The organism is Pseudomonas sp. I8001 (assembly GCF_013385345.1).
In the GTDB taxonomy this organism is placed as follows: domain Bacteria; phylum Pseudomonadota; class Gammaproteobacteria; order Pseudomonadales; family Pseudomonadaceae; genus Aquipseudomonas.
Map to the genome: position 1 here is coordinate 368418 of NZ_JACAQC010000007.1, position 56585 is coordinate 425002.

Consider the following 56585-nt stretch of genomic DNA (forward strand, 5'->3'; position numbering starts at 1 on the left):
GTTGCTGTGCGAGTTCAATCGGTGCGTCAGTCTTGTTCGACCACAAGCTCTGCGCATAGCCGGTGGTCACAACGCCCAGGCCGAACAAAATAACCAAAATCCATAGTAAATCCGGTTTGCGTTTCATCGATTGCCCCCCTTCAGGCATCTTGCACACGATGACAGCAACGTTCCATTAGTAGTCCGTGCCAGCTGCGTCAAGCTCAAAACCCCGGCATTCTGCGTTAACGTGAACCAACACGCAAACCTTGACGCCAACCGACTGTCGGTTTGTCATAAAATTGCAGGACAACTTTCCCAATCGACTTTTGAGGAGCGAAAACATGGCCTATTGGCTGATGAAATCCGAGCCCGATGAACTGTCCATCAAGGGCCTGGAAAAGCTCGGCGAGGCCCGGTGGGACGGGGTGCGCAACTACCAGGCGCGGAACTTCCTGCGGGCGATGGCGGTGGGTGACCAGTTCTTCTTCTACCACTCCAGCTGCCCGGAACCGGGGATTGCCGGCATCGGTAAAATCGTCGAGGCAGCCTACCCGGACCCGACCGCGCTGGAGCCCGACAGTCATTATTTCGACGCCAAGGCCAGCCCTGAAAAAAACCCGTGGAGCGCGATCAATGTTGCCCACGTCGAGACCTTTGCGAAGGTCCTGGGGCTGGGCTATCTGAAACAGCAAACCGCCCTCGCCGAGTTGCCCCTGGTGCAAAAAGGCAGCCGCCTTTCGGTGATGCCGGTCACCGCCGAGCAATGGGCCGCCGTACTCGGCCTGCGCTGAAACAGCAGAACCCTGCGGTCACGCCCATGGCGCATGCATCTGCGCGCCAACCGGGTTAGGCTGGCGCTTCATTTGACCCGCATCAAGGGCCTCCGGGCAGGATCGGTCAAACTAGGACGCTAACGCCGCAGGATGCACCCATGTCGACGAACCACCGTACCTCCCATCTTTTCGCCATTCCATTGATTGTCTTGCTGCTGGCCGCCGGCGGCTTCGGCTATTGGCAATCCACCCAGGACCGCCTGCCCGAAGGCTTGAGCATGGGCAATGGCCGGCTGGAATCGACTGAAGTGCAGATCGCCGCCAAGATCCCCGGTCGCCTCGCCGAAGTGCGGGTGGACGAAGGCGACAAGGTGCTCAAGGGCCAACTGCTGGCGCGCATGGACACCCGTACCCTGGAAGCCCAGCGCGCCCAGGCCGAAGCTGAAGTGCTGCGGGCCAGGGAGAATTTCGCTGCTGCCGAAGCCAATGTGCAACTGCGCCGGAGCGAACAACTGCTGGCTAGCCAGGAACTCAAGCGCACCCAGGAGCTGTACAAGCGCGGCTTCGCCAGCGGCCAGCTGATCGACCAGCAGCAGGCCCGGCAAAACACCGGCAACGCTGCCGTGGTCGCCGCCCAGGCCCAGGTCAATTCGGTAAAGGCCGCCATCGGCGCCGCCCAGGCCCAGGTCGCCCAGCTCACCAGTGAAATCGAAGACAGCAGCCTGCGGGCGCCTATCGACGGCATCATCCAGCTGCGCCTGGCCGAACCCGGCGAAGTGCTCGGCGCGGGTGGCCGCGTGTTGCTGCTGATCGACCCCAACGACCAATACATGAACCTGTATCTGCCCGCTTCGGTAACCGGCGCCCTGACCGTCGGCAGTGAGGCGCGGATCGTCCTCGACGCCCTGCCGAAGCAACCGCTGCCGGCGAAAATCAGCTTCGTCGCCGCCAAGTCGCAGTTCACCCCCAAGGAAGTGGAAACCCGCGACGAACGCCAGAAGCTGGTGTTCCGGGTCAAGCTGCGCCTGACCCAACCAAGCGCCGTGCCCCAAGCCAAACCGGGCATGCCCGGCGCCGGCTATGTGCGCACCGCTGACCTGGACTGGCCGGCCAACCTGCAATGAACGGCCTGGCGCTGCACGCCACGGGGATCAACCATCGCTACGGCAAGCAACAGGCGCTGATCGACATCGCCTTCAGCCTGCCCGCCGGCACACGCTGCGGGTTGATCGGCCCGGACGGCGCCGGCAAGTCGAGCCTGCTGGGCTTGATCGCCGGGGTCAAAAAGCTTCAACAAGGCGAACTGCAAGTACTCGGCGGCTCCATCGAAGACCGCCGCCACCGCAACAGCCTGTACCCGCGCATCGCCTTTATGCCCCAGGGCCTGGGCGGCAACCTGTACCCCGAGCTGTCCATCAGCGAAAACATCCGGTTCTTTGCCACGCTGTTCGGCCTGTCGAAGGCCGATTGCGACCAGCGCATGCACAACCTGCTGCTGGCCACCGACCTCGCACGCTTCGCCGAGCGACCTGCCGGCAAGCTCTCCGGCGGCATGAAGCAGAAACTCGGCCTTTGCTGTGCACTGATCCACGACCCGGACCTGTTGATCCTCGACGAACCCACCACCGGCGTCGACCCGCTGTCCCGTCGACGCTTCTGGGAACTGGTGGAAACCGTACGCAGCGAACGCCCGCAGCTCACACTGCTGGTGGCCACCGCCTACATGGAAGAAGCCGAGCAGTTTGAACACTGCCTGATGCTCGACCGCGGCAAGCTGATCGCCGACGGCCTGAGCAGCGAACTCGCCGCTGCGACGCCCAGCGGCAAACTGGACGAAGCCTTCACCCATTTCCAGGGCGACAGTGCCCATAACAACGAACCGCTGGTGATTCCGCCCCGGCAAAGCGATAACACCGAGATCGCCATCGAAGCCCACGACCTGACCCTGCGATTCGGCGACTTCACGGCAGTCAACAAGGTCAGCTTCGCGATTGGCCGGGGCGAGATCTTTGGTTTCCTCGGCTCCAACGGCTGCGGCAAGACCACCACCATGAAAGTCCTCACCGGGTTGATGCCCGCCACCGAGGGCGCCGCCACGCTGCTGGGCAACCCGGTCAACGCCAAGGACCTGGCCACCCGCAAGCGCGTGGGTTTCATGTCGCAAAGCTTCTCGCTGTACGGCGAACTCAGCGTGCGCCAGAACCTGGTGCTGCATGCGCAGTTGTTCGACCTGCCCAAGGCCGAGAGCGGCCAGCGCATCGACGAGTTGATCAAGCGTTTTGACCTGGGCGACGTTGCCGAGCAGCCGTCCGGCGAGTTGCCGCTGGGCCTGCGCCAGCGCTTGTCCCTGGCGGTGGCGGTGCTGCACCGCCCGGAAGTGCTGATCCTCGATGAGCCGACCTCGGGCGTCGACCCGGCCGCGCGGGATGACTTCTGGCGGCTGCTGATCGAACTGTCCCGGGAACAGGGCGTGACGATCTTCCTGTCCACCCACTTCATGAACGAAGCCCAGCGCTGCGACCGCATCTCGCTGATGCACGCGGGCAAGGTGCTGGCCTGCGACACGCCGGACGCGCTGCAACAGCAGTTCCACGGAGAAACCCTGGAAGCGGCGTTCGTCACCTGCCTGGAACAGGCCCAAGGCGCGCCCGAAGCGGCCACCGCGCCCTCCGAAACCGTCAGCGAACCCATGGCCCCACCCGTCAGCAAACGCGGGTTCAGCGTCGCCCGCCTGTTGGCCGTGGCCAGCCGCGAAGGCAAGGAACTGCTGCGGGACAAAGTGCGCATGGCCTTCGCCCTGTTGGGGGCGATTTTCATGATGGTGATCTTCGGCTACGGCATTTCCCTGGACGTGGAGAAACTCGCCTTCGCCGTCTACGACCAGGACCAGACGCCGCAAAGCCGGGCCTACTTGGAAGCCTTTCGCAGTTCGCGCTATTTCGCCGAACAGTCGCCGATCACTGACTCCAACGAACTGCACAAACGCCTGCAGCGCTCGGAGATCAAACTGGCGCTGGAGATTCCGCCAGGATTCGGCCGCGATCTCTACGCCGGCCGCCAACCCGCCGTGGCCGCCTGGCTCGATGGCGGCATGCCGTTCCGTGCGGAAACCAGCCGCAATTATGTCGAGGCCGTGCACCAGGCCAACCTCCAACAACTGGCCGAACTGAACAGCACACCATTGAATCAGCAAGCCGCCGCCAAACTGGAAACCCGCTTTCGCTACAACCAGGACGTGGTCAGCGTGAACGCTATCGGCCCCGGCGTGATGGCGCTGATCCTCGCGTTTATCCCAGCGATGCTCACGGCCCTGGGGATCGTGCGCGAGAAGGAACTGGGCTCCATCACCAACTTCTACGCCACACCCCTGACCCGCCTGGAATTCCTGTTGGGCAAGCAGGCGCCGTACCTGGCCGTGAGCCTGATCAACCTGGGCCTGCTGGTGGCGATGAACCGCTGGCTGTTCGGCGTGCCGTTCAAGGGCAGCGGCGTGACCCTGGCTTTCGGCGGCCTGCTGTATGTGCTGGCCACCACCAGCATGGGCCTGCTGATTTCCGCGTTCACCCGCACCCAGATCGCAGCGATCCTCGGCACCATGATCATCACCAGCCTGCCGACCATCCAGTTCTCCGGGCTGATCGTGCCGCGCTCGTCCCTGGAAGGCGCCGCCGCGTTGATGGGCATGTTGTTCCCGGCGGGCTACTTCCTCGACATTGCGGTGGGCACCTTTACCAAGGCCCTGGACCTGCGTCAGCTATGGCCACAGTGCCTGGCGCTGTTCGGGTTTTTCCTGGGGTTCACCGGGCTTAGCCTGATCATGCTCAAGAAGCAGGAGGCCTGAGATGCACAAGTTCGCCCATATCCTGCGCCTCGGCATCAAGGAACTGACCAGCCTGCGCCACGACAGCGTGTTGCTGCTGTTCCTGTTCTACGCCTTTACCGTCGCCATCTATATGCCCGCCGCCGGCTCGGTGATCGGTGTGCACAACGCCAGCGTGGCCTTTGTGGATGAAGACCACAGCGCGCTTTCCCGGCAACTGGCCGAAGCACTGCAACCGCCGGAATTCCAGGCGGCGGTGCCGTTGCCGTACGACCAACTGGACAAGGTGATGGACAGCGGCCAGTACACCTTCGTGATCAACGTACCGGCGAATTTCCAGGCCGACCTGTTGGCCGGGCGCCAGCCGGGGGTGCAGGTCAACGTCGATGCCACGGCCATGAGCCAGGCATTCATGGGTGCCGGGTATATCGGACGGATTTTCCAGCGGGAATTGCTGACCTATGGCAACCAGGCCGATGCCGCCCAAAAGGCGCCGGCGCTGCTGACCACCCGGGCGCTGTTCAATACCAACCTGGAAGGCGGCTGGTTTCTGGCGGTGATCCAGATCGTCAACAACATCACCATCCTCGCCATCGTGCTGACCGGCACCGCGCTGCTGCGTGAGCGCGAACACGGCACCCTCGACCATTTGCTGGTGCTGCCGCTGACTGCGCTGGAAATCATGCTGGCGAAAATCTGGAGCAACATGCTGGTGGTGGTGCTGTGCACCTGGCTGTCGCTGGAAGTGGTGGTGAAAGGCTTGCTCGGCGTGCCGCTGGCCGGGTCGCTGACTTTGTTTTTGCTGGTGACGGCGCTGTACCTGTTTGCCAGTACTGCCCTCGGCATCTTCCTCGCCACCCTCGCCCGCTCGACGCCGCAGTTTGGCCTGCTGGCGATCCCGGTGATTATCCCGATGCTGCTGTTGTCCGGCGGCAGCACGCCGCTGGACAGCATGCCGCAGTGGTTGCAATGGGTGATGCAGGGCTCGCCGTCGACGCACTTTGTGAGCCTGAGTGCGGCGATTCTGTTCCGGGATGCGGGTGTGAATGTGGTGTGGCCGGACTTGCTGGCGCTGGCGGGGATCGGGTTGCTGTTCTTTGCGGTGGCGTTGGCGCGGTTCAGGAAGAGCCTGGCTTCCTGAGGTGCCTGTCAGGGCCTCTTCGCGAGCAAGCCCGCTCCCACACTTGACCGAGTTCTAACATGAGAATGCGGTTAAATGTGGGAGCGGGCTTGCTCGCGAAGGGCGCGAAGCGACCGGCTTACTGGATGATCAGGTTGTTGAACAACAGATCCTCAACCTGCGGCTTGCCGGTTTCGTCGTTCATCACTTGCTGGGTCTGCTTCAGGGCTTCCTGGCGCAGTTTTTCCTTCCCATCAACGCTGCTCATGGTGTCGTTGGTCTGCTGGGTAAACAACGCCACCAACTGGTTGCGAATCAGCGCATCGTTGGCTTTCACGGCAGCGGCTGCCTCGGGACCGGTGACCCGCAGGGCGATATCCGCCTTGAACACCCGCAGCTTCGCGGTGCCATCCAGGCCGTAGTTACCGACAAACGGCGGGCTCAGGCTGATATAGCTGACCTTCGGCGCTTCGCCTTCTTTGGCTTCTTCGGCCTGGGCGGCCATCGGCAGTGTCAGGGCCAGCATCAACAGGATCCACGCTTTCACAGTTCATTCCTCAATTCGGTTGCCCAGTAGCATAACGCTAGCAGCCCTGAGCACAAGCTTATGGCGACTTATCAGGCCGGGGCATGCTCGTTGACCCGTCGCCCTGCCCACCTACACTTATCGGCCAACACGCCAAAAGGAATAGTCCGATGAAAGCTGTGCTGTGCAAAGCCTTCGGCCCCGCCGAAAACCTGGTGCTGGAAGACGTCGAAAGCCCGGCGATCAAGAAGAACGAAATCCTGTTGGACGTGCATGCGGCCGGGGTCAATTTCCCGGACACCCTGATCATCGAGGGCAAGTACCAGTTCAAGCCGCCCTTCCCATTTTCGCCGGGCGGTGAAGCGGCAGGCGTGATCAGCCAAGTCGGTGAGAACGTCAGCCACCTGAAGGTCGGTGACCGGGTGATGGCCCTGACCGGCTGGGGCAGCTTCGCCGAGCAGGTCGCGGTGCCGGGCTACAACGTGCTGCCGATCCCGCCGAGCATGGACTTCAACACCGCCGCCGCCTTCAGCATGACCTACGGCACGTCGATGCACGCCCTGAAGCAACGGGCCAACCTGCAACCCGGGGAAACCCTGCTGGTGCTCGGTGCCTCCGGCGGCGTCGGCCTGGCTGCGGTGGAAATCGGCAAGGCCATGGGCGCCCGGGTGATCGCCGCGGCCAGCAGCGCCGACAAGCTGGCAGTGGCCAAGGCTGCCGGTGCCGATGAGTTGATCAACTACAGCGAAGCCAGCCTCAAGGACGAGATCAAACGCCTTACCGGCGGCAACGGCGTGGATGTGATCTACGATCCGGTGGGCGGCGACCTGTTTGACCAGGCCATTCGCGGCATCGCCTGGAATGGCCGGCTGCTGGTGGTGGGCTTTGCCAGCGGGCGCATTCCCGAGCTGCCGGTGAACCTGGCGCTGCTCAAGGGCGCGGCGGTGGTCGGGGTGTTCTGGGGGTCGTTCGCCCAGCGCCAGCCGCAGGACAATGCCGCCAACTTCCAGCAACTGTTCGGCTGGTTCGCCGAGGGCAAGTTGAAGCCGCTGGTGTCCCAGGTGTACCCGCTGGAGCAGGCGGCGCAGGCGATCAACGACCTCGGCCAGCGCAAGGCTGTGGGCAAGGTCGTGGTGCAGCTACGCTGACTATTGTTTCATTTTGTCCGCGGAGTGCCTGGGCCCATGATCGGCCGAGGCACTCACTCACTGGCAGGAATGAATAATGGTCACACCGCTGCGCGCGCTGTTTCTGGGGTTGTTGATGATGGTGTCGGCTCACGCCTTTGCCCATAAAGAGGGCAAGGATGTACGCGGGCTGAACAACGTGACGGTGCTGATCGTGCGCCATGCGGAAAAACCCGATGAAGGTCCGTTGCTGAGCCCCAAGGGCGAACAACGGGCGGCGGCCTACGCCAGCTATTTCGACCCGCTGCTGTTGAACGGCATCTCCGTGGTGCCCCAGCGGCTGATCGCCACCAGCGACAGCAAGGAAAGCTCCCGCCCGCGCCTGACCCTGACACCCCTGGCCCAGCGCCTGCAGCTCCCGCTTGAAACACCCTACTCAGACGATCAAGTCGGCAAGCTGGTGAAATCCCTGCGCAAGTCCAACCAGGCGCAGACCGTGTTGATCGCCTGGCATCACGGGCATATCGACAAGTTGATCGAGGCCTTCGGCGGTGACGGCGCGGCGCTGACCGGCATGAAGAAATGGCCGGAAAATGTGTATGACTGGCTGATCGTGTTGCGCTTCGACGACCAGGGTCAACTGGTGGAATCCCGCAGCCAGAAGATCCAGGAACACCTGCTTCCAGGTGATATCGCAGCCGCCAACGGCAACTGAACCGAATCACTGCCTGTGGTGAGGGAGCTTGCTCCCTCACCACAGCTTCTTGGCATTCCCGCCTGAAAACGCCCCTCACTTGCCTCTAAGCGACATGTTCGTAAAAGAACATGCAATTGCACTCAATTCCTATGCCCGCAGATAAGAGGCGGTGCTATTTTCGGTAACGAAACTGTAACATTCGCATCCGCAGTCAAAACAAGAAATCTGGAGCTCTTGAATGTTTGCTTTCTTCCGTCCTGCCGCACATCAGGCGCCCCTGCCTGAAGAAAAAATAGATAGCACGTACCGACGCCTGCGCTGGCAGATCTTCGCCGGTATTTTCTTCGGTTACGCCGGGTACTACCTGCTGCGCAAGAACTTCTCCCTGGCCATGCCGTACCTGATCGACGAGGGTTACACCCGTGGCCAGCTGGGCCTGGCAATGTCGGCGATCGCAATTGCCTACGGCCTGTCCAAGTTCCTCATGGGGCTGGTGTCCGACCGCTCCAACCCGCGCTACTTCCTGCCCTTCGGCCTGTTGGTGTCCGCCGGGGTGATGTTCATTTTCGGTTTCGCACCTTGGGCTACCTCCAGCGTGACCATGATGTTCATTCTGCTGTTCATCAACGGCTGGGCCCAGGGCATGGGCTGGCCGCCAAGTGGGCGGACCATGGTGCACTGGTGGTCGCAGAAGGAACGTGGCGGTGTGGTTTCCGTATGGAACGTGGCGCATAACGTCGGCGGCGGCTTGATCGGCCCGCTGTTCCTGCTGGGCATGGCCTGGTTCAACGACTGGCACGCGGCGTTCTACGTCCCGGCTACCGTGGCCCTGCTGGTGGCGGCGTTTGCCTTCATCACCATGCGCGACACCCCGCAATCGGTGGGCCTGCCGCCCATCGAGCAATACAAGAACGATTACCCGGAAGGCTACGACGCCAGCCACGAGGACGAATTCAGCGCCAAGGAAATCTTCGTCAAGTACGTGCTGCGCAACAAAATGCTCTGGTACATCGCCTTCGCCAACGTCTTCGTCTACCTGCTGCGCTACGGCGTGCTGGACTGGGCACCGACGTACCTCAAGGAAGCCAAGCACTTCGACGTGGATAAAACCTCGTGGGCGTACTTCTTCTACGAGTGGGCGGGCATTCCGGGCACGCTGCTGTGCGGCTGGATGTCGGACAAGATCTTCCGTGGCAACCGTGGCCTGACCGGCATTGTGTTCATGGGCCTGGTCACCGTGGCGACCCTGGTTTACTGGCTCAACCCGCCGGGCAACCCGATGATCGACATGATCGCGCTGTTCTCCATCGGCTTCCTGATCTACGGCCCGGTGATGCTGATCGGCCTGCAGGCGCTGGAACTGGCACCGAAAAAAGCCGCCGGTACCGCAGCGGGCTTTACGGGCTTGTTCGGTTACCTGGGTGGTTCAGTGGCAGCGAGTGCGGCCATGGGCTACACCGTTGACCATTTCGGCTGGGACGGTGGTTTCGTATTGCTGATCGGCGCGTGCCTGCTGGCCATCGCGTTCCTGATCCCCACCTTGTGGCACACCAATAGCGTCAGTGCCGCACGTTAATCGTCGGAACAGCCTTTGGAACACCGCTTGAGCCGCGCCTCCAGATTCTTGTCTGGCATGGCGTGGCTACGCAGGGCGTTGACGGTCTGCTCGACATAATCGCGCGTAGTGCCGTAACGCCCGCAAGCGCTTTGCAACACGTGATTCAGCACGATGTCGGGCAAATTGCCGGCATAACTGGGCAGGTGCCGTTCCAGGACAAATCCCAATGCCTGCACCTGGCTGCCATCTTCCAGACGACAGCTGAGCCAGTGCGGCCGGTACGAGGGATACGGCATCTCGCGCTGCCACAGGGCATACAGCGAGGCCTCCAGTTGATCTTCCGGCAAGCGGTAGGCAAACCCGCTGCACGAGCCGCCGCGATCCAGGCCAAACACCAACCCCGGTATTTCCGGCGTGCCCCGGTGCTCATGGGACCACAGGTACAAGCCCCGGTGATAACCGTGGACCCGCGCCCGCATCCGCTGTGTCGACGAACATTCAGGCCGCCAGATCAGCGAACCGTAAGCGAATAGCCAGACCGGCCCACCCTTGTGCAGCGCCATGGTGGCTTGCATCGAGCTCATCAACTGTTCGTGAGTGAGTTGCGGCCCCAGATCGAGCCGCGGAGGGTAAGCCAATTGCAAAAGATCAGATTCAATGGCGGTCATGGCAGATCGCTTAGGTCTCCTTTGTTGTTACGAGAAGCTGTTACCAGTTGTAAGCAACTTTACCGTAATAGAACGCGCCGCTGTAACCGTACGGCGAAAAAGTGCTATAGGCCAAATTGCCACCACTGCTGGCGTAGGCATTGAGTTTTTCCGGGTATTTGTCGGTGACGTTGTCGCCGCCAACGGTGAAGGTCCAGTTTTTCAGCTTGTAGTCGGCTGACAGGTCCAACAGCCAGGCGGCCTTGAAGCGCTGGTCGTTGGTCGGGTCGGCCTGGTAGCTGGTGAATGAACCATAGCGCACCAAATTACTGTGCAGCGCCCAGTTGCCGAAACTCAGGTCGTTGCCCAGGCTCAGCTTGTGCTGTGGCGTGGTATCGCCCAGCAGGCCGATGCGCTCGCGACGGTCGACCCGAACCAGGCTCGCGCCCAGGCTATCCAGCACGGACGGGTTGGCTTTTACGTCGGTGACCTTGGTGTGGTTGTAGTTGTAGCCCACGGTGCTGTTCCAGCGCACACCGTTGTCCAGTTGGTAGCGATAGTTGGCCACCAGGTCGACGCCATTGGTGGTGGTGTCGGTGGCGTTGGTGAAGTAGCGCACCGTGGTGTAGTTGATGTTGCCGACGCCATTGGCCTGCAGATACGCGAGCGCAGCCGGGTTCTTGCTCAGGTCCAGATTGGAGGACAGGCTGATGCGGTCGCTGATGTCGATACGGTAGACATCGGCGGTCACGGTCAGGTTGTCGGTCGGCTCCAGCACCAGGCCGAGACTGTAGTTGCGGGACTTCTCGGCTTTCAGGTCTTCAGCGCCGAGCAGGCGCGCCACCTGGCTGTTGGCCGGGAAGGTGCCGGCTTCCTGGATGGTGTTGCCGATCAGTTGCGACGAGGTGTAGGCGAAGTTTTGCTGGGCCAGGGACGGCGCACGGAAACCGTTGGAAACACTGCCGCGCAAGGCCACTTGCGGAGTGAAGTCGTAGCGCGCCGAGAGCGAGCCGCTGACGTTGGAACCAAAATCACTGTAGTCCTCGTGGCGCACGGCGGCGGAGGCACTGAGTTTTTCGGTGAAGTTGGTTTCCAGGTCCAGGTACTGCGCCCAGTTGTGGCGTGTGCTGGTGCCGGCGTCGGAATCACGGAAGCCGCCCAGGCCCGAACTGCCGGTCTGGTAGTAGGACGCCGGGTCGCCCGCCTTGATCTGGTAACCCTGGTCCAGGTATTCGCCGCCAAACGCCACCGACACCGGATACGGCAACCAGCCCAGGCTGAATTCCCGCGACAGGTCCAGGCTGAGTTGCTTCTGGTCATTGACCAACGTGCCGTTGTCGAACTTGCGCGGCGTGGCCAGGCCCAGCGAGGTGTTGATGGTTTCGGTACCGATCTGGTACTGGTTCTTGCCGTAGTTGACCGACACATCGTAGTGCCAGTCATAGGCCAACAAGCCGCGCAGGCCGACCGCCAGGGACGTGTCTTCCACGTCACCGCGAATCAACGGCAGGTAACCATTGGGGTTGAGCGCAGGAATGTTGTTGCTCGCGTTACTGGCCCGGTAGAACGCCGCCGTCTCGCCGCGGGTCTTGCTGTAGCCGCCAAACGCATAGAACTCGGCCGCATCGCTGAAGGAATATTCCGAGTTGAGAAACAGCTTGCCCTGGTCAGTGGCCGGCTCGCCCTGGCGGAACACCCGCTGGCCGTAGGTCGTCGAACCAACGCTGCCCGGACGCAGGTCCTTGCCGGCGCGGTTGGTGTAATCGTTGTCGGCGCCTTCGGCAGAGATGTTGATAAACCCGTTATCGCCCAGCGCCACACCGGTGTTGCCGCTGAGGTTGCGCTGGATACCGTCGCCCTTCTTGTACTCACCAAACTTGCTGGTGATCGAGCCGCCGTTGTCGTCATGCTTGAGGATCACGTTGATCACCCCGGCAATCGCATCGGAGCCGTAGCGGGCCGATGCGCCGTCACGCAGCACCTCGATATGGTCGACCGCCGACAACGGGATCGCATTCAAATCCGCCGGCGCCGAGCCACGCCCAACCGCACCGCCGAGATTGACGAAGGCACTGGTGTGGCGGCGCTTGCCGTTGACCAGCACCAACACCTGGTCCGGTGACAGGCCACGCAGCTGCGCCGGGCGCACCAGTTCGGCACCGTCTACCAGGCTCGGGCGTGGAAAGTTGATGGAAGGAATCAATCGGGCCAACACCGCGCCCAACTCATCAGAGCCGGTGCTGCGCAAGGTGTCGCCGGAAATCACATCGATAGGTGACAACGAGGCACTGGCGGTGCGCTCTTGGGCGCGGGTGCCGGTGACAATGACTGTATCGAGTTTGGGTACATCGGCAGTGGCCGTTTCGGCGGATGCCACTGGACTGAATCCCACAGCGGTCAGCAAATTAGCCGACAAAATCGCCGTGTACAGCAGGTGCTGCTTGTTGCTCCCCATACCGCTCCCCTTGGAATCAAAAGCCAGAACGTCAATGCTCTGAGCTCGTACGATCGATCCGTGTGGCGGACGGTGGCGGTCATTTATTGGTTATTGGCAGAAAGTCGGTAGTCCGTTGGCATATAGCTTAATGATATTTATGTAACAAATTAAATACCTTTAAAGAATAAGCGAATGCATAAGCCCAGGCCGCTCCGCTCATCAGGATTGGCTGCCTCAATCCCTGTAGTTTCAGCGCAGGTTCAGCCTGGGGGCACGCTGAGCCTTCAAAATAGGCGCCTGTCACGACCCACCTGGCCGCCAACCGAATCGACTACCGAGGTCACTCCATGAAATACCGACTGCCCAGCCTGTTGTTCCTGGCACAGGCCACCACCGCCCTGGCGGCGGAAGTGCCGACCCAGGACGAAAAAGGCTTCTGGTATGCCCAGACGAGCGTCTACACCCGGCATTTTGCGCCGGACAAGGACCACAACAACAACCAGGACCTGATCGGCCTGGAGCGCAATGAAGCGTCAGGCCTGGTGTATGGCGGGGCGACGTTTCGCAACTCGTTCAGCCAGCGTTCGTACTACGCCTATGCCGGCAAACGCTACGACATGCCCGATTACCCGGTGTACTTGAAGCTGACAGGGGGTTTGATCCAGGGCTATCGCGGCAAGTACCGCGACAAGATTCCGCTGAATGGACTGGGGGTAGCGCCGGTGATCATCCCCTCGGTGGGCACCCACTACGGGCCGGTCGCCGCCGAGCTGGTGTTGCTCGGGTTCAATGCGGCGATGGTGACCACGGGCGTTCGTTTCTGATCGAGCCGCTGAAAGGCTTCTGTGGCGAGGGAGCTTGCTCCCGCTGGGTCGCGAAGCGGCCCCTGAAGTTCATGCGATCTTAAAGATAGAACACAGCGACTGTTTCGGGGCCGCTGCGCAGCCCAGCGGGAGCAAGCTCCCTCGCCACACGTTAAGGGCGGGGTGCGTAGGCAAATACGTCAGCACGCATCTGGTGTGCATCCATGCCGGCCTCGACCAGCGCATCCAGAGTGCCGTAGATCATCGCCGGTGAACCGCTGGCGTAGACATGCACGGCCTTGAGGTCGCTGATGTCTTCGCACACCGCTTCATGCAACAGCCCGCAGCGCCCTTCCCAGCCACACAGGTCGCTGACCACTTTGTGCAGGAACAGGTTGGGCAGTTGCAGCCACTGGTCCCAGTGCTCGATATCGTAGAAGTCTTCCGGTCGACGTACCCCCCAATACAGATGCACCGGGTGCTTGAAGCCACTGGCGCGACAGTGTTCGATCAGGCTATGCATCTGGGCCATGCCGGTGCCGGCGGCGATCAGCACCAGCGGCCCGTCGGGCAGTTCCGCCAGGTGGGTGTCGCCAAACGGCATTTCGATGCGGGCCATCTGGTTGCGCTGCAACTGCTCCAGCAGGCTGCGGGCGCTGTCTTCCCGGGCCAGCACGTGCAATTCCAGCTCGCGCCCGGCGTGGGGCGCCGAGGCCAGGGAGAACGCCGACTTCTCGCCGTTTTCCCGCTCGATCATCAGGTATTGCCCGGCGTGGTAGCGCACCGCCTTGCCGGCTGGTGCCCGCAGGCGTACGCGCCAGACGTCACCGCCCACTTCAACGCATTCACTCAGTTGGCAAGACAGTTTGCGCACCGGCAATTCTCCCGGCGCCAGCACGCCATCCCACAACACAATGCAATCTTCCAGCGGTTCGGCAATGCAGGTATAGAACTCGCCATGGTCACGCACCTCACCGGCTTGCTGCACCCGGCCTTCCACCAGCAGCGCCGCGCACACGTGGCACACGCCATTGCGGCAGGCCTGGGGGCAATCGTAGCCCAGGCGGCGCGCGCCCTCGAGGATCCGCTCGCCGGGCGTCAGTTCAAGTACCGCACCGGAAGGCTGCAGGGTTACACGCATCAATCTATTCCTAATTCTTTCCAGAGCGCATCGACACGGGCAGTGACCGCTTCGTCCTTGACGATCACGCGGCCCCATTCGCGGGTGGTTTCACCCGGCCATTTATGGGTGGCGTCCAGGCCCATTTTCGAGCCGAGGCCCGATACCGGGGAAGCAAAGTCGAGGTAGTCGATCGGCGTATTGTCGATCATCACCGTGTCGCGCTTGGGGTCCATGCGCGTGGTGATAGCCCAGATCACGTCGTTCCAGTCCCGGGCGTTGATGTCGTCGTCGGTGACAATAACGAACTTGGTGTACATGAACTGTCGCAAAAACGACCACACACCCAGCATTACCCGCTTGGCGTGGCCGGGGTACGACTTCTTCATCGTCACGATGGCCATGCGATACGAGCAGCCTTCGGGCGGCAGGTAGAAATCGGTGATTTCCGGAAACTGCTTTTGCAGGATCGGCACAAACACTTCGTTCAACGCCACGCCGAGGATCGCCGGCTCATCCGGCGGGCGGCCGGTGTAGGTGCTGTGGTAGATCGGCTTGACCCGGTGGGTGATGCGCTCGACGGTGAACACCGGGAAGCTGTCGACTTCGTTGTAGTAGCCGGTGTGGTCGCCGTAGGGGCCTTCATCGGCCATCTCGCCCGGGTGAATCACGCCTTCGAGGATGATTTCGGCGGTGGCCGGCACTTGCAGGTCGTTACCGCGGCATTTCACCAGCTCAGTGCGATTGCCGCGCAACAGGCCCGCGAAAGCGTACTCGGACAGGCTGTCGGGCACCGGCGTGACGGCGCCGAGGATGGTCGCCGGGTCGGCGCCCAGGGCCACGGAAACAGGGAATGGCTGGCCGGGGTGCTTTTCGCACCACTCACGGAAATCCAGGGCGCCGCCACGGTGGCTCAGCCAGCGCATGATGACCTTGTTGCGGCCGATCACTTGCTGACGGTAGATGCCGAGGTTCTGGCGGTCCTTGTTCGGGCCCTTGGTGACGGTCAGGCCCCAGGTGATCAGCGGGCCGACGTCGCCAGGCCAGCAGGTCTGCACGGGGAGCATGCCGAGGTCGACATCCTCGCCTTCGATCACCACTTCCTGGCAAACCGCGTCTTTCACGACCTTGGGGGCCATGGCAATGATCTTGCGGAAGATGGGCAGCTTCGACCAGGCGTCCTTCAGACCCTTGGGCGGCTCCGGTTCCTTGAGGAAGGCCAGCAGCTTGCCGATCTCGCGCAGTTCGCTGACCGACTCGGCGCCCATGCCAAACGCCACGCGGTCGGGAGTGCCGAACAGGTTGCCGAGCACCGGGATATCAAAGCCCACCGGGTTTTCGAACAGCAGCGCCGGGCCCTTGTTGCGCAAGGTGCGGTCGCAAATCTCAGTCATCTCCAGGACCGGGGAAATCGGCACCTGGATACGTTTCAACTCTCCGCGCTGCTCAAGTTGCTGCACGAAATCCCGAAGATCCTTGAATTTCATTAACCATGCCACCCGTAAAATAGGCGTACATCCTACCTGCTCTTACGGTCGCTGGCAGCTTATTGAGCAGCATTGCCGACGACACAGACTCAAAGAGCCGATGCCTGGGTTTCATCGCGCAAGGCTTTGAACAAGGGTTCAAGAAACGCCTCGACATACCGCGAACCAACCGCCGAGAGGTGATTGTCGTCGGTGTACAGCGACTGACCGTCCAGTTCCACCCGGCACCAGTCATTCGCACTGCATAACTTGGGCGCCGGATCCATTACCTTTACCCCGGGATCAGCCGCCGCCATGCGCTCGAATACGCTGCTGATATAGGCCTGGCGCTGGAGGTGCTCATCCAGGGGCATGCCTTCTTTGTCGGTGGGCCGGCCGAGCATCGCCAGGCGACTCAGGCGGTAAGGCGGACTGAATTCCTGCAGGGGGACTTCCTTGACCAGCCACACCCGATGGCCGCTGGCGCGCAATTGCTGCACAAGGGCGCCGAGACTTTCAGCGAAGCGCCGCTCGGCGAAGGCGCGGTCATAGGTTCCGGTCGCCGGGTCCAGCAACGAAGCCTCGGTATCACCATCGCGCTGCCCATAGACATACAGGCTCCAGCGCGCCACCAGCACCACGTCGCTAAAGGTTTCCTTGCCGAGCAGTTGCGTGACCTGCTGGTTAAAGGTCAAGCAGCCCGGAACGCTTTCCTTGCGATTAAACGGCAGGCAACCGGCATAACCTGCCTGGGTGACGCTGACACCGTACTTGCTGGCGCCGTCTCGCAACGCCGGAACCAGCGCCGTGGCATGGCTATCGCCCCAGACCAGCGCGCGCGTCGGCGCGGACTCAGGCCCGAAATGACAAAATCCATGGTGGCGATTTTTCCCACCATCCACCAGGCAGGCCATAAGGTCCGGGCTCCACTCGCGCGCCTGGGCAAACTGCAGCGCCTCGGGCGACAGGCGCCAAGGCAAGCCCTTCGTCAGGACCAGGCCTTTGCCGAGCAGTCCCACCCCAAGCAGCGCGATACCAGCCGCCACCAGGATTTGCTTGCGCCCTGCCAACAGCCGACGCTCACGGAACGGCGCCTCGACAAACCGCCAGGACGCATAACCCAGCACCAGGCTCAACACAAACAGTGCACCAAGCTCCCACGGACCCAGCCCGTCGACACTGGCGTACTTGCCAAACACGTACACCGGCCAGTGCCACAGGTACCAGGAGTAGGAGATCAGGCCAATCCCCACCAGCAAGCGGCTACCCAGCAGCTTGCTCATCAGGGTAGTTTGCTGGCCGTTGGCCCAAATCAGGCAGACCACGCCCGCCACCGGCAACAGCGCTGCGGCGCCGGGAAACGGCGTGCTCGGGTCATACGCGAAGACCGCCAGCAGGATCAGGCCGAGGCCGGCCAGGCTGACGGCCTGCGCCAACGCCGGGCTGGCGCGGTACTCGCGTACCGGCATTACCGCCAGCATTGCACCCGCCAACAGCTCCCAGGCACGCATCTGCAGCAGGAAAAAGGCTCGTTCCGGAGCGTGGGCCACCGCCCATGTACTCATGCCGAATGACACCAGCAACAACACGAACAGCGCCGTGCGCCAATATTTGAGCCGGCTCGACAGCAGTGTCAGCAGGAGTGGGAAGAGGATGTAGAACTGTTCTTCAACCGACAATGACCAGGTATGCAGCAATGGTTTGATATCGGAGGCCACATCAAAGTAACCGTCCTGACGCATGAAAAACAGGTTGGAGATAAACACCACCTGGTTATGTATCGAGCGCCCCAACTCGCTGTAATCCTTGGGCGCCAGCAGGAACCAGCCCACCACCAGCGCGCCGAGCATCATCACGAACAGTGCCGGCAGGATACGCCGCGCTCGACGGGCCCAGAAGCTGACAAAACTGAAACGGCCGGCCTCACGCTCGCGCCAGATGATCGAGGTGATCAAGTAGCCGGAGATCACGAAAAACACGTCGACGCCGACAAAGCCGCCGGTAAAGCCCGGTACACCAAAATGAAACAGCACAACAGCGAGCACAGCTATGGCACGCAGGCCGTCAATGTCCCTGCGATAAGCGAGAATGGTCATAAAATCTTGTAATTTGCCTGATCGGATGGACAGCGAGTGTAGTCACACACGCGAATTTGTTTCTAAACAGACACACACTAAAGCCAAAACTCCTTTTCCAGAAACAAAAAAAATGGCGCCCCATGGGGCGCCATCCTTTTTGACCGAAGCGTCGTGTTACTTGCGCTTCATCGACAGGAAGAACTCGTCGTTGGTCTTGGTGGTTTTCAGCTTGTCGATCAGGAACTCGATGGCCGCAACTTCGTCCATCGGGTGCAACAGCTTGCGCAGGATCCACATGCGCTGCAGTTCGTCATCGGCGGTCAGCAACTCTTCGCGGCGCGTGCCGGAACGGTTGATGTTGATGGCCGGGAACACCCGCTTCTCGGCGATACGACGGTCCAAAGGCAGTTCCATGTTGCCGGTACCTTTGAACTCTTCGTAGATCACTTCATCCATCTTCGAACCGGTTTCAACCAGTGCGGTGGCGATGATGGTCAGCGAGCCGCCTTCTTCGATGTTCCGCGCAGCGCCGAAGAAACGTTTCGGCTTCTCCAGGGCGTGGGCATCGACACCACCGGTGAGCACCTTGCCGGAGCTTGGGATCACGGTGTTGTAGGCACGGGCCAGACGGGTGATGGAGTCGAGCAGGATCACCACGTCTTTCTTGTGTTCGACCAGGCGCTTGGCCTTCTCGATCACCATTTCGGCAACCTGCACGTGGCGGGTTGGCGGCTCATCGAACGTCGAGGCAACCACTTCGCCGCGCACGGTGCGCTGCATTTCGGTTACTTCTTCCGGACGCTCATCGATAAGCAACACGATCAGGTGAACTTCAGGGTTATTACGGGCGATGTTCGCTGCGATGTTCTGCAGCATGATGGTCTTGCCGGCTTTCGGCGGGGCCACGATCAGGCCGCGCTGGCCTTTGCCGATCGGGGCACACAGGTCGATGACGCGACCGGTCAAGTCTTCGGTGGAACCGTTGCCGGCTTCCATCTTCATGCGCACGGTCGGGAACAGCGGCGTCAGGTTCTCGAAGAGAATCTTGTTTTTCGCGTTCTCGGGACGATCGTAGTTGATCGTGTCGACCTTGAGCAGAGCGAAATAACGCTCGCCTTCCTTTGGAGGGCGGATCTTGCCAACGATGGTGTCACCGGTGCGCAAGTTGAAGCGACGGATCTGGCTCGGCGAGACGTAGATATCGTCTGGGCCGGCGAGATAGGAAGCGTCTGCAGAGCGGAGGAAGCCGAAGCCGTCCTGGAGAATCTCCAGCACGCCATCACCGGAGATTTCCTCGCCGCTTTTCGCGTGCTTTTTCAGCAGGGAGAAAATCACGTCCTGCTTGCGCGAACGGGCCATATTTTCTATGCCCATCTGTTCGGCCAATTCGAGCAGTTCGGTAATCGGCTTTTGCTTGAGTTCAGTCAGATTCATATAGGAATGACGTAATCATTTATGGAGGGGGGGAAATTAAGCTTTTGGCTTAATGAGGCCGCGCCGCAGAGAAGGCGACAGGATCGCGTACTAATCGAAAAGGAGAGCGTCGGCGACGGCTTGCAGGGGGCAGTGGAGAAACCAGTGCGGGGCCGAATGTACCACCTGAGTTTCAGAGCGTCTAGCCCTGTTTCACGAAAAAGCCCCGCAAATTGCGGGGCTTTTTGAGGACGCTTAGATATTGGCGTCGAGGAAAGCTTGCAGCTGGGACTTCGACAGCGCGCCGACCTTGGTGGCCTCGACGTTGCCGTTCTTGAACAGCATCAGGGTCGGGATACCACGCACGCCGTGCTTGGCCGGAGTTTCCTGGTTGTCGTCGATGTTCAGCTTGGCAATGGTCAACTTGCCTTCGTAAGTGGTGGCAATGTCGTCCAGGACCGGAGCGATCATTTTGCAAGGACCGCACCACTCAGCCCAGTAGTCAACCAGCACCGGGCCCTGGGCCTTCAGTACTTCGGCCTCGAAGGTCGCGTCGGTGACGTGCTTGATAAGATCGTTGCTCATGGATGTCTCCGGGTTGTAAGCAAAAAAAACGTTGCCCATCATAGCCGCCCTTCCCGCGTTCAGGAAGCTGCAGCTGATTGACTCTTCCTATGATGGCGCATGAGTTTGGGTATAGCCCAACTCATGGGGTTACGGGAGTGATGAAGGCAATCCCTGTACGCAACGCCGCGTTACGCACATGTTCCTGCATGCTTTTCTGCGCCGCCCCGCTGGCGCGTCGGGCCAGGGCACGGAGGACCTTGCGGTGCTCCTGCCAGGTCTCCATGGCCCGCTCCGGCCGGATGAACGGTAGTTTCTGGCTCTCCAGGAACACCTCGGCACTGGCGCTGAGGATGCTCACCATCGCCTGATTGCCGCTGGCCAGCAGGATGCGCCGGTGGAATTCGAAGTCCAGCCGGGCGGCTGCCTCGAAATCACCGGCCTTCAGCTCCTTGCGCATCGCCTCGACGTTATCTTCCAGGATGTCCAACTCCCCGGTGGTCAGCGTCACCGCCGCCAGCCCCGCCGCAAAACCTTCCAGGGCGTAGCGCAGTTGAAAGATATCCAGCGGCGTCGCCTGCGCCGTAAACGGCCAGGCCAACCCCGGCAGCTCTTCGACTGCTTGCACGAACACGCCTTTGCCCGGCTGCACACTTACCACGCCCAAGGCACTGAGTGACGACAAGGCTTCACGCAAAGAGGCCCGGCTCACGCCCAATTGCAGCGCCAGGTCGCGCTGGGAGGGCAACGCATCACCCGGCCCGAAGCCCTCGTCAGCGATCAATTTGCGGATGGCCTGTAGCGCCACTTCCGGTACGGCTTGGGCGATGGAATTCATAAGAAACTCAGGTTTCCAGTCAACTGAGCGGCTAGTTGTAAAGCTATTCGCAGCGCCCGGCAAGCCACGCCCCAAAGGGGCTCGCGCGGTTTTGACGGCGCTCGAAAAGGGTGCAGAAAACCCAGTAACTGTTCAGACCAGTAAGACCGCCAAGACTCAACAGCCACCGGCTCTGGCGCGAAATACGGCGGTGCTGGCATGGGCTGTGCACTGGCAAAAACCGGAAAATCCTTTCGTCCTTTTCGGAGAGTCGCCATGACCAAGCGTTGCAGCGCCCTGCTCACTGCCCTGTTTGCCAGCCTGATGCTGAGCCAGGCGCCCGCCCAGGCCAACGGTCTGGACGATATCGTCGCCCGTGGCACCCTCAAGGTGGCCGTGCCCCAGGATTTCCCGCCGTTCGGCTCGGTCGGCCCGGACATGAAGCCCCGCGGCCTGGACATCGACACCGCAAAGCTTTTGGCCGACCAGCTCAAGGTCAAGCTTGAACTGACCCCGGTCAACAGCACCAACCGCATCCCGTTCCTCACCACCGGCAAGGTCGACCTGGTGATTTCCAGCCTGGGCAAGAACGCCGAGCGCGAGAAGGTCATCGACTTCTCCAAGGCCTACGCGCCCTTCTACCTCGCCGTATTCGGCCCTCCCGATGCGCCGATCAGCACCGTTGACGACCTCAAGGGCAAAACCATCAGCGTGACCCGTGGCGCCATCGAAGACATCGAGCTGACCGCCGTGGCGCCTAAAGAGGCGACGATCAAGCGCTTTGAAGACAACAACTCGACCATCGCCGCCTACCTCGCCGGCCAGGTGGACCTGATCGCCAGCGGCAACGTGGTGATGGTGGCCATCAGCGAACGCAACCCCAAGCGCGTGCCGGCACTGAAAGTGAAGCTCAAGGACTCGCCGGTGTACGTGGGCGTGAACAAGAACGAGCCGGCGCTGCTGGACAAGGTGAACCAGATCCTGGTCGCGGCCAAGGCCGACGGCAGCCTGGAAAAGAATGCATTGCAGTGGCTCAAAGAGCCGCTGCCGGCTGATCTCTGAGCGCGGTAACGAGGGTTAGCCTATGGCCTATCAATTCGACTTTGTGCCGGTCCTGGCCAATACCGATCTGTTGCTGCGCGGCGCGCTGTTCACACTTGAACTGACCGCCATCGGCGCCGTGCTGGGTGTGGCGCTGGGAATCGTCGGCGCTGTGGTGCGGGCGTGGAAGATCCAGCCGTTCAGTTGGATCTTCGGCGTGTACGTCGAGTTGATCCGCAACACGCCGTTCCTGGTGCAGTTGTTTTTCATCTTCTTCGGCCTGCCGTCCCTCGGCCTGAAAATCACCGAATGGCAGGCGGCAGTGCTGGCGATGGTGATCAACCTGGGGGCGTACTCCACCGAGATCATCCGCGCCGGGATCCAGGCGATCCCCCGCGGGCAACTGGAAGCGGCGGCCGCGCTGGCGATGACACGTTTCGAGGCGTTCCGCCATGTGGTGTTGCTGCCCGCGCTGGGCAAGGTCTGGCCGGCCCTGAGCAGCCAGATCATCATCGTGATGCTCGGCTCGGCGGTCTGCTCGCAGATCGCCACCGAGGAACTGAGCTTTGCCGCCAATTTTATCCAGTCGCGCAACTTCCGCGCCTTTGAAACCTATGCGCTGACAACCCTGGTCTACCTGTGCATGGCGTTGATGATCCGCCAATTGCTGAACTGGATCGGCCGGCGCTATGTCATGAGGAACGCCCGATGAGTGATTTTTCGTTCTGGGACATCGTGCGCAACCTGCTCACCGGTTTGCAGTGGACCTTGCTGCTGTCGCTGGTGGCGTTCATCGGCGGCGGCGTGATCGGCTTGCTGGTGATGACTATGCGCATCAGCACCAAGGCGTTCCCGCGCAATGTCGCCCGCACCTATATCGAGCTGTTCCAGGGCACGCCGCTGTTGATGCAACTGTTCCTGGTGTTCTTCGGCATCGCCTTGCTCGGCGTGGACATTTCGCCCTGGCTGGCGGCGGCGATTGCCTTGACCCTGTTCACCAGCGCCTACCTGGCCGAAATCTGGCGTGGCTGCGTCGACTCCATCGCCCACGGCCAATGGGAGGCGTCCGCGAGCCTGGCCCTGAACCCGCTGGAGCAATTGCGCTACGTGATCCTGCCCCAGGCCCTGCGCATTGCCGTGGCGCCAACCGTGGGTTTCTCGGTGCAAGTGGTCAAGGGCACCGCCGTGACCTCGATCATCGGCTTCACCGAGCTGACCAAGACCGGCGGCATGCTCGCCAACGCTACCTTCGAACCCTTCATGGTCTATGGCCTGGTGGCGCTGGGTTACTTCCTGCTCTGCTACCCCTTGTCCCTCAGTGCGCGCTACCTGGAAAGGAGACTGCATGCCTCTGCTTAGAATTTCCGCCCTGCATAAGTATTACGGCGATCACCACGTACTCAAGGGCATCGACCTGAGTGTCGAAGAAGGCCAGGTGGTGGCGATCATCGGTCGCAGCGGCTCGGGCAAATCCACCCTGCTGCGCACCCTCAATGGCCTGGAGTCGATCAACGACGGCGTGATTGAAGTCGACGGCGAATACCTCGACGCCGCCCGCGCCGACCTGCGCACCCTGCGGCAGAAAGTCGGCATGGTGTTCCAGCAGTTCAACCTGTTCCCACACCTGACGGTGGGCGAAAACGTCATGCTTGCGCCGCAAGTGGTGCAGAAAGTGCCGAAAGCCAAGGCCGCACAATTGGCGCGACAGATGCTTGAGCGCGTTGGGCTGGGGGAGAAGTTCGACGCGTTCCCCGATCGTTTGTCCGGCGGCCAGCAGCAGCGGGTAGCAATCGCCCGGGCTCTGGCGATGTCGCCCAAAGTGCTGCTGTGCGATGAAATCACCTCGGCCCTGGACCCGGAGCTGGTCAACGAAGTGCTCAGCGTAGTGCGCCAACTGGCCAAGGATGGCATGACACTGATCATGGTCACCCATGAGATGCGTTTTGCCCGGGAAGTGGGTGACAAGCTGGTGTTCATGCACCAGGGCAAGGTGCATGAAGTGGGCGACCCGAAAATCCTGTTTGCCAATCCGCAGACCGCCGAGCTGGCCAACTTCATCGGTTCGGTGGAGCGCACGGACTGAGGCATCAGGCCCCGGGCGCCCACTCAAAACCGCCCTGCCCCTCAAATGTCGTTTCATCCCTGACGGCCAGCAAAGCCGCAGGCAGGAAGGTCTCGACGTTGACCAGGGCGGTGAAGCGGCGCCCATGCACCGGCATACCCGCTACGTGTGCAACAAGCCTATGGCCCGGCAGCAATCGTCCGGTCGCCGGCTCTTCAGAAAGGTGCGGCATTACCAGCTCAACGGATTTTCCATCGACTTGAGCGAACTGCAGGCTCAGGGTGAAATGCCCCTGGCGCCCAAACCGAAAGCCCTGCTGGTTGGCGGGTACGCCCGTAAAGCGCAGCGCCATGGATACCGGCACCTCACAGGCCACGCTCAGGCGAAGCGTGCGCTTGCCCAGCGCGATCTGTGGGTGGCCCCGCTCGGCTTGGCGAACCAGACCGTAATCAACCCGGGGCTGGCTCAAGGACACCTGGCAGTTATCTGCCCGCGCCTCATTGGCCAACACCACGACAAACAGCAGCAGGTAAAGGATAAGCCCATGACGCAGGCGTACACCGTCAAAAGGCCCCACCGGCTCAGAGGGTACGGCAGACCGCCGAACCTGTTTCATAGAATTTGTCGTCATTGGATTCTGGCTCAAGGTTCAGTTGCAACAAGCAGGTGCTTGAATCTGGCAAGGAGATGTTCAGCGCTCGCGACTCATCCAGGCTGTTTAGGAAGACCATGCCCTCGCCCACGACGCTGGTCAGGAAAGCATTGTTGCTGTCGAGAACCGAGGCTCCCTGGGGCAAGGGTTGGCCCTGCGCGTCACGGACCTCAAGCAATACACGGCGCACTTTCACTACTTCGAAATCGATCGTGTTGAAAGAACCGCGTCCGGCCGCAAGGACCTTGGTGCCGTTTTTCAGATCGATGCGCTTGGGCAGGGATTGGGTTTGCACCTCGACATTGCTGCTGCGGTAGGCAGGCAGGCTGGCGATCACCGCCTGCCCGCGGTAGTCAGTCCAGACCGGCCCCTGCGGCGTCGAAACCTTGGCTGCCCCGACATTACCCACCGAGACAATTCCAAAAGTGTCCTGGACGGCATAGGGCGAGAACGTCATGCCTCTGTCGTGGGCCACCACGCCGCCCTGCAATTGGCCGGTATACCCGGTGCTCAATGAATCATGTCGCACACCCAACCCTATCTGGGTGTAACGCGGCATGGCATTCACGCGGGCGTGAACAGCCTGTGTACGGCTCGCCTGCTCACGCGCAACCCCCACTTCATAGTTCACATAGTCGTTGACCCGATCGCTGAAGGCGGTCCCAAGATCGAACCTGTCGCCCCGCCGACTGGCATACGAGGTGACGCGGCGATCCCCACCGAACGGCACGGTGACCTGCAACCGAAGCGAAAGCCCCTTATCCGACACATCGCTGCGCTCGTCTCGAACGGTGTTCTTGACCTTGCGCGGTCGAGAGCCGCCCACCCGGGAATCCGCAATCAAAGCCACCTGGGTGCCATTGAACTGCTGGTTCCATGAGGCAAAGACGTGTTCGGCGGAGCGATCATCAAATTGCGAGCTGCGGGAATAACTGACGGAAAAGCCTCCCAGGGACGGGTCGACCCAACTCAAACCTACCGTGTATTGGTCCTTGAAGCGGGCATCCCGCTGGTCACGCCGCGTCGACTGCCCCACTTCCAGTACTTCGCGATAATCCCGCGTCTGGGTAGTGGCACTCGACGTCATTTCAATGCCGGCGAACAGCGGACTTCCCACGGTGACTGAGCTGCGAGCCCCGGTAACTTCGTCCCGGCCATCGCGAGACAGGTTTTGGCGCACGCCAACCGAAAGGTGCTGGAAAAAAACACTGCTCCACACGCCACCCGCCGCCTGGTATTCGTCGGTACTCAACAGGCCGAATCCCAGTGACGAGTTGCGCCCCAATCCCCAGGTCCCACTGCCCATCGCCACGACCGGAGGCTCCCCGGCACCCGGATTTGCCCCGCGCACCTTGCCCAGGGAGAAGTAATAACCGGGCTCTATCGGTACCGCCCCCGCAAAGGACGCGGCAGGGACGGTGAACCCATGCCTGCCACCGCGAGTGCCAATGACACTGACCTCAAGATCGCTGGTGCCATTGAGTATGGGTAATCCGGTCAACGTGAACGGGCCTTCCGGTACCAGTGTGGTATGGATCAACACCCCGGCCTGGCGCACCTCGACCCGGGATGGGCTCTGGGCCAAACCTTCGACCACCACGCTGCTGCCACCCGGACTGCGCGATTGGCCATCCGGCGAGAGCTGGAAACCCGACAGCTGTAACCCACCGAACACCGGGTTGTTGCTGGAAATCTGCCCGACCTGGAAGGTCGACTTCAGGGGCGCGAAATCGCGCTGGGCGTAGGCATTCACATGCTCGCTGCTGCGCTTGCCGTTATCGGAGACGAAGAATTGGCGGCTTCGGACGATCCAGTTGCCGATATTGAATCCCGCCTCGGTGTAGGCCGAAACCGAGCGGGAAGAGCCGCTGTTGAAGCGCTCTTCGAACCCCTGCACATCGTAATTGAACAAGGCTGCCGTGCCGCCCTGGGAGAAACTGCCGACATCCCATTCGGCCTCGCGCATTGACTGAGTAGGCACCACCAGCGATACCTCATCGCTGCCGGGGCGCAACTTGACGATGGTCGCGGGGTAAGCACCGAGAAAGTCATGACACGCCTGATCGGGCGCAATGCCCGGCCGAATAATCGCGGCTGGCAACCGCAACCCGGCCTTGTCCAGCAGGACCGGGGTAAAACACAACTGCCCCTGGTAATCGAAGCGTGCCTCCACCAGGCCCAATGAGGTGCCGTTGACCTGCAGCCCCACCACGTGCACGCCCTCGCGGAATCGCGCAGCACTGCGAAAATAATGGGCAACCTTCGGGTCGATCCCGTTCGCCGACAAGACCGCCAGATCAAAACCCGATCCGAGCTCCAGCGCGTAGGCGGGAAGGCTCCACAGCGTTACCAGGCCGATACAAGTCCGGGAAACCGAGGTTCGAATGGGTCGTAGAGAGAGGCTCCAATCGTTTGCATGGGTAGCATTTCTCATAGACCGCTCAACCCGCCTCGACAACAACGGAGGCTTCGTAGGCGGTTGCCGAATACCCGTAGACCGTCGCGGGTTGAATCTCGACACCGCTGACCTGGGCCACCGCCTCTTCGATGCGGGTCGATAACACTTCGCCAGGCAGGATATAGGTGCGCGGCAATATCGCCGGGTGCCTCGACGGCAGCAGGTGTACCTCCAGCCCCATCCGGACCACGTAGGCACTGTCGTTATGAACCGTCAGCCGATTTCCCCGCAGCTTCCACTTCAGCAACTTCCATGGCTCCTGATGCCGCGGCAAGCCCTGGGGGTGCAGGATCAGCGGTAAGTCCTGTCGAATGGTCACTCCAATGGTCGAGCGCCCTTCGGCGCGCGCCTGCGGAATACCTTCAAAGGTGACGCGCTTCAATCGCTGAGTCTTGAGCGGCTGCTTCAAGGTACTGATAAACCGCACAAGTTGTGTTTCGCCCGGTTCGACACGGGCGATAGGAGGCGTAACGATCAAGAGTGTCTCCGGATCTTCCGGGACGTTTTGAATGACTGTGTGAAGTAAAGCAGGGCCAGCGTCCGTATTTTTTACGTTGATCGTCGCTTCACCGTTCTCTTCATAAAGAATAACAACGGATGTTTCCGGCTCCATCCCATCCGCTCTTACACTGCCAGAAACTAAAAAATAAAGATTCGCACACCAGAACAGAGCATTAACTGCATTTAAAAGACGACTCATCGAACTCTACCCGCAACCAGATAACGCACCGTTGACAATCACGAAATACCTATACGCATATAAAGAGCCAGCACGAAGCCACGCGCGACCGCCTGCTAAATGCTGGCCATGTTTATAGAGTTAGATTCGAGTTACTACCAAAGTAGCAGCTCCATTCAATTGAATATCCCTGCTGAGATCCAGTGCATCGCCGCGATTGATCACAGCCTTGACTACGAGAGTGCCGGTAACGGAAGAGACCGCGGCTGGAGTTGTGTTGTTATTACGGCTCCAGGAGTGCTGGTAAGGAGATTTTTCGACCTTGCCGTCACTGGTGCTCCAGGCACCGCCGGAGCTTGTCCTTCTAAGCGGGTACAGCGTAGCGCCGACAGTGGTCAAGGTGGCGAGCCTGATCGAATAGCCACCGGTATTCCTGGTTCCGACCGCGCCAAGACCAAAGTTGTGGTTGTCGGTGAAGCCGGTTCCCAGGATCCCCCTTACGACACTGTTTGTTTGTGAGTCAGTAACGGACAGTGCCATCTGGGCAGCCGCCGCACCACAGTTGACGTTTAACGGCAGCGACTTTTCCGGCAGAGGATAGAAAGAGGTCAGCGGAATGCTCGACGCATTGATCGTACCGTAATCAACGGTGCCGCCTGTGGCGCCGAGGTTTACCGTGCATGCAGCTGGTTTAATGGTTCCGGTGACTCTCAGGTTCCCGGCACCACTTGTATTTGCTTGAGTACCCATGCTTACCGCCAGGCCAACGACAACTATTGCCAAACCAAATGTTCTGTTCATGTTCATCCTGTCACTGAAGTTCTCAGGTGCATGTGGTTCGCCGGGCTATTCCATGCCCAACTGCTATCAACCTTGATAGGCAAACTACAAATAGTTAACACCACGGCTTAATTGCCGAGTGACAGTCTCTCTCGTAAACACCCGAAGAAAGAATGAGACGACGCCTGAACTAGTGTCAGAGCGGTAAAAAAACAATGTCCCCTTAGATCATCCTTGCAGTAGTCCTGACTTAATTATCGACTGGAACAAATAACCCAGCCATGTAGGCATATTCAGGAAGCCTATTAAAGCTGGAGATTTCCGTTACTCCACTTGCCCTACGGAACAATCGCCAGGCGCATCAAGAATCGCCCTACATATCCTGCAGATTTTCCTCCAAGACACCGATGAGCGAATTCCGGAAGCACTACGCGTTGGCGTCAGCGGTTGATCGTGGCACGATGGCGAGGTTATCGACCGAGACCCCTTAACCATGCCGCAATCCCAAGCCAAGAATCTGTCCCTGATCGCCGCCATCGACCTGGGCTCCAACAGCTTTCACATGGTCGTGGCCAAGGCCCAGAACGGCGAAATCCGCATCCTTGAGCGGCTCGGCGAGAAAGTGCAGCTGGCTGCCGGGATCGACGACGAGCGTCAGCTCAATGAAGAATCCATGCAGCGCGGGCTCGATTGCCTGAAGCGCTTTGCCCAACTGATCAACGGCATGCCCCCGGGCGCCGTGCGGATCGTCGGCACCAACGCCCTGCGCGAAGCCCGCAACCGGGGCGAGTTCATCCGCCGCGCCGAGGAGATCCTCGGGCACCCGGTAGAGGTCATCTCCGGCCGCGAGGAAGCGCGCCTGATCTACCTCGGCGTGTCCCACACCCTGGCCGACACTCCGGGCAAGCGCCTGGTGGCCGACATCGGCGGTGGCAGTACCGAATTCATTATTGGCCAGCGCTTCGAGCCGCTGCTGCGCGAAAGCCTGCAAATGGGCTGCGTCAGCTACACCCAGCGCTATTTCAAGGACGGCAAGATCACCCCGGCCCGCTACGCCCAGGCTTATACGGCGGCGCGGCTGGAGATCATGAGCATCGAGCACGCCCTGCACCGCCTGACCTGGGATGAGGCCATCGGTTCGTCCGGCACCATCCGCGCCATCGGCCTGGCCCTCAAGGCCGGCGGCCATGGCACTGGCGAGGTCAACGCCGAAGGCCTGGCCTGGCTCAAGCGCAAGCTGTTCAAGCTGGGGGATGCCGAGAAGATCGACTTCGAAGGCATCAAGCCTGATCGCCGCACCATTTTCCCGGCGGGCCTGGCGATTCTCGAAGCGATTTTCGACGCCCTTGAACTGCAACGCATGGACCACTGCGATGGCGCCCTGCGTGAAGGGGTGCTCTACGACCTGCTGGGCCGTCATCATCATGAAGACGTCCGTGAGCGCACCCTCAGCTCGTTGATGGAGCGTTACCACGTCGACCTGGAACAGGCGGCGCGGGTTGAACGCAAGGCGCTGCATGCTTTCGACCAGGTCGCAGCGGACTGGGACTTGGAAGACGGCGTGTGGCGTGAACTGCTGGGCTGGGCGGCCAAGGTCCATGAAGTGGGGCTGGACATCGCCCACTACCATTACCACAAGCACGGCGCCTACCTGATCGAGCACTCGGACCTGGCGGGTTTCTCCCGTGAAGACCAGCAGATGCTCGCGCTGCTGGTACGCGGCCACCGCCGCAACATCCCCCGGGACAAGTTTGCCGAGTTCGGTGCCGAGGGCATCAAGCTGATTCGCCTGTGCGCGCTGCTGCGGTTTGCGATCCTGTTCCACCACATCCGTGGTACCCAGGAAATGCCGCAAGTGGTCCTGCGGGCCAATGCCGACAGCCTGGACGTGGTATTCCCGAAGAACTGGCTGGATGAAAACCAGCTGACCCAGGCGGATTTCGCCCAGGAAGCCGAGTGGCTGACGCGGGTTGGGTTCACGCTGAACGTGCGCTGATATGAGTGAGTGACGCGGAGCGTCACAGGATGTATTCCCACGCAGAGCGTGGGAACAATCCAACGCCACAAAACAAATGTGGGAGCGGGCTTGCTCGCGAAGGCGGAGTGTCAGTCAACAGATTCATCGACTGATCCACCGCTTTCGCGAGCAAGCCCGCTCCCACATTTTTGACCGCGTCGGTTTTTAGTTCACCGTCAGAATCGGGCTGCCCAGCTTCTCCAGCAACGTCGCCTGGGCGCTGCGCGGGTTCTGGTTGCCGGTCGGGGTGTTGCGCACGTAGCGCCCGTCCGACTGCAGGCTCCAGCTGTGGGTGTTATCGGTGAGATAACTTTCCAGCTCCTTCTTGACCCGCATGATCAGTTTCTTGCCTTCCACCGGGAAGCAGGTCTCCACACGCTTGTCGAGGTTGCGCTCCATCCAGTCGGCACTGGAGAGGAACATCTGCTCCTCGCCGCCATTGAGGAAGTAGAACACCCGCGTGTGCTCCAGGAAGCGCCCGATGATCGAACGCACGTGGATGTTATGGGATACCCCGGCGATGCCCGGCCGCAGGCAGCACATGCCACGCACCACCAAATCGATACGCACACCCGACTGGCTGGCCTTGTACAGCGCGCGGATGATCTTCGGATCGGTCAGCGAGTTGAACTTGGCGATGATGTGCGCCGGCTTGCCTTCGAGGGCGAACTGGGTCTCGCGGGCAATCATGTCGAGCATGCCCTTCTTCAGGGTGAACGGCGCGTGCAGCAGTTTCTTCATGCGCAAGGTCTTGCCCATGCCGATCAACTGGCTGAACAGCTTGCCGACGTCTTCACACAAGGCGTCGTCGGAGGTCAGGAGGCTGTAGTCGGTGTAGAGCTTGGCGTTGCCGGCGTGGTAGTTGCCGGTGCCCAAGTGGGCGTAGCGCACGATCTCACCGGCTTCGCGGCGCAGGATCAGCATCATCTTGGCGTGGGTCTTGAAGCCGACCACGCCGTAGATCACCACCGCACCGGCCGCCTGCAGGCGGCTGGCCAGTTGCAGGTTGGACTCTTCGTCGAACCGCGCCCGCAGTTCGATCACCGCCGTCACTTCCTTGCCGTTACGCGCGGCGTCTACCAGCGCATCGACGATTTCGGAGTTGGCGCCGGAGCGGTACAGGGTTTGGCGCACAGCCAGCACGTGCGGGTCCTTGGCGGCCTGGCGCAGCAGGTCGACCACCGGGGTGAAGGACTCGAACGGGTGCAGCAGCAGAATGTCCTGCTTGCTCACCACACTGAAGATGTTCTCGCTGTTTTGCAGCAGTTTCGGGATCTGCGGGGTGAACGGCGTGTATTGCAGCTCCGGGTGGCTGTCCAGGCCGGTGATGCTGAACAGGCGCGTCAGGTTCACCGGGCCATTGACCTGGTACAGCTCGGTCTCGCTCAGGTTGAACTGCTTGAGCAGGTAGTCGGACAGGTGTTTCGGGCAGGTGTCCGCCACTTCCAGGCGCACCGCATCACCGTAACGACGGGAGAACAGCTCGCCGCGCAGGGCGCGGGCCAAGTCTTCGACGTCTTCGGAGTCCAGCGCCAGGTCGGCGTTACGGGTCAGGCGGAACTGGTAGCAGCCCTTGACCTTCATGCCCTGGAACAGGTCATCGGCGTGGGCGTGGATCATCGACGAAAGGAATACATAGTTATCGCCAGCGCCCCCCACCTCTTCCGGTACCTTGATGATCCGTGGCAACAGGCGCGGTGCCGGAATGATCGCAAGGCCCGAGTCGCGACCGAAGGCATCGATACCTTCCAGCTCGACGATGAAGTTCAGGCTCTTGTTCACCAGCAGCGGGAACGGGTGCGTCGGGTCGAGGCCGATGGGGGTGATGATCGGCGAGATTTCGTCGCGGAAGTAGCGGCGCACCCAGGTCTTGATCTTGGTGGTCCAATGACGGCGCCGGATGAAGCGCACGTGATGCTTTTCCAGTTCCGGCAGCAGGATGTCATTGAGGATCGCGTATTGGCGGTCCACGTGGCCGTGTACCAGCTCGCTGATGCGGGCCAGGGCCTGATGCGGTTGCAGGCCGTCGGCACCGGCTTGTTCACGGGCGAACGTGATCTGCTTCTTCAGGCCGGCGACACGGATCTCGAAGAACTCGTCCAGGTTGCTGGAGAAGATCAGCAGGAATTTCAGCCGCTCCAGCAACGGATAGGACTCATCCAGTGCCTGTTCCAGCACGCGGATGTTGAATTGCAGTTGTGACAGCTCGCGATGGATGTACAGGCTGCTGTCATCCAGGTTGGTAACCGCAACCACCGGTACCGGCGCGGCAGCGGGCGCTTCGGCCACCACGGCAGGCGGGGCCGGCTCCAGCTCCGGCGGGGTCTCGGTAGCTTGTTCGACCACCGGGTGAGCGTCTTTTACGGCAACTTCTGTGAGTCCTTCGGTATTCATCGAGTGTTCCTGTGAGGGCTAGTGTTGCTCTCTAAGCAATTGGGCAGCGCGGGCGGCGAAGTAAGTCAGGATGCCATCGGCACCCGCGCGTTTAAAGGCAGTCAGGGATTCAAGGATCACCCCTTCACTCAACCAACCATTCTGGATCGCGGCCATGTGCATGGCGTATTCACCGCTGACCTGATAGACAAAGGTCGGCACCTTGAATTCCTCTTTGACCCGATAAAGGATGTCGAGGTACGGCATCCCGGGCTTGACCATCACCATGTCGGCGCCTTCGGCCAGGTCCGCGGCCACTTCGTGCAGGGCTTCGTGGCTGTTGGCCGGGTCCATCTGGTACGAGGCCTTGTTGGCCTTGCCCAGGTTCAGCGCCGAACCCACCGCATCGCGGAACGGGCCGTAATAGGCGCTGGCGTACTTGGCCGAGTAGGCCATGATGCGCACGTTGACGTGGCCGGCCAGCTCCAGGGCTTCGCGAATCGCCTGGATGCGACCGTCCATCATGTCCGAGGGGGCCACCACCTGGGCGCCCGCTGCGGCGTGGGACAAGGCCTGTTTTACCAGCGCATCAACGGTGATGTCGTTCTGAACATAGCCTTCTTCGTCGAGAATGCCATCCTGCCCGTGGGTGGTGAACGGGTCCAGCGCCACATCGGTAATCACCCCCAGCTCCGGAAAGCGTTCGCGCAAGGCGCGGGTGGCGCGCTGGGCGATGCCGTCGGGGTTCCAGGCTTCGGCGGCGTCCAGGGACTTGAGCCCGGACGGCGTGACCGGGAACAGCGCCAGCGCTGGAATCCCCAGTTCAACCCAGCTCGCGGCCTCTTCGAGCAGCAAATCAATGGTCAAGCGCTCCACGCCCGGCATCGACGCCACCGCTTCCCGACGATTTTCACCGTCCAGCACAAACACCGGCAGGATCAGATCATTCACCGTCAGCACGTTTTCACGCACCAGGCGCCGGGAAAAATCATCACGACGGTTGCGACGCAGACGAGTGGCGGGAAACAGGCGGTTGGCGGGGGTAAAGCTCACGGCAGACTCCTGAGCCCGGCTTGACGGGCGAGCGTGACAGTTATAAGCGGCCATTATGACGAAGGAATTACAGTTGTGGTTAGCTCATGCGCCGTAAGGCAACCGACGTGCGACCTGTAGTCGCATTCGTCGTTTATGTAGGAATTGTTCACTTCGTGACACATCTCGATACTTTCATGAATGTTCACGAAGGCGTAGGCTGCGCGTTCATTTCGCCAGCACCCAGACCATGCTTCAACAATTTCTGCATGACTTCGGCTACTTTGCGCTGTTCCTAGGCACCTTCTTCGAAGGCGAAACCATCCTGGTTCTCGCAGGCTTCCTGGCGTTCCGTGGATACATGGATATCAACCTGGTGGTGGTCGTTGCCTTTTTCGGCAGCTACGCCGGCGACCAGTTGTGGTACTTCCTGGGACGCAAGCACGGCCGCAAGCTGTTGGCGCGCAAGCCGCGCTGGCAACTGCTGGGCGACAAGGCCCTGGAGCATATCCGCAAGCACCCGGACATCTGGGTGCTGAGCTTCCGCTTTGTCTACGGTTTGCGCACGGTGATGCCGGTGGCCATTGGTTTGTCGGGCTACCCGCCGGGCCGCTATCTGTTGCTGAACGGGATCGGCGCCGCCGTGTGGGCCGCTGCGCTGGGCGCTGCGGCTTACCATTTCGGCGCGGTACTGGAAGGCATGCTGGGCAGCGTCAAGAAATACGAGCTGTGGGTGCTGGGCGCACTGCTGGTGCTGGGCCTGGGCTTGTGGATCCGCCGGCGCATCAAGAACGCCCGCCTGACCCGCGAAGCCTGTGCCGCTGAGAAGGTTCGCCTGGCGGCAGACACAGCTGCAAAAACCGAAAAGCCTACGACGCCAGTCGAGTAAGCCGGTCTCTGCAACAGTAGAGGCCGATGCCGCTGAGCAAGCTGTAACTGACCAGGCCCAGCCAGCCCAACGCGCTGGCCGGCCACAGCCCCACCAGCGGCGCCAGCCACACCAAAGGCACATTCAGTGCCAGGCGCACCAGCTCAGCCTTCAACGCCCACGGGCGATTCTCCAGCGCCACCCCCAGGGTAAACAACCCCAATGCCATCGCGCTCCAGCCCAACACCAGGGCAGCGGTCGGCAAGCCCTCGCCGAAATTCATCAGGTAGCTGCCAAAACCCACGTACGCGGCAAACTGCAGCGCGATGTAAATCTGTTGGCGCCCATCCAGCGGCACCTCGAACTTGCGGAACTGGCTCAAGTCCGGCTTGGCCATCGGGTACTTTGCCGCCACATCCGCCGGGCGCCAACCGGTGCGCATGAACCAGATCCGCAGCTTGTCCCACCCACTTTCGGTGCGCCGTGCATCACTCCACAGCTGCGCATAAAACTGCAGGTTGGCCCATAGCGGGTTCCAACTGGCCAAGGGCGTGGTCACGCCAAAGATTACCGGCTCGTTATCGTCTTCTTCCTGGAAGGAGCCAAACAGGCGGTCCCAAATAATGAACACCCCGCCGTAGTTGCGATCCATGTAGAGAGCGTTCTGTGCATGGTGGGCCCGATGATTGGATGGCGTGACGAAGAACCACTCGTACCAGCCGAGCTTCGGCACATGCCGCGTATGCACCCAGAATTGATACAACAGGTTGAGGGACGCCACGCTGATAAACACCACCAGCGGCACGCCCAACACGGCCAGCGGCAGGTAAAAGATCCAGCTCAGCAGGAAGCCGGTGCTGGTCTGGCGCAAGGCGGTGCTGAGGTTGTAGTCCTCGCTCTGGTGGTGCACGGAATGCGCGGCCCAGAGGATGTTGCGCTCATGGCCCATGCGATGCAGCCAGTAGTAGCAGAAGTCATAGAACACAAAGGCGAACACCCAGGTCCAGACGCTCTGGGCCGACAGCTCGATGATCGCCAGGTGCTTGAGGGCGAAGGCATAAGTGAGGATGCCCACCCCTTTGGTCAGCAGCCCTGTGGTGGTGGACAGCACGCCGGTGCTGAGGCTGTTGATGGCGTCGGCCACCCGGTAGTTGCGTTGGCCGCGCCGGTAGTCGGCCAGCAGCTCGACCACGATCAAGGCAATGAAAAACGGTACCGCGTAAGGGACGAAGTCCATGGGCAAGTCCGGTCAATTATTGTTACATCTAGAGTAGGTGTAGCGGCTGGATATCCCATTGGCAATGAGTGACAAATGAGTAGACATTTAACGCCATGAATCAGGAGAAATGCCCATGAGCAAAAAGATTGCAGTGATCCTTTCCGGCTGTGGCGTGTACGACGGGGCTGAGGTTCATGAAAGCGTGATCACCCTGCTGCGCCTGGACCAGCGCGGCGCCGAGGTGCAGTGTTTTGCGCCGAACATTGCCCAGTTGCATGTGATCAACCACCTGACGGGGGAGGAGATGCCCGAGTCGCGCAATGTGCTGGTGGAGTCGGCGCGCATTGCCCGTGGCGAGGTGAAGGACATTCGTGAGGCCAACGCCGAGGATTTCGACGCACTGATCGTGCCCGGGGGGTTTGGCGCGGCGAAGAACCTGTCGAACTTTGCCGTGGAAGGCGCCGGGTGCAGCGTCAACCCGCAGGTGCTGGAACTGGCCGAGGCGTTTGCCGAAGCGGGCAAGCCCGTCGGGCTGATCTGCATCTCGCCGGCGCTGGCAGCGAAGATCTATGGCCCAGGCGTGACCTGCACCATCGGCAATGACGCCGACACCGCAGCCGCCATGGACAAGATGGGCGCCACCCACCAGGAATGCGCGGTCGACGACATCGTCGAAGACAAGGCCCGCAAGCTGGTGAGTACCCCGGCCTACATGCTGGGCAAACGCATCAGCGAAGTGGCGTCAGGCATCAACAAGCTGGTGGACCGGGTGCTGGAACTCACCCACGAGAACGATTAGGCCTTCATCAGCCGGGTCAGAATCCGATCCAGCGAATTGGCAAACGCCTGCTTGTCCTTGTCCCCATGGGGCGGCGGGCCACCGCCCATCTGGCCCTGCTCCCGCAGATCGGTGAACAGGTTACGCACCGCCAGCCGCTCGCTCATGTTCTGCGGGCTGAACTCCTTGCCTCGTGGGTCGAGCGCAGCCACGCCATTCTTCACCAAGCGGTCGGCCAACGGCACATCGCTGCAGATCACCAGGTCACCGGGCACGGCGTGCTCCACCAGGTAGTCATCGGCCGCGTCCGGGCCGCTGGGCACCACGATCAACTTCACGCACGAGAAGCTCGGCTTGATCTGGCTCTGCCCGGCCACCAGCACCACTTCGAACTGGCGCTTGAGGGCGAACTTCACCACCTGATCCTTGGCTGCCCGGGGGCAGGCGTCTGCATCGATCCACACGCGCATGGTTAAGCCACCACCCGGCGCTTTTCAGCCAGCCGGCTGCGACCGTACAGCACCACAATCGCCAGGATCGCCACAGCCTGGGCGCTCAGGGAATAGGCATCGGCGTGAATGCCCAGCCAGTCGAAGTCAAAGAACGCGACCGGCCGGGTGCCGAAGATCCCGGCTTCCTGCAACGCCTTGACGCCATGCCCGGCGAATACCACCGACAGCGCGCACAGCAACGCCGCGTTGATGCCGAAGAACAGCGCCAGCGGCAGTTTCGCCGAGCCCCGCAGAATCACCCAGGCCAGGCCCACCAACAGCACCAGCGCCGTGGCGCCACCGGCCAATACCGCGTTGTGCCCGGCAGGGCCGGCCTGCAACCACAGGGTTTCGTAGAACAGGATCACTTCGAACAGCTCGCGGTACACCGAGAAGAACGCCAGCATCGCAAAACCGAAGCGCCCGCCACCGCCTACCAGGCTGCTCTTGATGTAGTCCTGCCAGGCGGCCGCGTGACGGCGGTCGTGCATCCACACCCCGAGCCACAGCACCATCACGCTGGCAAACAGCGCCGTGCAGCCTTCCAGCAACTCGCGCTGGGCGCCGCTGACGTCGATCACATAAGCCGCCAACGCCCACGTCGCCAAGCCGGCCAACAGCGCCAGGCCCCAGCCGACGTTGACGCTGCGCACCGCCGATTGCTGGCCGGTGTTACGCAGGAACGCGAGAATCGCCGCCAACACCAGGATCGCTTCCAGGCCTTCGCGCAGCAGGATCAGCAAACCGGAGATGTAGCTCAGGGACCAGCTCAAGCCATCGCTGCCCAGCAGGCCGGCGGACTCGGTGAGCTTGCCCTTGGCCACATCCAGGCGCTGCTGCACTTGCTCGATCGGCAAGCCGTCCTGCAATGACTGCCGGTAGGCCATCAGGGCCTTTTCGGTGTCCTTGCGCACGTTGGCATCAACGTTATCGAGGGAGCTTTCAACCAGCTCGAAACCTTCCAGGTAGGCGGCTACCGACAGGTCGTAGGCCTGCTCGTGCTCGCCATTGCGGAACGCGGCGAGGCTTTTGTCGAGGGTGGCCGCGGTGTAATCAAGCAACTGCGCCGGGCCACGCTTGACCTGCGGCGGTTGGGCGCGCTGGGCGCGGAAGGTGGCAACTGCGCCGGGACCTTCGGCAGCCAGCACTTCGTTGGGGGTCTGGCGCGCGAGGTCGGCGAGATTGAAGGACTTTTCACTTTTCGCGGCAGCCGGGTCGGCGGTGAAGCCGGCGATATAGGTCGCCAGGTCCCAGCGCTGGCGGTCGTCCAGTTGATCGGCAAACGACGGCATGTCGGTGCCTTCCACGCCCAGACCCAGGGTGTTGTAGATCGCGTAAAGGCTCAAGCGATCGAGGCGTGCAGCGTCTCGCAGGTTGGCGGGCGGCGGCGTCATGCCCACGCTTGCGGGGCCATCGCCGGCGCCTGTGGCGCCGTGGCACACCGAGCAGTTCTGCGCGTACAGCGGCGCACCGCGCGTCGGGTCGGGGGTAATGGCCGGGGCCTGGCTGACTTCATAGGCCACTGCCAACTTGGCGCCCAATTGCCGGGCCTGGTGCGCAACCACCGCGCCGTCCTGATGGGCCGTTACGGCGGCCAGCAGTTCATCCACGCCTTTGATCAGTTCGGCGCGCTCGGGCTTTTCCGGTAGATCGGCCACCAGCCCCTGCAACACCCCGAGAAACTCTACCTGTTCACGGTATTCGGAATCATCGATAACCTTGCCCGCCTCCACTGTCGGGGGGTAGTCCGCACCGATGTAGTCCAGTAAATGCAGGGCTTGGGGCGCGCCCTCGGCAGTTGCAGCCAGCAGGTTGAAACTGCACGACATCAACGCCGGCAGCACCAGCCAGGCAAGAAAACGGAAGGGGGCAATCATGAATGGATCTCAAATGGAAATACGAAGTAACACATTGTCAAACCTTACGGGGTTTGACTCAAGTTGTAAGTGATGTGGGCCTGGGTTTACCAAGAGGCGGATGATGGCCTCGTTACCGGAAAATGGATCCAAAAGGCCATTGTTTTGCCAGTAATCGGGCTTATAATGCCGCGCCTTCGTTATTGCGAAATGGCATTTTCGCTCCTCTTTTTATGAGGAATTGGCAGGATGCAACGCCTTCCTGCCATTGGTGATTCGGCCCGACCAGCACATTCGGCCGATTACGTTCAGGGAAGAAGCTCTCCGATGGCATCTCGCGCCTTTACCTCGCTCGCGCTCGCGGCAGTGACCTTGCTGTCCGGTTGTTCGATGTTTCGCAGCTACGACACCGAGCTGCAAGCCACCAATCAGCAGTTGGCCACCGGCAACGTCGACGCCGCGCTGACGCTGCTTGAGAAGAACAACACCGGCGACGACAAGGACCTTCTCTACTACTTCGAAAAGGGTGAGTTGCTGCGCGCCAAGGGCGACCTGACCGGCAGCCAGGTCGCCTGGCGCAGCGCCGACCTGCAAGTCTACAAGTGGGAAGAGTCGGTCAAGTTCGACACCGACAAGTACCTCGCGCAGTTCGGCGCCTTCCTGGTCAATGACAAGGTCCGCCGCTACGAAGGCTACGACTACGAAAAGGTCATGCTCACCACCCAGATGGCCCTCAACCTGCTGGCGCTGAATGACTTCGACGGTGCCCGCACCGAGATCAAGAAGACCCACGAACGCGAAGCGGTGATTGCCGACCTGCGGGACAAGGAATACCTCAAGAGCGAAAACGAGGCCGAGCGCCAGGGCATCGCGACCCAGTTCAAGGACCTGCGCGGCTACCCGGTGGAGAGCCTCAACGCCCCTGAAGTGGTAGGCCTGAAGAACAGCTACCAGAGCGCGTTCAGCCACTACCTGGCCGGCTTCGTCTACGAAGCCCTGGGCGAAAAAGACCTGGCCGCACCGGGTTATCGCAAGGCCGCCGAGCTGCGCCCCAACACACCGCTGCTGGAACAGGCCCTGCTCGACCTGGACAAATCCAAGGTCGGTGCGGACGAGACTGACGTGCTGATCGTGGTGCAAAGCGGCCTGGCGCCGGCCCGCGACTCGATTCGCCTGCCGTTGCCGATCCCCATCGACGGCCACCTGGTGATCACGCCACTGTCGTTCCCGGTGATCAAGCCCGACACCTCGACCGCGCCCTTCGCGCAGATCGGTGTCGACGGCCGGCAACAGAACCTCACTGCCCTCAACAGCACCACCGCCATGTCCCGCCGCGCCCTGCGGGATGACATGCCGGGGATCATCCTGCGCACCACCGTGCGCGCCGTCACTCGCGGCGTCACCCAGAACAACCTGAACAAGACCAACCCGATGGCGGGCCTGGTACTCGGTATTGCCTCGGCCGTCACCGAAGGCGCCGACACCCGCACCTGGCGCACGTTGCCGGACATGACCCAGGTGACACGCCTGCGCCTCAAGCACGGCGAGCACCAGGTCAGCCTGCCCAACGCCCTGGGCGGCACGCTGGTAACGGTCAAGGCCGACCAGCGCTACCAGGTGATCACCCTGCGGGTGGTCGGCAACCAGGTATTCGCCGGCGGTCTCGCGGCCCACGTGGTGCAGAGCAATCCGCCCCAGGCCGTCGCCACTCTCAAACAACCTTAAGGAGCACGCTATGCGTCATTTCATCCTCGGCGCCCTGACGCTGATCCTGCTGGCCGGTTGCGCCACCCCGCTACCGCCGGAACCCGGAAGCGCCGCGAGCAAGATCGTGGTGATGGGCAAGTTCAAGGGCATCGCCGTCGGCGCCATCCGGGTCGCCCGGGAAAACGGCTTCCTGACCGCCAAGGTGCAGTTGAGCAACATCACCAGCAGCAACCAGATGATGTATTACCGCTTCGCCTGGCTGGGTGCCGACGGTTTCCCGGTGGGTGATGAAGAGACCTGGAAGGTGCTGAACCTCTACGCAAACCAGGCGACCTTCCTGCCGGCCATCGCCAACCTGCCCCAGGCTGCCGACTTCCGCCTTGAAGTGAAGACGCCTTGATCCACCCACTCATTCAGTTTCAGAGAGACATCCCCATGTTTGCACGCTTCTCGTTCCTCGCCGTGGTGGCCGTCCTGGCCAGCGGCTGCGCCAACACCTCGCCAGTCCTGGGCGGTAAAAACATCAGCTACGGCGACAGCAAGGCCGTGGAACTGGTGACCAACGAGTTCGGCTCCACCGACCTGCAGATGATCGCCGAAAGCATGACCCGCTCCCTGGCCCAGTCCGGCATCCTGCAAGGCCGCCCGGTGGTGCAGGTGTATGACGTGAAGAACAAGACCAGCGAGTACATCGATACCCGCGAGATCACCACGTCGATCAAGACCCAGCTGATGAAGACCGGCACCGCCCGCTTCGCCAGCGACAACACTGACATGCAAAGCCAGGTCGACCAGCTGAAGCTGCAGAACCAGAGCGGCCTGTATAAGAAGTCGACCGTCAGCAAGACCGGCAACATGGTCGCCGCCAAGTACCGCCTGGAAGGCTCCATCAGCTCCATCGTCAAGCGCAGCTCGGACTACAAGGACGTGTTCTACAAGTTCAGCCTGCAACTGGTCGACGTCGAAAGCGGCCTGGCCGAATGGATGGACGAAAAAGAAATCCGCAAGACCACGGAGCGCTAAGCAATGCGTGCATGGATCGGCATGATCGGCCTGCTGTGCGCCTTTGGCGCCTCGGCCGCACCGAAGATCGCGGTAACCGACCTGGCCTACGAGGCTCGCGTGGAGGAGTACATCCACCAGGTCGCGGCCAGCAATAATTTCCAGGCCAGCGCCTACAACGCCAGCGGCGCCTCGAGCTACAGCGAATACGAAAGTCGTACCAGCTACATCGAGCAGACCGAGCTGCGCAAGTTCAGCGGCGACATCAAGGGGGAAATCCTCAAGTCGCGGCAGTTCCAGCTGGTGCAGGGCACGCCTTACACCGCGGACGCCAAGGGCGATGTGTATGACGTGATCAAGCGGATCAAGGCCGGTAACTTCAAGGGTGCGGACTACGTGCTGTTCGGCACCTTGTCGGACATCGACTTCACCCAGGACATCAACGCGCTGGACCACACCAACAGCTACTCGGCGGTGCTGGGCCTGACGCTGGTGGCGGATTTCAGCCTGATCAACACCCGCACCTTTGAGATCACCTCGGCGTTTACCGCCATGGGCGAAGGCCAGGACACCAAGCTGGTGAACAACCGTGACGTGCGCGTGAGCCTGAACCGGCCTCGCGTGGTGCGGGAAGTGTCGAAGGCGTTGGGCGAGGATGTGGCGCGGCAGTTGGCCGAACAACTCGGCGGTGGTTATCAGGAAGCACCTGGACAGCCTGCATTGCGCAATAACCTGCCACGGGATGAAGCGCCGAAGATCCTGCGCTGAACGAAAATCCCGCTACCGACATAAAACCAATGTGGGAGCGGGCTTGCTCGCGAATGCGGTGGATCAGTCAATACATCTGGTGACTGACACTGCGCATTCGCGAGCAAGCCCGCTCCCACATTTTTGATCCGGTTTCGTCAGTTACGCCGTTGCGCGATGCAAGCTGGCCAGGAACCCCGCCGCCCCAACGAACAAGCCAGCAAACGTACGGTTCATGCGTTTCTGCTGCTTCGGTGTGCGCAACAGGCGCAACACTTTCGACGCCAGCCCGGTGTAGCCGGCCATCACGATCATGTCCACGCAGATCATTGTCGCACCCAGGATCAGGTATTGGTTCAGCAGCGGCGCCTGCGGGTTCACGAACTGCGGCAGCACCGCCAGCATGAACACCAGGGCCTTGGGGTTGCTGGCGTTGACCAGGAACCCGCGGAACATCATCGCCATCGGCTTGCCGATCGGGCGAATCGCCGCGTCATCGCTCAGGTCGGTTGGCAGCGCGCGCCATTGCTTGATGGCCAGGTACACCAGGTACGCTACGCCAAACCATTTGATCGCATAAAACGCGGTGGAGGATGCGGCAAGAATCGCCCCCAGGCCGCCAGCGACCACGGCGATTTGCATCGCCAGGCCCAGTTGCAGGCCCAGGGCGTTCCAGTAACCGCGCAGGAAACCGTATTGCAGGCCGCTGGACATCGACGCAATGGCACCGGCGCCAGGGGAAAGACTGATGATCCAACTGGCCAGGAAAAAGGCCAGCCATGTGTCGAGCGCCATTACACACCTCAGAGCTTAGTTTGCTGAATGTTTCTAAACTAACGCTGCCGGCTGAGAAATGGCTAGAAAAATTTTGGGGTGCGCCTTTGTGGCGAGGGGGCTTGCTGTGGCGAGGGAGCTTGCTCCCGCTGGAGTGCGTAGCGCTCCCGGCTTTTTTGGGGCTGCTACGCAGCCCAGCGGGAGCAAGCTCCCTCGCCACAGCAAGCTCCCTCGCCACGGCAGCTCCCTCGCCACAGGTTAAGGCAGCACGTCGCTGCCGCGCCAACGGCGCACCGAGCGCTGGAAGAACAGGCTGTTGGGCACTTGCACCATGACACTGCCGGTTCCGGCCTCTTCCACTTCGATCAGCGTGGTGTAGAGCAGGTTGATCGCCACCACCCGGCCTTTGACGCCGGGCTTGTCGACGGTGTCCACCAACTCGACCACATCGCCCAGGCGGAACGGCCCGACGGTGAAGATCAGGATGGCGCACAGCAGGTTGGACAACACCGACCACATGGCGAAGAACGCCACCGCGGCCACCGCCACAAAACCCGACAACGCCGTCCACAACACCGTGGCAGAGACGCCCAGGCGCTCCAGCACGAAGATCAGCGCGCTGCCCATGATCAGCCAGCGCAGGCCGCCGCGCAGCGGCATCAGCAACTGCGGCGGGAACGGATAACGTTCCCCCAGGCGGTTCAGGCATTTGGCGACGAAACGCTGGGCGAGATAGCCGGCCAGCAGGATCAGCAGAATCTGTACGGCCACCCAGATCGGCGCGATCCATTGGGCCGGCAGCGGCAGTTGCAGCGCTTCCATCAGGACAGCGCCTCCAGCTCCGCTTGCAAGGATTCCAGCAGTTCGAGGGCTTCCATCCAGGTCTCCTCCAACTGCGCTTCACGTACCTTGAGCTTGGCCTGTTCGGCCAGCAGGTCGCGCAATTCATCCTTGCGGGCCGGCTCGTAGACGGCGCTGTCACCCAGGCTGGTTTCGATCTTCGCCAGCTTCTCGTGGATCTTGCCCAATTCGGCTTCCAGCTTGTCCGCTTCACGCTTGTGCGGGGCCAGTTGCTGACGCAATGCAGCCGCGGCCTGGCGCTGGGCCTTCTTGTCGGTCTTGTCCGGGTTGACCGGCGTGTTGCTGACCGGCGCGTTGCGCAGGCGGTAGTCCGACAGCCAACGGGCATAGTCTTCCAGGTCGCCGTCGAATTCCTCGACCTTGCCGTCAGCCACCAGCAGGAAGTTATCCGTGGTGCTCTTGAGCAGGTGGCGATCGTGAGACACCACCAGTACCGCGCCGCTGAATTCCTGCAGGGCCATGGTCAACGCCAGGCGCATTTCCAGGTCGAGGTGGTTGGTCGGTTCGTCGAGCAGCAACAGGTTTGGCCGGTCCCAGGCGATCAGGGCCAGGGCCAGGCGGGCCTTTTCGCCACCGGAGAAATTCAGCACCGGCTCGTCGATGCGCGCACCACGGAAGTCGAAACCACCGAGGAAGTCCCGCAGGGTCTGTTCGCGTTCGGTCGGCGCCAGGCGCTGCAGGTGCAGCAGCGGGCTGGCCTTGGCGTCGAGGGAATCCAGCTGGTGCTGGGCGAAGTAGCCCACCACCAGGTTCTCACCGCGCACCAGGCGGCCGGCCAGGGGCTGCAATTCGCCCGAGAGGTTTTTGATCAATGTCGACTTGCCCGCGCCGTTGGGGCCGAGCAGGCCGATCCGCGCGCCAGGGGTGAGCTGCAACTTGACCTTCTCGAGGATGGTCTTGTCGCCATAGCCCAGGCGGGCATCGGAAAGGTCCAGCAACGGGCTGGAGATTTTCACCGACTCGCGGAACACAAAGTCGAACGGTGAATCGACGTGGGCCGCCGACAGTTCTTCCATGCGCTCCAGGGCCTTGATCCGGCTCTGGGCCTGACGGGCCTTGGTGGCCTGGGCCTTGAACCGGGCGATGTAGCTTTCCATGTGCGCGCGCTGCGCCTGCTGCTTCTCGTAGGCCTGCTGTTGCTGGGCCAGGCGTTCGGCACGGGCGCGTTCGAAGGCGCTGTAGCCGCCGCGGTACAGGGTGATTTTCTTCTGGTCGACGTGGGCAATGTTGTCCACCACGGCGTCGAGGAAATCCCGGTCGTGGGAAATCAGCAGCAAGGTGCCCGGGTAGCTTTTCAGGAAGTCTTCCAGCCACAGGATCGCATCGAGGTCCAAGTGGTTGGTCGGTTCATCGAGCAGCAACAGGTCCGAGGGGCACATCAGCGCCTGGGCCAGGTTCAGGCGCATGCGCCAGCCACCGGAGAAGTCGGCGACCGGGCGGTCCATCTGTTCGTTGGTAAAGCCAAGGCCGGCAAGCATCTTGCGCGCACGCGCGTCGGCGGTGTAGCCGTCGGCGCTGTCCAGTTCCGAGTGCAGGCGGGCCTGTGCGGCGCCGTCCTGGGCTTTCTCGGCCTCGGCGAGGTCGTGTTGCACCTGGCGCAGGCGCAGGTCGCCATCGAGCACGTAGTCGATCGCAATGCGGTCGAGGGTGTCGATCTCCTGGCGCATATGGGCGATGCGCCAGTCGGCCGGCAGCAGACAATCCCCGGAGTCAGGAGTCAGCTCACCCAGCAGCAAGGCGAACAACGTGGATTTGCCGGCGCCGTTGGCACCGATCAGGCCGGCTTTGTGACCGGCGTGCAGGGTCAGCTCGGCGTCTTCGAGAAGACGTTGCGGGCCACGCTGTAATGTTAGGCTTTGAAGTCGGATCATAATGGCGGCGGAGTCTACCAGCTTCGTTGGCCGCTGGCTTGGGTGTGAATATGTGCGCTGACCTGTGGAGCTTTGCCCTCTCGACTTACGCCCGCCCGGGCGTCGAGGACGCGTGCCTGCGCTTGCAGGCGCAAGGGGCTGATGTGTGCCTGGTGTTGTGCGGGTTGTGGCTGGAGCAGCGGGGTGTGGCGCCGGAAACGTCGCGCTTGCAGGCACTGCGGCAGATCGCCGGGCCGTGGCAGGCGGAGGTGGTCGAGCCGCTGCGGCAAGTACGCACGCAATGGCGGGCCATGGCGCAGCAGGATGCTGAGCTGGGAGCGTTACGGGAGCGGGTCAAGGCTTTGGAATTGGATGCAGAAAGGCTGCTGCTATCACGCCTGGAAGGTGTGGCGCAGCGTTGGCCGATGGCCGAGGTGAATCATCAAGCATGGGTTGAAGGACTGGCGGCCGAAGCCGCCAACCTTGACCACGACGCGCTGCATCAGCTGCGCGCCGCGGTTACCGGCACTTAGGAAGCGCTGGTTGGGGTGACGCTTGGCGCTGCCGGTGCAGGCGTGCTGCTGGCCGGAGCGGTTGGCGCTGTGGTGCTGGCAGCAGGTGCAGCCGGGGTCGCAGGCTTCGCAGCTGGAGTAGCTGGTTTGGCTGGTGCTGGCTTGGCGGCGGCAGGTTTAGCGGCTGGTTTGGCAGCAGCAGGTTTGGCGGCCGGCTTGGCAGCTGGTTTCGCAGCAGCAGGTTTAGCGGCCGGCTTCGCGGCTGGTTTTGCAGCAGCAGGTTTAGCGGCTGGCTTCGCAGCTGGTTTTGCAGCAGCAGTTTTAGCGGCTGGCTTGGCAGCTGGTTTTGCAGCAGCAGGTTTAGCGGCTGGCTTCGCAGCTGGTTTTGCAGCAGCAGTTTTAGCGGCTGGCTTCGCGGCTGGTTTTGCAGCAGCGGGTTTAGCGGCTGGCTTCGCAGCTGGTTTCGCAGCAGCGGTTTTAGCAGCTGGCTTGGCGGCTGGTTTTGCAGCAGCGGTTTTAGCGGCTGGTTTGGCAGCTGGTTTTGCAGCAGCGGTTTTAGCAGCTGGCTTGGCAGCTGGCTTGGCAGCTGGTTTTGCAGCAGCAGTTTTAGCCGCTGGTTTGGCAGCCGATTTAGCCGGTGCTTTTGCCGCAGGCTTGGCCGCAGCTTTCGCAGGTGCTTTGGCGGCGACTGCTTTGCTGGCTGGCTTCTTCGCTGCGCTGGCTGCAACGGCCTTAGCCGGAGCACGGGTGCTCAGCACTTTGCCTACAGCTTCCTTCACACGACCAACACCCTGGGCCAATTTCAGGCTCTCGGAAGCATCACGCTTGAGTTGGGAAATGTAGGTGCGGGTTTCGGATTGACGATCCTTGAGGGCGTCGAGCAAGTCCTCAAGTTCTTTGACGGCGTCCTTGGCCTTGGCTTGTGCCTTGGCTTTGCCAGCGGTCGCTGCGCCTTGCAGTTTGGTGCGGGATTTGTGCAGTTTTTCCTGAGCTTTGCCGCGTTGTTTTTCAAGCTTGGCGAGCAACTTCTCAGCATCAGCCAAGGCTTGTGAACAGGCGCTTTCCAAATGTTCGAGCAGGCTGCCCGAAAGTTGTTGGAGCAAATGCAACGGGGTATTTACAGGCTTCTGTTTGGCCGACATGGTTTACCTCCTGGCTGACGTGGGTGCGGCTCATACTAGCCCTCTGCTCTTACCGCCGCTAGGGCATGTTGACAGTATCGATTGGCTTGCGTTGCACCGCACGAAAATTCTTATTGATATAACGAAAATCCACGCCACTTTTTAAGCATTCACACTGGCATAATCCATCGCACTTTCGGCTGGAGAACGCCCATGTCGCGTTACCTTTTTTTAGTGTTGAGCGTGGTGCTTTGCGTGGCCAACGCAAGCGAGAAATCCCCCTCCAAAGATGACCACGACCTGGCCTACAGCCTGGGCGCGAGCCTGGGTGAGCGCCTGCGCCAGGAGATGCCTGGGTTGCAGGTAGAGGCGCTGATCGACGGACTCAAACAGGCCTATCAAGGTAAGCCACTGGCCCTGGACGACACACGCATCGAACAGATCCTTGCCCAGCACGAAGCACAAAACGCGCCGGACAATCGAGCACCACAAAGTGAAAAGGCACTCGCTGCCGAGCAACAATTTTTAGCCAGTGAAAAATCCAAAAGTGGTGTGCGTGAATTGGCAGACGGCATCCTGCTGACCGAACTGACCCCTGGCAGCGGGAAGAAACCGGCGGCCGATGATCGCGTGCAAGTGAATTATGTTGGGCGGTTACCCGACGGGACCGTCTTCGACAAGAGCACACAACCTCAGTGGTTTCGCCTGGACAGTGTGATCAGTGGCTGGCGCAGTGCGTTGCAACAGATGCCGGTGGGCGCGAAGTGGCGCCTGGTGATTCCATCCGACCAAGCCTATGGCGCTGATGGCGCAGGCGAACTGATCCCGCCTTATACGCCGCTGGTATTCGAGATCGAATTGCTCAAGGCGGGCGCCTGAGCCCAAACGAAAAACGGTGCGCAATGCGCACCGTTTTCTTGTGTCGGGGGGAGTCAGGCCTTAGCCGTCAACTCTTCCTTGTGAGCGTTGTGCAGCACTTCGATCAGGCAATCTTCCAGCTCGAAACGCTCGTGAAGCAAACCACCCAGCTCTTTGAATTTTCCTGCAACGCACTGGCCGGCATCACACAGGTCGTTGAACGCCAGCAGCTTCTCGGTGATGACATCGATGCGCGGGTAAATCGTCTCCGCCAAATCGAGGCCACGTTGATCGTCGAAAGCCTCGGCCTCTTTGGTCAACTGCTCGTAGACACCGAAGTGCCCCGCCGATACGTAGTCCACCAATACGCCGCAGAATTCCTGCAATGGCTTGCGGTTCTCGCTGAGCGCTTCGGGCTTGGCACCGAGAGCATCAAAGGCCCGAACCAGTTCGTGACGCGCTTTCAACCAACCATCGATCAGCTTGTGCACCCCACCCCAGCGTTCCTGAGCATTCTGACAACTTTCCAGCATGATGATCTCTCTTCCCTATAGGGGCGCCGCACGCTGCCCGCGCAACACTTCAAGGTTAAAGCGGCAACCGGGCAAAGGTGCATCGAACAGTCTGTTTCAATAACGCGTGCGGGCCAGATTATGCCCGCACGACTATGTCATCAAGGTACGCAGGAGAGAAAGTTCATACAAGTGTTTAATCCCTTCCTACAACCTGCGGTTACCTGTCAGTGCCGTGCAAGGCCAAAACGCTGGCTCAGCAGCAACCGCGAGAACTGCGCGATGCCAAGGATCAGCATCGCTACGAAGAACAGCAGGCTCCACTCGGGAATACTCAAGTCGAACAGCGTCCAGTTGATTTCCACGCAGTCGACGGTGCCCTTGAAGATCAAGGCCAACGTCTCTCTCAGCGACAGGTTCTCGATCATGGATTGAAGGCCGGGCCAACAGGCAGGCAACTGTTCCGGCGGCGTATTTTGCAGCAGCACCTGGCGTACGGCGGTAATGGCGCCCAGCACTGCACACCCCATGCTCGCCGCCCAATACAGGTAGATCCCGGACCGCTTCGGCCCATGAATCGCCGCCACGAGATTGATCAGCGTGAAGGCAGCCACAAGAATTCGTTGCACCTGGCACAGGAAACAAGGCCGCAAAAGCGCGGCGTATTCCAGGTAAAAGGACGCGCCCAGCGTCAGCGCACCAGCCAGGAACGCCAGGAGGAACAGGGAGCGTGAGGGGGCCAAAGACATTGTTTATCCGCAACGCAAGAGATAGGTAGTTACGGTAGAGGAAAGACCTTACCCCTTTCAATACGCGCCAGAGCAGACGATTCCGCGAGAGCGTAGGGATATCCCGTCAGAAGGCGAGCGATTAAACGCGCGTCTACGTAGGAGTTTACTACAAGCCGTATTGACTACAGCTATTGGGCGTTATTGAAGGGTTGGCCACCAGACAATTCTGAGGCAACCCTTACTCTGTTTCCTACTTCAAACCCGTGCCGGCACCGGCAGCGGTGACGCCAGCAAACGCTTGTCCAGCAAGCCCAGGCCTTCCTGGAACAACTGGTTGCTGCGCTCGGTGTCGCCCAACTGCGCCAGCAGGCGTGCCAGCTCGGCGCAGGCCTCAGGGTTGCGCTGCACCTGAAGGCTGCTTTCAAGGTAATCCCGCGCCTTGCCCCACAAGCTGTTTTGCAGGCACAGGCGCCCCAGGGTCAGCAGCAGGCTGGCATCGCCTGGATGGTCCTTGAGCCAGCCTTCGGCGAACTTCAACTGCTTCGCCGGATCGCTGCCACGCAGCAGCCCGTAGAGCCGGATCAGATGACTGTCGTACTCGCGCTTGAGGGCACCGCGCAGCACTTCTTCGGCCTTGGCGTCCGCGCCCAACTGGCGCAGTTGTTCGGCGTACGCCAGCACCAGTTGCGGCTCCTGGCGCTGGGCCGAAGTCAGTTGTTGCCAGGCCAGCTCCAGGGATTGCTGCCCGGCCTCGCCCTGCTCTTCGCGCTGGGCAGCCAGGGTCAGGTTCTCGCCCCAGGCGCGTCGCTCCAGGTCGGCCAACTCGGCAGGCGGCAACACCTTGTCCTTGCGCAACTCCGGCAACAGCCGGATTACCGAAGACCAATCGCCACGCTGTTGATACAGCCGCTGCAGTTGGCGCAATACCTGGACGTTATGCGGATGACGCTCATGCATGGCCTGCAGGGTGACCAGGGCGCCATCGGTGTCACCGCGGTCCATCTGCAACTGCGCATGACTCAAGGCTACCGCGAGTTCGGCCTGGGGCTGGCGCTCAAGCGCGCGTTCCAGCAGGCCATCCGCTTCCTCATAACGGCCCTGTTCGTTGGCCGCACGGGCCGCGCCGAGGTAGTAGAGCAATGGCTGGCGTTCGGCTTCGGCCGCACGGTGCAAGTGGCGCTCGGCACTGGCCCAGCGCCCTTCGGCGAGGTCCATCTGGCCCTGCTCGATGGCAACCTGGACCCGACGGCTGCGGTTGCGCCGCGACCACGGATTGACCACGCCACCCGAGGTCAGCACCAGGCCCAGCAGCACCCTGGCCAAATAGATCACCAGGCCGATGGCAAACAACGCCACCAGCGTCGACCACAGCCCGGACTCGTAATGCAGCACATGGGGATAGGTAATCAGCACGTAGCCGGTATGTTTCGAAATGCCCACGGCCAGTGCCAGGGCGATCGCAATCGCCAGCACCAGGATCACATAGAAGCGCTTCATCGGCTTTACTCCTGGGTCGCCGGCTTGCCAGCGGAAGCCTTGGCTTCCTCGGCAGACAGGTGGCGACGGTCAAGGTAAGCCTGCACGGCAGCCAGGCTCGCGGCCAGGTCCGGCGTGACCACCGAGACGGCCTTGGGCTCAAGCTCGGCAATACGGGCCAGCATGGCTTTGCTTTGCGGGTTGTCTTGATTGAAGTTGTCCTGCAACACGCTGCGAGCCTCGCCCAGGGATCGGCTGTACACCGCCGGCTCGCCGTTGAGCGCCGCCCATTGCGCCTGCTCAAGTGCAAGGCTCAGGGCCAGGCGCACCTGGTTCAGGCCTTGCCCTGCCAGGAGCGGGCGAATGTTGTCATCAGGATTGAAGTCGATGCGGAAATACCGCGAGATCTGCGCCCACCACTGACTCCAACGGCTGTCCGTGTCGGTGGTCGGACGCCCATCATTGGCCGCTTCAGGGAGTTGGTATTCCGGCGCGATGGCCGCCAACTGCACGACCTGATCGCGCAATGCCGCCAGTTGCAGGTACAGCCCGGTACGGTCGGGCTGTTCGATATTGCGCAACGCGGCGAGGCTCTTGGCCAACTGCTCACGGGCGGCGTAGGAGCCAGGGTCACTTTGTTCGCGGAGGATTTCGTCAGCGCCCTGGACCAGTGCCTGGGCACTGTTGATGTCCTGCAAGGCGGAAAGACGCAGGCTGGCCAGGCGGATCAAGTGCTCGGCCTCGGCCAGGCGCCAGTCCTGGCGGCTGGCCCCCAGCACGGTTTCCAGGCGCTGGCTCAGGCGTTGTTGATCACCCAGCAATTGCGCCACCAGCCGGCGACGCTCTTCCAGCTCATCGGCGCCGGGCAGTTGCCCCAGACGGGCCGACAGCTGCTGCTGGCTCTGCTTGAGGCTCTGGGATTGGTCGTCCAGGGTTTGCACTTGGCCCAGCTGTTGCTGGCTGCTCGCCTGCAGTGCGCGGACCTGCCAGATCCCCCAGCCACCGGCGGCAACGCCGGCGGCGCCGAGCAACAAGGCCACGATGGCCAGGCCGTTGCCACGGCGCGGGGCGGTGGTGACCGGTGTCTCAACAGGCGCATCAAGCGCGGGCTGAGCTTCATCTTTAGGCAAGGCTGTTTCGCTCACGTATCCATCCTTTGCGTATTAGAGAGTGGGAACGGAAACACTCCGTAACGCCACTAACAAAGCCGCGGCACTGGCGCCACGACAATCCACAACTTCTTTCGCGCCAGCGGCACGCGCCATCTCGGCGACTCGCGGGCTGGGCACGAACAACGGCAGCTGTGCCACCTGGGGCCAATCTGTACCGGCCAGCGCTTGCAGGTGTAAAAAACCCTGCCCACTGCTGACCACCACGCCGTTCAAGCGTTCCACGTTTATGCGCTGGGTCAGCGTTGCACGGTCGTAGTCCGGCAGGAAACGGCGATACAACTCCAGATAGTCGACACTAGCACCTTGCTCGCGTAAACGCTCAGCCAGCAGCTCTCGCCCGCCCTCGCCCCGCAGGATCAGCACCCGGGCGCAGGGCTTCGAGATAGCCTCGCGCAAGGCGACCAGTTCAAGCAAGGCTTCACTGTCGTCGCCGTCGTGGGGATAACTGACATCAAGGCCATGCTCGGCCAACACCTGCGCCGTAGCAGCGCCGACACTGAACCACGGTAACGCCGGCGGTTGCGGCCAGTGTTGAGCCAACAACTGCAAGCCCAGGCGCGCGGCCGGCTTGCTCACCACGATCACCGCGCAATAGCGGTCCAGCTCGCGAAAGACCGCCTGTTGTTCAGGCGTGACAGGCAGCGCTTCAATCTCCAGCAACGGCAGGCTGCTGCTGAAAACACCTTCTTCGGATAACGTCGCCGCCAGGGCCGCCGACTCCTCGGCAGGCCGCGTCAGCAGCACACGCCATTGCATCACTGCGGCCCGGCCTCGCCGTACACCGCTTGCAGAATGGCACCGGCGCCTTTTTCCAGCAGCTCCTCGGCGACCTTGATACCCAGGCTGGTGGCCTCGCTTTGCGGCCCGCGAATCTCTGCGGTGAGCAACAACCCACCACTCGGGTCGCCCACCAGGCCACGCAGCCAGAGGTTTTCGCCCTCAAGCACGGCGTAACAGGCGATCGGCACCTGGCAGCCACCGTTGAGGTGCTTGTTCAGGGCACGTTCGGCGGTGACGCGAATTTCGGTGTCCTGGTGATCCAGCGGCTTGAGCAGCGCATGAATTTCGCTGTCGGCGGTGCGGCATTCAATGCCCACAGCGCCCTGCCCGCCGGCCGGCAAGCTGTCTTCGACGCTGATGGCCGAGGTGATGCGGTCTTCAAAGCCCAAGCGGATCAAGCCGGCTGCCGCGAGAATGATCGCGTCATATTCACCGGCGTCGAGCTTGGCCAGGCGAGTATTGACGTTGCCCCGCAGGAAGCGGATTTGCAGGTCCGGGCGGCGGGTCAGCAACTGCGCCTGGCGACGCAGGCTGGAGGTGCCGACGACGCTGCCCAGCGGCAGCTCATCCAGGGAGGCGTAGGTATTGGAAACGAAGGCATCGCGGGGGTCTTCGCGCTCGCAGATGCAAAAAAGGCCCAGGCCTTCGGGGAAGTCCATGGGCACATCTTTCATAGAATGCACGGCGATGTCGGCTTCGTTCTCCAGCAGAGCGGTTTCCAGTTCCTTGACGAACAGGCCCTTGCCGCCGATTTTCGACAATGGCGAATCAAGCAGCTTGTCGCCGCGACTGACCATGGGCACCAGGGACACCTTCAGGCCGGGATGAGCCTGCTCAAGGCGTGCTTTGACGTATTCGGCCTGCCATAAGGCCAGGGCACTTTTACGGGTGGCGATGCGGATTTCGCGAGAGGACATGGATCAATCCGTACTGAATAGATACGGCAGATAATAACAGCTCAGGCAAATGCGCTTTGATTTGAATCAGCAAGTGCGGGGCCTCCCTGGCCGCGTCGCACCGGGATATGGGCAGTGAAGCTCGCGTCAGCCCTCGGGCTAAAGCTGCTGCATCATCTTGCGCACACCGGCGACATGGCGCCGGCTGACGATCAACGCGTCACCGTTGAGGCCCTTCAGGAACAGCTGAAAATGCCCAAGCGGCGTGCGCTGCAGACGCTCGATTCGCTCGCGGGCCACCAGCGCATTGCGGTGGATGCGCACAAAGCGGTCGCCAAATTCATCTTCCAGCGCCTTGAGTGGCTCATCGAGCAGCACTTCACCAGCCTCGTGACGCAAGGTCACGTACTTGTGATCGGCGATGAAATAGACCACCTGGTCCAGGGGAATCAACTCGATGCCCTTGCGGGTACGGGCGCTGATATGGCTGCGTGGCCCATTGCCGCCCTGGGCTGCGGGCTGGGTCAAGGCTGCCAGTTGGACACGATTGGGACGCTCGGCCTTTTTCAAGGCGCGAAGCAACGCATCGGCATTGATCGGCTTGACCAGGAAACTGGCGCCGCTGGCATCCAGGGCCTCGGAAGAGAACTCATCCTGGGAGGCGCACAGCACCACCGAAGGCGGCGATTCTCGCTCGCTCAGGCGGGCAGCCACCTGCAAGCCATCAAGGCCCGGCATGCGGATGTCGAGCAACACGACGTCCGGCTTGAGGCTGTCAATAAGGGCCAAGGCTTCCTCGCCACTGGTGGCGCTCGGCTCAAGGACATTGTAACCCTCGAGTTCACTGACCAAACGGCTCAGTCGCTCGCGGGCTTGGGGTTCGTCATCAACGATCAGGACATTCATATTGCGCTGGATTCCTGCGTGAGTCTCGCACAAGGATAGCGTAGACAGGTGCGGTGACTTCCGTCACGGCGATCCACGCTAAGACTAGCGCGAGCGGCAAAAAGTGCCCCGAGAGTGGCACCAATATTTACCCGGACCTGTTCAATCGCGCCCAAAGCCTGCTGCCTTCGGGCATCGTCGTAGGGTTTGCTGATACACAATACGAACACCCCCTCTCTAATGGATAGCCTGGAGTTCGACCTCATCGCCCGGCATTGGTGCAGTGCACCTTCCGTCAGCGCGAAGCTCTATCAGTGCAACTGTAGACGCTGGCGAAGACGATATTGCTCAATCGTCAAATATCGTTTCAATAAACACGCTTTGTTTGACCAAGGACCGCAAGTTTCCCCCCCGATCGGTCCTGGCTCCAGTCTCGTCCTGCGCGAGTCCGGGGGCAAGGCACTTAGCCATCTTGGAAACAAATAAAAATGCCCCGCCCCGGCATCGTCGCCTCCGGGGGCAACCCTGTTATTATCGGCGCCACACTTTCATGCCCTCTTTCCAGCAGATCACGAGCGAATCCATGAGCACCGACAAGACCAACCAGTCCTGGGGCGGCCGCTTCAGTGAACCCGTCGACGCCTTCGTCGCGCGCTTCACCGCCTCCGTCACTTTCGACCAGCGCCTCTACCGCCACGACATCATGGGCTCGATCGCCCACGCCACGATGCTGGCCAAGGTCGGCGTGCTGACCGACGCCGAGCGCGACAGCATCATCGACGGCCTGACCACCATCCGTGGCGAGATCGAAGCCGGCACCTTCGACTGGCGCGTCGACCTGGAAGACGTGCACATGAACATCGAGGCCCGCCTCACCGACCGCATCGGTGTGACCGGCAAGAAACTGCACACCGGTCGCAGCCGTAACGACCAGGTGGCTACCGATATCCGCCTGTGGCTGCGGGACGAGATCGACCTGATCCTGGCAGAAATCACCCGCCTGCAAAAAGGCCTGCTGGAGCAGGCAGAGCGTGAGTCCGGCACCATCATGCCCGGCTTCACCCACCTGCAGACCGCACAGCCTGTGACCTTCGGCCACCATCTGCTGGCCTGGTTCGAAATGCTCAGCCGCGACTACGAGCGCCTGGTGGACTGCCGCAAGCGCGCCAACCGCATGCCTCTGGGCAGCGCTGCACTGGCTGGCACCACCTACCCGATCGACCGCGAATACACCGCGCAGCTGCTGGGTTTCGACGCCGTGGGCGGCAACTCCCTGGACGGCGTGTCGGACCGTGACTTCGCCATCGAATTCTGCGCCGCGGCCAGCATTGCGATGATGCACTTGTCGCGCTTCTCCGAAGAGCTGGTGCTGTGGACCAGCGCGCAATTCCAGTTCATTGACCTGCCGGACCGCTTCTGCACCGGCAGCTCGATCATGCCGCAAAAG

52 protein-coding genes (2 of these 52 cut by a window edge) are annotated in these 56585 nt (G+C 61.5%); 22 read left to right on the forward strand and 30 right to left on the reverse strand.

Features of this window, described 5'->3' with window-relative positions:
- Positions 1-127, reverse strand: partial view of a hypothetical protein gene (locus tag HX839_RS06265; protein ID WP_003213959.1) — the 5' portion only. Its footprint begins 23 nt before the window's first position; only the first 127 of its 150 coding nucleotides appear in the window; the start codon lies at positions 125-127; its stop codon lies beyond the left edge, outside the window.
- Between the two features lie 196 nt (positions 128-323).
- On the opposite strand from HX839_RS06265, the gene HX839_RS06270 reads away from it, so the two are divergent.
- The 4 genes from HX839_RS06270 (at position 324) to HX839_RS06285 (ending at position 5716) form a co-directional block, all read left to right on the forward strand.
- Positions 324-773, forward strand: a complete 450-nt coding sequence (locus HX839_RS06270) for an EVE domain-containing protein (protein WP_003213961.1) — start codon at positions 324-326, stop codon at positions 771-773.
- A gap of 140 nt (positions 774-913) precedes the next feature.
- Positions 914-1879, forward strand: coding sequence for an HlyD family secretion protein (locus tag HX839_RS06275; RefSeq protein WP_003213963.1), 966 nt, complete (start codon positions 914-916; stop codon positions 1877-1879).
- Entirely contained in the window at positions 1876-4596 is a 2721-nt protein-coding gene (rbbA, locus tag HX839_RS06280; protein WP_177066864.1) for a ribosome-associated ATPase/putative transporter RbbA, read from the forward strand. The genes HX839_RS06275 and rbbA overlap by 4 nt, the downstream gene beginning before the upstream one ends.
- A 1-nt stretch (position 4597) precedes the next feature.
- Positions 4598-5716, forward strand: coding sequence for an ABC transporter permease (locus HX839_RS06285; protein WP_003213965.1), 1119 nt, complete (start codon positions 4598-4600; stop codon positions 5714-5716).
- A 118-nt stretch (positions 5717-5834) separates the two neighbouring features.
- On the opposite strand, the gene HX839_RS06290 is transcribed toward HX839_RS06285, so the two are convergent.
- A complete protein-coding gene (locus HX839_RS06290) occupies positions 5835-6242 on the reverse strand; it encodes a flagellar basal body-associated protein FliL (RefSeq protein WP_008438883.1) in 408 nt (135 codons plus the stop codon).
- A gap of 149 nt (positions 6243-6391) precedes the next feature.
- Between HX839_RS06290 and HX839_RS06295 the strand changes: the two genes are divergently transcribed.
- The 3 genes from HX839_RS06295 to glpT all read left to right on the forward strand — a co-directional run bounded on the left by HX839_RS06295 (position 6392) and on the right by glpT (position 9621).
- The gene (locus tag HX839_RS06295; protein ID WP_003213968.1) at positions 6392-7369 is read left to right on the forward strand and encodes an NADPH:quinone oxidoreductase family protein; all 978 of its coding nucleotides are present in this window, start codon (positions 6392-6394) and stop codon (positions 7367-7369) included.
- A gap of 76 nt (positions 7370-7445) precedes the next feature.
- Entirely contained in the window at positions 7446-8063 is a 618-nt protein-coding gene (locus HX839_RS06300) for a flagellar basal body-associated protein FliL (RefSeq protein ID WP_008438881.1), read from the forward strand.
- Positions 8064-8283: 220 nt separating this feature from the next.
- Positions 8284-9621, forward strand: coding sequence for a glycerol-3-phosphate transporter (glpT, locus tag HX839_RS06305; protein ID WP_003213972.1), 1338 nt, complete (start codon positions 8284-8286; stop codon positions 9619-9621).
- Here the strand turns inward: glpT and HX839_RS06310 are convergent.
- Together HX839_RS06310 and HX839_RS06315 are read right to left on the reverse strand one after the other, a co-directional pair.
- On the reverse strand, positions 9618-10271 hold the full coding sequence (locus tag HX839_RS06310) for a gamma-glutamylcyclotransferase (protein WP_003213974.1): 654 nt from the start codon (positions 10269-10271) through the stop codon (positions 9618-9620). The two genes, glpT and HX839_RS06310, sit on opposite strands and share 4 nt — an antisense overlap.
- A 40-nt stretch (positions 10272-10311) precedes the next feature.
- Positions 10312-12705, reverse strand: a complete 2394-nt coding sequence (locus tag HX839_RS06315) for a TonB-dependent siderophore receptor (RefSeq protein WP_177066865.1) — start codon at positions 12703-12705, stop codon at positions 10312-10314.
- 329 nt (positions 12706-13034) lie between these two features.
- Between HX839_RS06315 and HX839_RS06320 the strand changes: the two genes are divergently transcribed.
- Complete coding sequence (locus tag HX839_RS06320) at positions 13035-13511, forward strand: sn-glycerol-3-phosphate transporter (protein ID WP_177009072.1); 477 nt, start codon at positions 13035-13037, stop codon at positions 13509-13511.
- 151 nt (positions 13512-13662) lie between these two features.
- Here the strand turns inward: HX839_RS06320 and HX839_RS06325 are convergent, their stop codons facing one another.
- The 6 genes from HX839_RS06325 to HX839_RS06350 all read right to left on the reverse strand — a co-directional run bounded on the left by HX839_RS06325 (position 13663) and on the right by HX839_RS06350 (position 20969).
- Positions 13663-14631, reverse strand: a complete 969-nt coding sequence (locus tag HX839_RS06325; protein WP_003213981.1) for a CDP-6-deoxy-delta-3,4-glucoseen reductase — start codon at positions 14629-14631, stop codon at positions 13663-13665.
- Positions 14631-16097: a 4-hydroxy-3-polyprenylbenzoate decarboxylase gene (gene ubiD, locus HX839_RS06330; RefSeq protein ID WP_134327510.1), complete on the reverse strand. Its 1467-nt coding sequence runs from the start codon at positions 16095-16097 to the stop codon at positions 14631-14633. The genes HX839_RS06325 and ubiD overlap by 1 nt, the downstream gene beginning before the upstream one ends.
- Positions 16098-16186: 89 nt before the next feature.
- The gene (locus HX839_RS06335; RefSeq protein ID WP_177066866.1) at positions 16187-18172 is read right to left on the reverse strand and encodes an acyltransferase family protein; all 1986 of its coding nucleotides are present in this window, start codon (positions 18170-18172) and stop codon (positions 16187-16189) included.
- 156 nt (positions 18173-18328) lie between these two features.
- Positions 18329-19588 (reverse strand): transcription termination factor Rho, encoded by a 1260-nt coding sequence (gene rho / locus HX839_RS06340; protein WP_008438874.1) that lies wholly within the window; start codon positions 19586-19588, stop codon positions 18329-18331.
- 234 nt (positions 19589-19822) lie between these two features.
- A complete protein-coding gene (gene trxA / locus HX839_RS06345; protein WP_003213989.1) occupies positions 19823-20152 on the reverse strand; it encodes a thioredoxin TrxA in 330 nt (109 codons plus the stop codon).
- Between the two features lie 121 nt (positions 20153-20273).
- On the reverse strand, positions 20274-20969 hold the full coding sequence (locus HX839_RS06350) for a FadR/GntR family transcriptional regulator (RefSeq protein WP_008438871.1): 696 nt from the start codon (positions 20967-20969) through the stop codon (positions 20274-20276).
- A 255-nt stretch (positions 20970-21224) separates the two neighbouring features.
- Between HX839_RS06350 and HX839_RS06355 the strand changes: the two genes are divergently transcribed.
- The 4 genes from HX839_RS06355 to HX839_RS06370 are packed head-to-tail and all read left to right on the forward strand — an operon-like array spanning position 21225 to position 24072.
- Positions 21225-22010: a transporter substrate-binding domain-containing protein gene (locus HX839_RS06355; RefSeq protein WP_003213993.1), complete on the forward strand. Its 786-nt coding sequence runs from the start codon at positions 21225-21227 to the stop codon at positions 22008-22010.
- Positions 22011-22032: 22 nt separating this feature from the next.
- Complete coding sequence (locus tag HX839_RS06360; protein WP_003213995.1) at positions 22033-22701, forward strand: amino acid ABC transporter permease; 669 nt, start codon at positions 22033-22035, stop codon at positions 22699-22701.
- A complete protein-coding gene (locus tag HX839_RS06365) occupies positions 22698-23348 on the forward strand; it encodes an amino acid ABC transporter permease (protein WP_003213996.1) in 651 nt (216 codons plus the stop codon). Before HX839_RS06360 ends, HX839_RS06365 begins: the two co-directional genes overlap by 4 nt.
- A complete protein-coding gene (locus tag HX839_RS06370; protein WP_003213999.1) occupies positions 23335-24072 on the forward strand; it encodes an amino acid ABC transporter ATP-binding protein in 738 nt (245 codons plus the stop codon). The genes HX839_RS06365 and HX839_RS06370 overlap by 14 nt, the downstream gene beginning before the upstream one ends.
- Positions 24073-24076: 4 nt before the next feature.
- Here the strand turns inward: HX839_RS06370 and HX839_RS06375 are convergent, their stop codons facing one another.
- The 4 genes from HX839_RS06375 to HX839_RS06390 all read right to left on the reverse strand — a co-directional run bounded on the left by HX839_RS06375 (position 24077) and on the right by HX839_RS06390 (position 28641).
- The gene (locus HX839_RS06375) at positions 24077-24667 is read right to left on the reverse strand and encodes a hypothetical protein (RefSeq protein WP_177066867.1); all 591 of its coding nucleotides are present in this window, start codon (positions 24665-24667) and stop codon (positions 24077-24079) included.
- The gene (locus HX839_RS06380) at positions 24633-27137 is read right to left on the reverse strand and encodes a fimbria/pilus outer membrane usher protein (RefSeq protein WP_256344683.1); all 2505 of its coding nucleotides are present in this window, start codon (positions 27135-27137) and stop codon (positions 24633-24635) included. Before HX839_RS06380 ends, HX839_RS06375 begins: the two co-directional genes overlap by 35 nt.
- A gap of 7 nt (positions 27138-27144) precedes the next feature.
- Positions 27145-27861 (reverse strand): fimbria/pilus chaperone family protein, encoded by a 717-nt coding sequence (locus HX839_RS06385; RefSeq protein WP_218173584.1) that lies wholly within the window; start codon positions 27859-27861, stop codon positions 27145-27147.
- 120 nt (positions 27862-27981) lie between these two features.
- The gene (locus HX839_RS06390) at positions 27982-28641 is read right to left on the reverse strand and encodes a DUF1120 domain-containing protein (RefSeq protein ID WP_008438866.1); all 660 of its coding nucleotides are present in this window, start codon (positions 28639-28641) and stop codon (positions 27982-27984) included.
- A 472-nt stretch (positions 28642-29113) separates the two neighbouring features.
- On the opposite strand from HX839_RS06390, the gene ppx reads away from it, so the two are divergent.
- Entirely contained in the window at positions 29114-30616 is a 1503-nt protein-coding gene (gene ppx / locus HX839_RS06395; RefSeq protein ID WP_003214007.1) for an exopolyphosphatase, read from the forward strand.
- Positions 30617-30802: 186 nt separating this feature from the next.
- On the opposite strand, the gene ppk1 is transcribed toward ppx, so the two are convergent.
- Entirely contained in the window at positions 30803-33031 is a 2229-nt protein-coding gene (gene ppk1, locus HX839_RS06400) for a polyphosphate kinase 1 (protein WP_003214009.1), read from the reverse strand.
- Positions 33032-33049: 18 nt separating this feature from the next.
- Positions 33050-34063 carry a porphobilinogen synthase gene (hemB, locus tag HX839_RS06405; RefSeq protein ID WP_003214011.1) on the reverse strand — a complete coding sequence of 338 codons (1014 nt, stop codon included), beginning with the start codon at positions 34061-34063 and terminating at the stop codon, positions 33050-33052.
- 229 nt (positions 34064-34292) lie between these two features.
- Between hemB and HX839_RS06410 the strand changes: the two genes are divergently transcribed.
- Positions 34293-34931: a DedA family protein gene (locus HX839_RS06410; protein ID WP_177009066.1), complete on the forward strand. Its 639-nt coding sequence runs from the start codon at positions 34293-34295 to the stop codon at positions 34929-34931.
- Here the strand turns inward: HX839_RS06410 and HX839_RS06415 are convergent.
- Positions 34912-36147 (reverse strand): sterol desaturase family protein, encoded by a 1236-nt coding sequence (locus HX839_RS06415; RefSeq protein WP_003214017.1) that lies wholly within the window; start codon positions 36145-36147, stop codon positions 34912-34914. The genes HX839_RS06410 and HX839_RS06415 overlap by 20 nt on opposite strands.
- 115 nt (positions 36148-36262) lie before the next feature.
- Between HX839_RS06415 and elbB the strand changes: the two genes are divergently transcribed.
- Positions 36263-36928: an isoprenoid biosynthesis glyoxalase ElbB gene (gene elbB / locus HX839_RS06420; protein ID WP_003214018.1), complete on the forward strand. Its 666-nt coding sequence runs from the start codon at positions 36263-36265 to the stop codon at positions 36926-36928.
- Here elbB and HX839_RS06425 read toward each other — a convergent pair.
- Both HX839_RS06425 and HX839_RS06430 read right to left on the reverse strand, forming a co-directional pair.
- The gene (locus tag HX839_RS06425; protein ID WP_003214020.1) at positions 36925-37377 is read right to left on the reverse strand and encodes a YaiI/YqxD family protein; all 453 of its coding nucleotides are present in this window, start codon (positions 37375-37377) and stop codon (positions 36925-36927) included. The two genes, elbB and HX839_RS06425, sit on opposite strands and share 4 nt — an antisense overlap.
- A gap of 2 nt (positions 37378-37379) precedes the next feature.
- Complete coding sequence (locus HX839_RS06430) at positions 37380-39275, reverse strand: cytochrome c/FTR1 family iron permease (RefSeq protein ID WP_177066869.1); 1896 nt, start codon at positions 39273-39275, stop codon at positions 37380-37382.
- 306 nt (positions 39276-39581) lie between these two features.
- Between HX839_RS06430 and HX839_RS06435 the strand changes: the two genes are divergently transcribed.
- From HX839_RS06435 to HX839_RS06450, 4 genes are read left to right on the forward strand one after another with little or no spacing between them, the layout of a single operon-like run.
- A complete protein-coding gene (locus HX839_RS06435) occupies positions 39582-40979 on the forward strand; it encodes a COG3014 family protein (protein WP_177066870.1) in 1398 nt (465 codons plus the stop codon).
- Positions 40980-40989: 10 nt separating this feature from the next.
- Positions 40990-41361, forward strand: coding sequence for a YcfL family protein (locus tag HX839_RS06440; RefSeq protein WP_177066871.1), 372 nt, complete (start codon positions 40990-40992; stop codon positions 41359-41361).
- 35 nt (positions 41362-41396) lie between these two features.
- Complete coding sequence (gene lpoB / locus HX839_RS06445; RefSeq protein WP_003214026.1) at positions 41397-41984, forward strand: penicillin-binding protein activator LpoB; 588 nt, start codon at positions 41397-41399, stop codon at positions 41982-41984.
- Between the two features lie 3 nt (positions 41985-41987).
- On the forward strand, positions 41988-42731 hold the full coding sequence (locus tag HX839_RS06450; protein WP_087693297.1) for a penicillin-binding protein activator LpoB: 744 nt from the start codon (positions 41988-41990) through the stop codon (positions 42729-42731).
- 141 nt (positions 42732-42872) lie between these two features.
- Here the strand turns inward: HX839_RS06450 and HX839_RS06455 are convergent, their stop codons facing one another.
- From HX839_RS06455 to HX839_RS06465, 3 genes are all read right to left on the reverse strand, one after another.
- Positions 42873-43505: a LysE family transporter gene (locus tag HX839_RS06455; protein ID WP_003208844.1), complete on the reverse strand. Its 633-nt coding sequence runs from the start codon at positions 43503-43505 to the stop codon at positions 42873-42875.
- A 237-nt stretch (positions 43506-43742) separates the two neighbouring features.
- Complete coding sequence (locus HX839_RS06460; RefSeq protein ID WP_008439307.1) at positions 43743-44306, reverse strand: mechanosensitive ion channel family protein; 564 nt, start codon at positions 44304-44306, stop codon at positions 43743-43745.
- Positions 44306-46216: an ATP-binding cassette domain-containing protein gene (locus HX839_RS06465; RefSeq protein WP_003208841.1), complete on the reverse strand. Its 1911-nt coding sequence runs from the start codon at positions 46214-46216 to the stop codon at positions 44306-44308. Before HX839_RS06465 ends, HX839_RS06460 begins: the two co-directional genes overlap by 1 nt.
- Before the next feature lie 50 nt (positions 46217-46266).
- On the opposite strand from HX839_RS06465, the gene HX839_RS06470 reads away from it, so the two are divergent.
- Complete coding sequence (locus HX839_RS06470; RefSeq protein WP_177066872.1) at positions 46267-46728, forward strand: TIGR02444 family protein; 462 nt, start codon at positions 46267-46269, stop codon at positions 46726-46728.
- Here HX839_RS06470 and HX839_RS06475 read toward each other — a convergent pair.
- Positions 46725-47849, reverse strand: coding sequence for an AlgP family protein (locus tag HX839_RS06475; protein WP_177066873.1), 1125 nt, complete (start codon positions 47847-47849; stop codon positions 46725-46727). The genes HX839_RS06470 and HX839_RS06475 overlap by 4 nt on opposite strands.
- A gap of 192 nt (positions 47850-48041) precedes the next feature.
- On the opposite strand from HX839_RS06475, the gene HX839_RS06480 reads away from it, so the two are divergent.
- Positions 48042-48707: an FKBP-type peptidyl-prolyl cis-trans isomerase gene (locus HX839_RS06480; RefSeq protein ID WP_008439319.1), complete on the forward strand. Its 666-nt coding sequence runs from the start codon at positions 48042-48044 to the stop codon at positions 48705-48707.
- Between the two features lie 53 nt (positions 48708-48760).
- Here the strand turns inward: HX839_RS06480 and rsd are convergent, their stop codons facing one another.
- The 7 genes from rsd to HX839_RS06510 form a co-directional block, all read right to left on the reverse strand.
- Complete coding sequence (gene rsd / locus HX839_RS06485) at positions 48761-49219, reverse strand: sigma D regulator (RefSeq protein WP_177066874.1); 459 nt, start codon at positions 49217-49219, stop codon at positions 48761-48763.
- Positions 49220-49425: 206 nt separating this feature from the next.
- Positions 49426-49947, reverse strand: coding sequence for a disulfide bond formation protein B (locus HX839_RS06490; RefSeq protein ID WP_003208831.1), 522 nt, complete (start codon positions 49945-49947; stop codon positions 49426-49428).
- Positions 49948-50184: 237 nt separating this feature from the next.
- Positions 50185-51426: a heme biosynthesis protein HemY gene (locus tag HX839_RS06495; protein ID WP_003208828.1), complete on the reverse strand. Its 1242-nt coding sequence runs from the start codon at positions 51424-51426 to the stop codon at positions 50185-50187.
- 5 nt (positions 51427-51431) lie between these two features.
- Positions 51432-52550 carry a uroporphyrinogen-III C-methyltransferase gene (locus HX839_RS31525; protein ID WP_371315624.1) on the reverse strand — a complete coding sequence of 373 codons (1119 nt, stop codon included), beginning with the start codon at positions 52548-52550 and terminating at the stop codon, positions 51432-51434.
- A gap of 18 nt (positions 52551-52568) precedes the next feature.
- A complete protein-coding gene (locus HX839_RS31530; RefSeq protein WP_152634758.1) occupies positions 52569-53336 on the reverse strand; it encodes a uroporphyrinogen-III synthase in 768 nt (255 codons plus the stop codon).
- On the reverse strand, positions 53333-54274 hold the full coding sequence (gene hemC / locus HX839_RS06505) for a hydroxymethylbilane synthase (RefSeq protein WP_008439333.1): 942 nt from the start codon (positions 54272-54274) through the stop codon (positions 53333-53335). The genes HX839_RS31530 and hemC overlap by 4 nt, the downstream gene beginning before the upstream one ends.
- Positions 54275-54412: 138 nt before the next feature.
- On the reverse strand, positions 54413-55159 hold the full coding sequence (locus HX839_RS06510; RefSeq protein WP_003208820.1) for a LytTR family DNA-binding domain-containing protein: 747 nt from the start codon (positions 55157-55159) through the stop codon (positions 54413-54415).
- Between the two features lie 562 nt (positions 55160-55721).
- Here HX839_RS06510 and argH point away from each other — a divergent pair.
- Positions 55722-56585, forward strand: the 5' portion of a protein-coding gene (gene argH, locus HX839_RS06515; RefSeq protein WP_003208818.1) for an argininosuccinate lyase. 531 nt of this gene lie beyond the right edge of the window; 864 of the gene's 1395 nt are visible here — the first part of the coding sequence; it begins with the start codon at positions 55722-55724; its stop codon lies beyond the right edge, outside the window.

What these genes read in the sequence shown, in the direction of transcription:
- HX839_RS06270 (WP_003213961.1), top strand. Translation starts at nt 324, where the DNA reads ATGGCCTATTGGCTGATGAAATCCGAGCCCGATGAACTGTCCATCAAG.
- HX839_RS06275 (WP_003213963.1), top strand. Translation starts at nt 914, where the DNA reads ATGTCGACGAACCACCGTACCTCCCATCTTTTCGCCATTCCATTGATT.
- rbbA (WP_177066864.1), top strand. Translation starts at nt 1,876, where the DNA reads ATGAACGGCCTGGCGCTGCACGCCACGGGGATCAACCATCGCTACGGC.
- HX839_RS06285 (WP_003213965.1), top strand. Translation starts at nt 4,598, where the DNA reads ATGCACAAGTTCGCCCATATCCTGCGCCTCGGCATCAAGGAACTGACC.
- HX839_RS06295 (WP_003213968.1), top strand. Translation starts at nt 6,392, where the DNA reads ATGAAAGCTGTGCTGTGCAAAGCCTTCGGCCCCGCCGAAAACCTGGTG.
- HX839_RS06300 (WP_008438881.1), top strand. Translation starts at nt 7,446, where the DNA reads ATGGTCACACCGCTGCGCGCGCTGTTTCTGGGGTTGTTGATGATGGTG.
- glpT (WP_003213972.1), top strand. Translation starts at nt 8,284, where the DNA reads ATGTTTGCTTTCTTCCGTCCTGCCGCACATCAGGCGCCCCTGCCTGAA.
- HX839_RS06310 (WP_003213974.1), bottom strand. Translation starts at nt 10,271, where the DNA reads ATGACCGCCATTGAATCTGATCTTTTGCAATTGGCTTACCCTCCGCGG.
- HX839_RS06315 (WP_177066865.1), bottom strand. Translation starts at nt 12,705, where the DNA reads ATGGGGAGCAACAAGCAGCACCTGCTGTACACGGCGATTTTGTCGGCT.
- HX839_RS06320 (WP_177009072.1), top strand. Translation starts at nt 13,035, where the DNA reads ATGAAATACCGACTGCCCAGCCTGTTGTTCCTGGCACAGGCCACCACC.
- HX839_RS06325 (WP_003213981.1), bottom strand. Translation starts at nt 14,631, where the DNA reads ATGCGTGTAACCCTGCAGCCTTCCGGTGCGGTACTTGAACTGACGCCC.
- ubiD (WP_134327510.1), bottom strand. Translation starts at nt 16,097, where the DNA reads ATGAAATTCAAGGATCTTCGGGATTTCGTGCAGCAACTTGAGCAGCGC.
- HX839_RS06335 (WP_177066866.1), bottom strand. Translation starts at nt 18,172, where the DNA reads ATGACCATTCTCGCTTATCGCAGGGACATTGACGGCCTGCGTGCCATA.
- rho (WP_008438874.1), bottom strand. Translation starts at nt 19,588, where the DNA reads ATGAATCTGACTGAACTCAAGCAAAAGCCGATTACCGAACTGCTCGAA.
- trxA (WP_003213989.1), bottom strand. Translation starts at nt 20,152, where the DNA reads ATGAGCAACGATCTTATCAAGCACGTCACCGACGCGACCTTCGAGGCC.
- HX839_RS06350 (WP_008438871.1), bottom strand. Translation starts at nt 20,969, where the DNA reads ATGAATTCCATCGCCCAAGCCGTACCGGAAGTGGCGCTACAGGCCATC.
- HX839_RS06355 (WP_003213993.1), top strand. Translation starts at nt 21,225, where the DNA reads ATGACCAAGCGTTGCAGCGCCCTGCTCACTGCCCTGTTTGCCAGCCTG.
- HX839_RS06360 (WP_003213995.1), top strand. Translation starts at nt 22,033, where the DNA reads ATGGCCTATCAATTCGACTTTGTGCCGGTCCTGGCCAATACCGATCTG.
- HX839_RS06365 (WP_003213996.1), top strand. Translation starts at nt 22,698, where the DNA reads ATGAGTGATTTTTCGTTCTGGGACATCGTGCGCAACCTGCTCACCGGT.
- HX839_RS06370 (WP_003213999.1), top strand. Translation starts at nt 23,335, where the DNA reads ATGCCTCTGCTTAGAATTTCCGCCCTGCATAAGTATTACGGCGATCAC.
- HX839_RS06375 (WP_177066867.1), bottom strand. Translation starts at nt 24,667, where the DNA reads ATGAAACAGGTTCGGCGGTCTGCCGTACCCTCTGAGCCGGTGGGGCCT.
- HX839_RS06380 (WP_256344683.1), bottom strand. Translation starts at nt 27,137, where the DNA reads ATGAGAAATGCTACCCATGCAAACGATTGGAGCCTCTCTCTACGACCC.
- HX839_RS06385 (WP_218173584.1), bottom strand. Translation starts at nt 27,861, where the DNA reads ATGAGTCGTCTTTTAAATGCAGTTAATGCTCTGTTCTGGTGTGCGAAT.
- HX839_RS06390 (WP_008438866.1), bottom strand. Translation starts at nt 28,641, where the DNA reads ATGAACAGAACATTTGGTTTGGCAATAGTTGTCGTTGGCCTGGCGGTA.
- ppx (WP_003214007.1), top strand. Translation starts at nt 29,114, where the DNA reads ATGCCGCAATCCCAAGCCAAGAATCTGTCCCTGATCGCCGCCATCGAC.
- ppk1 (WP_003214009.1), bottom strand. Translation starts at nt 33,031, where the DNA reads ATGAATACCGAAGGACTCACAGAAGTTGCCGTAAAAGACGCTCACCCG.
- HX839_RS06410 (WP_177009066.1), top strand. Translation starts at nt 34,293, where the DNA reads ATGCTTCAACAATTTCTGCATGACTTCGGCTACTTTGCGCTGTTCCTA.
- HX839_RS06415 (WP_003214017.1), bottom strand. Translation starts at nt 36,147, where the DNA reads ATGGACTTCGTCCCTTACGCGGTACCGTTTTTCATTGCCTTGATCGTG.
- elbB (WP_003214018.1), top strand. Translation starts at nt 36,263, where the DNA reads ATGAGCAAAAAGATTGCAGTGATCCTTTCCGGCTGTGGCGTGTACGAC.
- HX839_RS06425 (WP_003214020.1), bottom strand. Translation starts at nt 37,377, where the DNA reads ATGCGCGTGTGGATCGATGCAGACGCCTGCCCCCGGGCAGCCAAGGAT.
- HX839_RS06430 (WP_177066869.1), bottom strand. Translation starts at nt 39,275, where the DNA reads ATGATTGCCCCCTTCCGTTTTCTTGCCTGGCTGGTGCTGCCGGCGTTG.
- HX839_RS06435 (WP_177066870.1), top strand. Translation starts at nt 39,582, where the DNA reads ATGGCATCTCGCGCCTTTACCTCGCTCGCGCTCGCGGCAGTGACCTTG.
- HX839_RS06440 (WP_177066871.1), top strand. Translation starts at nt 40,990, where the DNA reads ATGCGTCATTTCATCCTCGGCGCCCTGACGCTGATCCTGCTGGCCGGT.
- lpoB (WP_003214026.1), top strand. Translation starts at nt 41,397, where the DNA reads ATGTTTGCACGCTTCTCGTTCCTCGCCGTGGTGGCCGTCCTGGCCAGC.
- HX839_RS06450 (WP_087693297.1), top strand. Translation starts at nt 41,988, where the DNA reads ATGCGTGCATGGATCGGCATGATCGGCCTGCTGTGCGCCTTTGGCGCC.
- HX839_RS06455 (WP_003208844.1), bottom strand. Translation starts at nt 43,505, where the DNA reads ATGGCGCTCGACACATGGCTGGCCTTTTTCCTGGCCAGTTGGATCATC.
- HX839_RS06460 (WP_008439307.1), bottom strand. Translation starts at nt 44,306, where the DNA reads ATGGAAGCGCTGCAACTGCCGCTGCCGGCCCAATGGATCGCGCCGATC.
- HX839_RS06465 (WP_003208841.1), bottom strand. Translation starts at nt 46,216, where the DNA reads ATGATCCGACTTCAAAGCCTAACATTACAGCGTGGCCCGCAACGTCTT.
- HX839_RS06470 (WP_177066872.1), top strand. Translation starts at nt 46,267, where the DNA reads ATGTGCGCTGACCTGTGGAGCTTTGCCCTCTCGACTTACGCCCGCCCG.
- HX839_RS06475 (WP_177066873.1), bottom strand. Translation starts at nt 47,849, where the DNA reads ATGTCGGCCAAACAGAAGCCTGTAAATACCCCGTTGCATTTGCTCCAA.
- HX839_RS06480 (WP_008439319.1), top strand. Translation starts at nt 48,042, where the DNA reads ATGTCGCGTTACCTTTTTTTAGTGTTGAGCGTGGTGCTTTGCGTGGCC.
- rsd (WP_177066874.1), bottom strand. Translation starts at nt 49,219, where the DNA reads ATGCTGGAAAGTTGTCAGAATGCTCAGGAACGCTGGGGTGGGGTGCAC.
- HX839_RS06490 (WP_003208831.1), bottom strand. Translation starts at nt 49,947, where the DNA reads ATGTCTTTGGCCCCCTCACGCTCCCTGTTCCTCCTGGCGTTCCTGGCT.
- HX839_RS06495 (WP_003208828.1), bottom strand. Translation starts at nt 51,426, where the DNA reads ATGAAGCGCTTCTATGTGATCCTGGTGCTGGCGATTGCGATCGCCCTG.
- hemC (WP_008439333.1), bottom strand. Translation starts at nt 54,274, where the DNA reads ATGTCCTCTCGCGAAATCCGCATCGCCACCCGTAAAAGTGCCCTGGCC.
- HX839_RS06510 (WP_003208820.1), bottom strand. Translation starts at nt 55,159, where the DNA reads ATGAATGTCCTGATCGTTGATGACGAACCCCAAGCCCGCGAGCGACTG.